This is a genomic window from Emticicia fontis, assembly GCF_054779675.1.
This window is the reverse complement of record NZ_BAAGXU010000064.1, coordinates 234,805-292,475: the sequence shown is the minus strand read 5'-3', so window position 1 is coordinate 292,475 and position 57,671 is coordinate 234,805. Positions and strand designations below refer to the sequence as shown.

Genomic DNA, 57,671 nt, shown 5'->3' with positions numbered 1-57,671 from the left:
TTCGGCTCCAACTGGTACTTTTTTAATTAGTACATATTTATCTGTTTTGCCTGTATTGAAATAATTGGTTGTACTTAACCATATTTTAGCCTGACCTTTTTTATCAATGGCTTTCCACGTTAAATCAATCTTCTTATCTTTCAATTGAGCTGTTGGCTGCACGGCTGAAACTTTGCCTGTTAATGGTGCGCCATCAATTTCGAATTGTCTGTCGCGAGGAAAAGTGATACCCATAAAAGAGGCAATAGAGGGCATAATATCAATAATGCCCGGCTGGTAGTTTTTGAAATACTCATTCAGATTTTTAGCGCTGGTAACCATCCAGGTAGCTCTTTCTCTGTCTGACTGTCCGCCATGGCCTTTACCTGTTTTGGCATCACGTCCGTGGTCAGTTGTGATATAGATAACCCATTCTTCCTTAAAATTCTTTTCACGATATTGAATGGCCTGCCATACACGACCTACTTGCGAATCCATCTGCTCAATAGCTGAATAAAACTGAGGGCTATCTCCATATTTATGTCCCATATCGTCAGTAAACTCCAGATAAACCCAGGTCAAATCAGGCGCATCGGTTCTGATCGAATTGGCTGCTTCGGTTGAAACTTTTTCATCTATCTTATTGATGTATTTGCTCTCTTTATCGTGTGGATAGTTTACGGTATCCAGTTCTAAGCCGTCTACATGATAATTAGTCATGATATTACCCGTTTGTGGCAAGTCCTCTCCTACCAGTTTGGTACGGTTATCTAACCAGGTTGAAAAAACAGCCGTTTTCTTTTTCGGGTATTGTTCTTTGAAGAAACGGAATATCGTCCAGTAATTATAGTTAGGGGCTTTAATGTCATTTCCCCATACATTGTGTTTATTCACCCAGGTTCCTGTCAGCAAACTATTATAACCTACTGCCGAGATGGTTGGAGTCTGTGAGTATCCTCCTTTTTCACCACCTACATAAGCACGGGCATAGCCACCTACTTTGGCAATAGAATCCAGATAAGGTTTCTTTACTTTTTCAATAACATCATTCGGAATACCATCAACAATAATAAATACTGCTTTTTTGGTGGTTTGTGCCTGACTACCAATGGCACAAAATAATACAAAGAGTGAAATCAGAACTTTTTTCATAAGGCAGTAAACGATTATTGCATTTTTCTTGAATGCAAAGATAGCCAAACAATATTCCTGCTTTTAGCAAGATATATGAAATATATATTAAATGTAAAAGGTAAATCTAGTCTCTGGAAAATACGTACTCCCCTGTACCAAACGGCATCAATATTAATTGCTTATCAGTCAACGACTTGATTTTTATTAACTGTCCATTAGATGATGACATACATAAAGCACGAATCCGTACGTCTCCATTTTCCATTTCATAACCGCCGCCACCACAACCTAAAAAAGCATATTCTACAGGAATTGTACTCTTATAAGTTTCAGTAAAACTACCTTTGCTTGAAAACTCCACAAAAACTCTTTTGCTGTCGGGTACGGTCGTATTGTCACAGGAATTTGTTCCTGTAGGTTTGCAATAAGAGATAAGTCTCCATTTCCCTACAATTAAATTATCCGGGTCAAATTTATCTTCCTTGCAGGCAAAAAGTAAACTGAGAAGCGCGAGTGTGAGTAATTTTTTCATAAAAGTGTTAGTTAGATGGATAATCCTGACGGTTTACAATATTAGCTAAAAGCTTTGAAGGAAGCAAAGGTATTCTCCTTCGAAGATTAATTATCTTTGCCTTACCATCCGTTAAATCACCCGATCCATGAAGAAAACTCATTTATTAATCCTCCTTTTACTTTGCCTGATATACCACCCCACTCATGCGCAAACGATAGCCGAACCCTGGTGGATGCGCAATAATTTAAGGGTGATTCAGGTAAATCTTCCGGCTTATGAAGCTGCTACACTTAACCCGGATTCATTAGTAAAAGATTTAATCAATTATTCAGCTAATACCCTCATTATCAATGCCGGAGGTATTATGGCCTTTTATAACAGCAAACTTGATTTCCATTATATCAATCCCTATATGAAAGATGATATGCTGGCGCAGGTAGTTAAAAAGTGTCATCAGCATCATATTAAGGTAATTGTTCGCTTCGATTTTAGCCGTGTGCATGAAAGCATCTTCAAAGCCCATCCTGACTGGTGTTATATTTCTCCGAAGAATGAGCGTATTATCAATACAGATATGTATGTGGTTTCTATCAATGCGCCTTATGTGCAAGAGAAAGCTTTTCAGATTATTGAAGAAGTAATTGATACTTTTCCTGTGGATGGAATTTTCCTGAATATGCCCGGCTATCAGGTAAATAACCCATATGAAGGAAAATATCATGGCATCGATCAGAATGATTCTGATAAAAAAGCTTTTGCCCAATATAGCAATGGACTGACTCTACCCACTGTAGAAGACAAAGCTGACCCAGTTTATCAGAAGTATCTGGAGTTTAAGAAAAGTACGATAGAAAATTGGTCAGAACGCTTACATGAATTAGTAAAATCAAAAAGTAATCAGATTGCTATCTGTACTTATCTGGATAAACACGTAGATATTATTCGTCATGAATCACAGACGAATAGTCTCCCCTATTGGCCTTATAGTGCTTCTGACAACGTAAATAATGCGAAAAATTCCTTTCCTAATCATATTATCAGCAATGCCAGTATCCAGCAAATCTCATTTCAATCCAGATATAATGCTGTTGAACCGGAAGAAGTCGGAATCAGACTTTATGAAAATATTGCCAATGGTTCAGGTTTGGATATCAGCCTGATGGGTGATATGCGTGGTTATGAAGATGAGCGGAATTTTGCCGTAATAAAAAAGATATATGCACATCATAAAAAGTATGAGCCGTATTTTGGTAATTATACATCTGTGGCTCAAATTGCTTTGATTGCGCCGGGTTCCTGGCCGAGTGGAGAACCTATGCAGGAATATAGAGGAATACAATTAATGCTGAAAGAAGCACATCTGCCTTTTGATATTATTGAAGATGCACAGATAGCCAATCTGAAAGAAAAACTTCAAAAATATAAGTTGATTATTCTGCCCGAAATCACCTATCTGAAACCGGAAGCTATTGCACTTTTAAAAGAATTAAGTCAAAAGGGTGCAAATCTGATAGCCACAAACCGAAGTTTTTTTGATTCTCCGGAAACTTTGCAGGAATTATTCGGGGCAAAAATTATTAATAAAGACCATGAAGGGAGTGGTTTTTATCTATCACCTGATAATAAAGACTTATTCAAGAGATTCAAGCAGCAAAAAATGCTTTTCTGGAAATTCAATCTGGGTTTATATGATTTATCGGGGACAGATAAAACCTATTTGCCGATTCTTAGTAAAGGCAGACCTGGCCCACCTGAAATTATTGGCGGGCATGACCCTACCAGCTATTATGCAATGGGTGTAAAACAAAATCCTAAAAGTAAAAATGTTATTTTACCTATCAACCTTGGGAAGTTATATTACCTGCATGGCTACGAGCAACATAAGAATATTTTGCTGGATATTATTGATTATGTATTTCCTGAAAACGGGCAGATTGTTCAGACTAATGCACCAGAGCGTATAGAAGTTATCTTACAGGAATACAAGAAAAATACTATCAATACAGTCAGTAAAAACCCAAGTGATGGGTTGATTTTACATTTAGTGAACCTGACAGGTTTTAGTGGCAATACCTATTTTAAGGCATTGCCAGTATATAACACAAACTTTAAAATCAAAACTGATTTCAAGCCTTCCAAAGTATTTTCATTGAATACAAATACTCCCATTCCATTCCAATGGAAAAATGGTTTTATCAGCTTCAAAATCAATAAAATTGAAGATTTTGAGGAAATTGTCGTGAATAGATAAGTGGCAAAAATAAATTACTAGCGTAAAGGAATAAGCAATATTTGATTCCAGTTACTGATAAAAAACCACATCATTATTAATTAAACCCACATCATGCGAGCTACCATCTTATTCATTGCTTTCCTTATTTCTTTACACGCTTCCGCACAAATTGATTTAGTAAGTCCTTTCAAAGATTGCGAGTTAGAGGGCAGTACAACCATTTATGATTACAAGAACAAAAAATGGGTAATGAGCAACAGCGCCGATGCCCGTGTTGAAACCCTGCCTGCCTCAACTTTTAAAGTAATCAATTTATTAATAGCCTTGGAAACAGGTGTTATTAAAGATGAAAACGAGATGGTAAAGTGGGTTGGTAAAACGGATACAACACTTTATGGCTATCGCCCTGATATTTATAAAGATATGACAGTAAAAGAAGCCTTTGAGGTATCAGCGGGTTGGGTATTTATTGAATTAGCCAAGAAAATCGGCAAAGAAAGATACAAGCAATACTTAAAACTTTGTAAATATGGTAATCAGAATCTCACACAAAAAGATGCGGATTTCTGGAATTTTGGTGAGTTTGCCATTTCACCTGTCAATCAGGTTGAGTTTCTGACAAAAGTTTATGAAGAAAAACTGCCTTTCTCGAAAAGAAATATTGCGATTCTGAAAAGGGTCATGGTTACCGAGAAAACTGATACTTATAGTATAAGGTCGAAAACTGGCTGGACTAGAGTTGACGGCAATGATTGGGGCTGGTGGGTTGGCTATGTAGAGCGTAATGATAATGTTTATTTCTTCGCTACGAGAGTCATTAAAAAACGGAGCACAGTCAACAATAGATTCAGTCAATGCCGCAAAGACATCACTAAAAACATATTGAAGCAACTAAAAGCCATAGAATAATTGTTCATCTGGTGAATAGTTTTTAAATCTATGCCATCAGAACTGGAGAATTATTATCTGAAACAAACAGAGCCTATCCAAAGTTGCTTATTGGCGCTCAGGAGTATCATCATGGGTATTAGCCCCTTGATTACTCATGAGCGCAAATATCAGATTCCTTTCTTTTATTATAAGGGCAAGAAATTATCTTATCTATGGGTTACCAAAAAGAAATTACAGGTGGGTTTTATTGAAGATAAATGTTTGCAGGAGCCCATTGAAGGCGTAAGATTAAAAGACAGATATCAAAGTATAATTGTTAACCCGAAAGAAGATATTCCGATGGAAATCATCGTTGAAAACCTGAAAGAATTGATACTTTTATATGATAAATTAGGATGATGGGACAAACAACTATATCAAGTATATCAAAATCAGGTATCTTCTTTTCATGTGCCGAAAAAAGTTATATAGTAAAGGAGCACGTAGTACCTGAGCACGTGCTTACGCATGTATTTTCGGGGAGGTTATTAGTAACTGAGGCCAGTAGAGTTTATACCATTGAAGAGGGTGATACAGTGTTGTTTCGTAAAAATCATCTGGCAAAAATTACCAAATTCCCAAATGATGCTACTACTTTCAAATCAATCAGTATATTTTTCACTACTGCATTCCTACAGAAATATTTTGCTACACATCCCAAAATAACGGATGGTAATCAGGACAGTGTCAGACAATTAAATAAGCATCCGCTTTTAGATAGTCTCTTTAATTCCTTATCTCCTTATTTTGATTTTCAGGACAGTTTGCCAGAAGAATTGGCAGAAATGAAATTAATGGAGGCCATGACAATTCTAAGGAAAATTGATACCAAAGCAGAAGCTATTCTCGCCGATTTTGCTGAACCCGGAAAAATAGACCTTTCAGGATTTATGCAGCAAAATTATTCATTCAATATCCCTATGGAGCGTTTCGCTTATTTGAGTGGTCGTAGTTTAGCTACTTTTAAAAGAGATTTTCAGAAAATATTTAATTTACCTCCTCAAAGGTGGTTATTGCAGAAAAGATTAGAACGTGCGCATTATCTCATTGCCGAAAGAAAACGTAAGCCTTCTGATGTTTATCTGGAAGTTGGCTTTGAAAATCTTTCTCATTTCTCCTTCGCATTCAAACAAGCCTATGGGTATAATCCCTCCGGTTTAGCTGAGCCTTCAACCAAAGTATCTTTGAGCTTCTGACCAAAGTAATACGTATCTATACCCGCTACTTTTGTACTGTATTTAAACAGTAATAAAAATGAAAAAAGTAGCTTTAATAACCGGTGCTTCCGCCGGAATGGGGAAAGAAACCGCTAAATTATTAGCCCGGAATGGGTATATAGTCTATAGTGCTGCACGAAGAATTGCTCAGATGCAAGACCTTAAAAATCAGGGCATTAGAGTATTATCGATGGATGTATCTGACGATGCTTCCATGCGCAAAGGTGTTGACGAAATCATCAAAGCAGAAGGCAGAATAGATGTGCTTGTCAACAACGCAGGTTTTGGTTCTTATGGAGCTATAGAAGATGTGGCTATTGAAGATGCCAGATATCAATTGGAAGTAAACGTTTTTGGCCTGGCAAGGCTCACGCAATTGGTTCTACCCTATATGCGGAAACAAGGTTCTGGCAAGATCGTCAATGTTACTTCGATAGGTGGTAAAATGGCAACACCTATGGGTGGTTGGTATCATGCCAGCAAATTTGCAGTGGAGGGCTTGAGCGATAGTTTAAGACTGGAAGTAAAACCCTTTGGAGTAGATGTGATTCTGATTGAGCCGGGTGGCGTGAAAACCGAATGGGCAGGCATTGCCATGGATAGTATGGTAAAAGTATCAGGCCATACTGCTTATCAGAGTATGGCTAATAAAGCACTATCAGTTGGTAGAGGAGGGCAAAAGAATTATGCAGAGCCCAGTTTAATTGCAGAATTGATATTGAAAGCCATTACTGCGAAAAAACCAAAAGCGCGGTATGCAGCGGGTTATATGTCAGGTATTATTTTATTTATGAAAAAATGGTTGAGTGATGGTATGTTCGATAGAATGATTATGAGCCAGATGAAATAAGCATTGCAAGAGGATTAAGAATAAGCGTATAGAATTTTATAGTATATTTGGGCAAAGTACTGTTATTCGTTTTACGTAGTGAGGGTAGCGAACAGACTACCTTTTGCTATTTCAATCTTATTCTATTATGCAAAAAATCCTTCCATATTCTTTAATTGTTCTAACTGCGCTGATTTTCGCTGCGTGCGGTAAATCCGAAAGTACATTTGACGTGCAAGACGGGCTTAGTTCTTTTAATAAAGACAGTCTGACGAAATATATTATCACGCTGGCTTCGGATGAATTTCAAGGTCGTCGCCCATTTACAGTTGGCGAAACTAAAACAGTGGAATATCTTACCAACACGCTTAAAAACATGGGTATTGAGCCGGGTAATGGCAATGAATACTTTCAGAAAGTCCCCATGGTTGAAATTACACCAACCTGTGACCCTACGATGAAAGTAAGTTCAGCCAAAGGTAGCTTTACTCTAAATAACATGAGTGATTATGTTATCTGGACTGAAAATACTGATTCGGTGATTTCATTGAAAGAGGAAGATGTTATTTTTGCAGGTTATGGGGTTGTAGCACCCGAATACAACTGGAACGATTATGCCGGGCTTGATGTAAAAGGCAAAGTGGTAATGGTGATGGTGAATGATCCAGGGTTTAGTTCGGGTGATACAACCATGTTTAAGGGTAAAGAAATGACCTATTATGGCCGTTGGACTTATAAATTTGAAGAAGCAGCCCGACAAGGTGCCAAAGGCTGTTTAATTGTACACAATGAAGCAGCAGCTTCTTATGGATTTAGTGTTGTGCAGAACTCATGGGGTAAATCTCAGCAACATTTAGATACCAGAGGTAGCAAAGAATATCGTTGCCCGGTAGAAGGATGGATTACTGAAACTGCCGCTAAAAAATTATTGAACACCATTCCTAATGGAGAAACGCTTTTAGCCAAGGCTAATGAAAAAGGATTTAAACCTGCACCATTGAATCTGAAAGTTTCTACTTCGATGAAAGTAAAAGCGGTATTCAATGAATCAAAAAATGTGATTGGTAAAATAACTGGCGCTACGCGTCCGAATGAATATATTATTTATACCGCCCATTGGGATCATTTTGGTATCGGGAAACCAGATGCGAAAGGTGATTCTATTTATAATGGGGCTTTAGATAATGCCAGTGGTACAGCCGCGATACTAGAAATTGCCCGTGGTTTTAAAAGCATGAAAAATAAACCTGAACGTAGTATTGTCTTTTTATTCGTGACAGGTGAAGAACAAGGTTTATTAGGGTCAGCTTATTATGGACAAAACCCGGTTTATCCTGCCAATGAGACAGTGGCTAATCTTAATATTGATGTAATCAATAATTTTGGTTCAACAAAAGATGTTTCTATTCCGGGTGGAGAAGGGCAGTCTGAACTGGAAGATTATCTGAAAAAAGAATTAGAGAGCAAAGGCAGATATATTGCGCCGGAGGCACATCCTGAGGCGGGCCATTACTTCCGTTCTGACCATTTTAGTTTTGCCAAAGTGGGTATACCTGCCTTAACTATTGGGGGTGGTATTGATGCTATCCCGCAAGGCAAAGAATATGGGCAAAAACAACAGGAGCTCTACAACGATAAATTTTATCATCAGACTACAGACCAATACGATGCCTCAACCTGGAAACTGGAAGGTGGTTTAGAGGATACAATTCTATTATTCCAGATAGGAAAGAAACTCGCTTTTGAAACTACCTGGCCTAGTTGGAAAGAGGGTTCTGAATTTAAGGCATTGAGAAAAAAATAATTAGCGGAGAATGAATAAATCAACAGAAACAAACAGGCCGGCGGCCATTACTTTTGTTTGCACAGCTGCTTTTGTGTGGGCATCATTATCAATTCCTTTGATATTCTTTAGTAGTAGTAAATCTATCGGATCCTGGTATCCACCCTATCTGGCTTTTTCTGTAGTTGTCAGTTATATAGGTGCTTTTGGTATCTGGTCAATGCGGAAATGGGGAGCTTATGTTTATTTTGGCTTCAATGTCATTAATCAGGTGATATTAATTAGTATGGGTATGTGGTCATTGTTCTCTATCCTGATTCCTGCTATCGTAATCGGAGTAGCTTATACGCATCTGAAAAGTATGCATTAATAGCGCTAAAATGTTATCTAACAAAATCGCCACTCTGGAAATCCAGAGTGGCGATTTTATTTATTTCAAAACCTTAATTTCTCATTTATCCGGATTCAATAAATCGTAGAATTGATCTAATTTCGGCATCAAGATAATACGTGTACGACGGTTAGTTGCACGTCCTTCTGGTGTATCATTGCTTGTTAAAACGTTGAATTCACCTCTACCGGCTGCAATCAATCTGTTTGGATCAACTTTGAAAGTACCTTGTAGTGCTCTTACAACTGAAGTAGCTCTTTTTGTACTTAAATCCCAGTTGTCTGTCAAACACTCAGTGTTGATAGAAACATTGTCAGTATAGCCTTCAATCATTACCTCTAAATCAGGACGTGATTGGATGATTTGTGCAATTTTACCTAATACCTCGTTAGCTCTGCTTGAAAGTTTGTAGCTTCCGCTTGAGAACAACATTTTATCAGAGATATTTACCATTACTACAGTTTTGTCAACTTTAATATCTACATCTTTTTCGTCTATACCTGCGCTCAATACGCGAGTCAAGTTAACAGCTAAAGCTAAGTTGATTGAATCAGCTTTAGTTCTGGCCGCTTGCAGACGGTTGATATATTTATCTTTTTTCTCTAACTGAGCTAAAGTTTTGTCGATATTATCGTTAGCTGCTTTAGAAAGAACTGTCAAATTACCAACTTGTTCCATTTGTTTGTCACGTAGGCTTTTCAAGTCGTTAATCTGATCTCTTAAATCTTTGATTTGAGAATCACGTTGCTGAATATCGCTTGTTGTAGCTGTACGTAAGCTTTCTCTTTCCTGTTCAGCTTTTGCTAAACGGTCTTTGAAATCTTGTACCTGGTCACCACATTTTACTAAGTCAGCTTGTGATTTTTCATACTGTTGTTGTAGACCTGTGTATTTTTTCTTCGCTACACAAGACGACATAAAAACAGCCACTGCAATAAAAAATAGGAATTTAGACGGGGTTCTCATACACTAATCTACTTTGTGTTTAGGGTTTAAATTTTCGCAAATTTCGAAAATTATGAATTAATAAAAAATTAAATATTCGGCACCTGATTGTTTTTTAGTAATTAGTACTATTGCTTGACAAAAAAGTACTATTTCTTAACTAAAAATCATTAAAATCAATGGGGAATTTATAAATTCTTAATTCTGGTTTTCAGATGAATTCAGAAAGCAACCTCAATTCAGTCAATTTTACGTATACCTTTCCCTATTTGTTTCGAATCTCGATGATACTTTACCAGAACTTTTTATGTCATCTTTTTTTTTAATATTTTTTTTGAAAAATTTTCGCAAAAAAAGTTTTACAAAAAAAAGTAGGAGATGTTTTTTCTATCCGAAAAAATTAATGACAAGCCTGATTTTAAACAATTTATTTTTATAGAATCATTAAACATTTTAAAACAAAAGCCTGACAATCAATTGATTATCAGGCTTTTCCAATTCTGCTTCGCAGCGATTTAGTGACCCTAAGGGGAATCGAACCCCTGTTTAATCCGTGAAAGGGACTTGTCCTAACCGCTAGACGATAGGGCCGGCTGGTTCCATTTATCATCTGCGTTTCCGAATTGGTTTGCAAAAGTACTGCTTTTTTTTTACAATGCAATAGCTCACCAAAAAAAAATCAAAAAAATTTCAATTTTTTTTTTCTCAACCATTTTCAAACTGAAAAATCCTATATTTGAGAAATATTAAAAACCTATCCAGATTGGTATGAAAAAAATCCGCTTGATTGCTTTACTCTTCATTAACATCCTATGGGCGAATGCTCAAACCACTAAAACTCCCGATGAATTTCTTGGCTATAAATTAGGTTCTAAATTCAGCTTTCATCACCGCATTGTAGACTATGCAAGATATGTGGCATCGCAGAATCCAACACAAGTAAAGATTTTTGATTATGGTACTACATTCGAAGGCCGACCATTGGTATTAGTCGCGATAGCAACTCCTGAGAATTTATCAAAGCTAGATGAGATACGTACTTCTAACTTAAAAAGTATTGGCTTGTTGGAAGGTAAACCTACCACTAAAGTTCCTGCTATTGCCTGGTTAAGTTATAATGTACATGGCAATGAGGCAGTAAGTTCAGAGGCAGTTATGCAAGTACTTTATGAATTAGTGAATAAGAACAATTCTACCACGCAGAATGTATTAAAGAATACAGTGGTTCTTCTGGACCCTTGTATCAACCCTGATGGACGTGATAGATATGCTCAATGGTATAACCGCGTATCGAATCAGGGCTTTAATGCTACTCCTTTTGCAGCAGAGCATAACGAGCCATGGCCGGGAGGACGTTTCAATCACTATTTGTTTGACCCCAACCGTGACTGGGCATGGCAAACACAGGAAATTACGATGCAACGCGTGAAAATGTATAACCAATGGATGCCACACTTACATGCAGATTTTCATGAAATGGGTGTGAATACGCCTTATTATTTTCCGCCATCGGCTCGTCCTTATCATGAAGACTTGACTACCTGGCAAAGAGAATTTCAACAAACCATTGGCGATTACAATAAAAAATATTTCGATAAAAATTACTGGTTATATTTCTCGAAGGAAAACTACGATTTATTGTACCCAAGTTATGGAGATACTTATCCATCCTATAACGGAGCTATTGGTATGACCTACGAGCAAGGTGGTGGCGGACGTGCCGGTATTGCAATTGCTAAAGAAGACGGTGATACTTTAACACTATCTTATCGTATCTCTCACCATTTCTCGGCTAGTATGGCTACCCTAGAGGCAATTTCTTCAAGAGCTGATAAAACGGTTGAAGAGTTTATAAAATTCTTTGAAAGAAACAAAAATAATCCGGTTGGTACTTATAAATCATTTGTCTTGAAAAGCAAAGGCAATGAGGCAAAAGTAAAAGCTTTGGCTGGTTTGTTAGATAAATTACAAATCACTTACGGCTATGCCAGCAAGGAGGCATCTGCTTCGGGTTTTGGTTATCAAAGCCTGAAAGATGAGAGTTTCAAGGTAGAAACTAACGATTTAGTGATTAGCACCCATCAACCTAAAGGCACTTTTGTAAAGATTTTATTTGAGCCTAAAACAGTATTAGAAGATTCTTTGACTTATGACATTACTGCCTGGGGCTTACCTTATGCCTATGGTTTAAAAGCATTTGCTACCAAAGAAAAGCTATCGGTAGGTAATCCTCAATCGAGCAATATCATTCCCGCTTTGACTGTAGAAGGAAAACCTTATGCCTATATTGCTTCTTATAGTTCATTTGAGGATGTGAAATTCTTATCACAGATTTTAGCTAAGGGAATCAAAGTACGTTTCAACGAAAACCCATTTGAAATGGGCGGTAGAAAATTTGAGGTTGGGTCGATTATTATTACCCGAACCAATAATTTACGATTGGGTGATGAATTTGATAAAATCGTTCAGACAGCGGCTAAAACTTTCAATATTAATTTATTGCCGTCTAACTCGGGAATGGTTACTACAGGAAATGACTTTGGTTCAAATTCGGTTAATGTCTTGAAAAACCCTCGTGTAGCTGTTATTTCAGGCGATGGTGTAGTTCCTACTGCTTTTGGTGAAGTATGGCATTTCTTTGAGCAACAAATCAATTATCCGATTACGGTTATTGAAGGTTCTACTTTCAGCCGTGTGCCACTTGACCAATTAGATGTATTGATTTTGGCTGATGGAAATTATGAAAGAATCTTTGGTAATGGAGATGCCTTGAAAAAATGGATTCAAGGTGGTGGAAAAGTAATTGCAATGGAAGGTGCAACCAGCTATTTTGCAGATAAAGATAGTTTTGGATTGAAACGCAAAAAAGACAATTCGGCGAGCGATAAGCCTGAATTGAAAACTTATGGCGCAAGAGAGCGCGAAAGTATTTCAGAACAGGTGGTAGGTGCAATTTATAAGGTTGAGATTGACAAAACTCATCCCCTAGGCTATGGTACTGATGGCAGTTATTATCTATTGGCTCGTGATCCTTACAATTTTGATTATATAAAAGATGGCTGGAACGTGGGGTATCTGAAAGACAATAATTATGTAACCGGATTTGTAGGTCAGAAAGCCAAAGATAAAATGAAAAACACGCTGGTTTTTGGTGTCCAGGATTTAGGTAGAGGTAAAATTGTGTATATGGCTGATGATCCGATTTTCAGAGGTTTCTGGTATAGTGGTAAGTTGATTTTTGGCAATGCAGTATTTTTAGTGTATTAACATAACCTAATTTCTTATTCTAACCAACCATGCATTCAACCCGACGCTCGTTTCTTAAAAATGCTGCTTTAGGTAGCGCTGCGGTTTGCGCACCTGCCTTGGCCCAAGCACAACCTACGGCTCCTGCTCCGGTAGCAGGAAAAATAAAACTAAGTGTATCAAGCTATTCATACTGGCACTTTAAGGGAGAGAAATTCCCGATTGAAAAAGTGATTGATGAAGCCGCTAAATTAGGCTTGGAGGGTATTGATGTATTGCATCGCCAGATGGCTGGGGAAGACAATGCTTATTTGCAAAAACTAAAAAAACATGCTTTTGTGAATGGTATTGCCATGACTTGTCTATCTATCCATCAGGGCTTTGTGAATCCAGATAAAGCCGAATTGAAAAAACACATTGACCACACCATTCATTGTATTGAATTGGCGTACAAAATGGGTATTCCTTGTATGCGCTTAAATACCGGACGTTGGAACACTATCAAATCATTTGATGATTTTATGGCTAAACGCGGTATTGAACCTGCACTTCCGGGATATACTGAAGATGAGGCTTTTAAATGGTGTATCGACAGTATTGAGCAATGTCTGAAAAAAGCTGAAGAGTGTGGCGTTTTATTAGCTCTTGAAAACCACTGGGGCCTTGGCTCAACTCCTGAAGGAATGCTTCGTATCAAGAATGCGATTGATTCTCCTTGGTTAGGTTTATTGATGGATACAGGTAATTTTCTTGAAAATCCCTACGATAAATTAGAGAAAATAGCTCCACAAACCAATTTTGTGCAAGCCAAAACCTATTATGGTGGTGGTGTATGGTATAGCCTTGATTTAGATTATAAACGCATTGCTGATATTCTGAAAAAAGTAAATTATCAGGGATATGTTTCTATCGAATTTGAAGGAAATGAAGACCCGAATACAGGAGTAAAGAAAAGTGTAGATTTATTGAGAAGTGTCTTATACTAAGCCGCTTAATTATAGAAAGCGTTCGCAAAGTCATTTTGCGAACGCTTGTTTTTTTGACTGAATAGCCAACTTATGTCTCATCCTGCGTCTTCGCCAAAGTATAAATCCGGTAATTGATAAGAAGCCAGGTGTAAGCCCTACAATTATATAAATTATCTTAATAGGTATGCCGCCATAGCTACCAATATGCAATGAATAAAAGGTAGCTTCTGTCCTATTCCACAAGTTTTCATCAGCTATCCGATTGATACTTATTAATTCACCGGTTTGGGGGTTAAACTGAATAGAATTATTGCCTGCCCAGATGGGTGCTTCCCCTTTAATAGCCCCTCTTACAATAAATTTTTTATTAGGTTGTGTTGGTAAGTAAACATATTGTGGAGTTAAATCTGGCATTTGCACTAAGGCCTGTTTGTATAAAGAATCTAGTGATTGCTTTGCCGGTGTATTAGGCTTGGTCGGAATCATTTCGTTGGCCCATACTTTTGGTTCAAAAGCAAATAAATTCAGCCAGAATCCTGTAAAGGCGATAATCATATTGAAAAATAAGGCCCATACTCCTACTATGCGGTGCAAATCAGAAGTAATAGTCCGCCAGCTTTTGCGATTGATTTTTATACGGAAAGTCAATACCAGCCAGAGATGTTTCTTGTAAATGATTAAGCCCGTGATAATGGAAACAATCATACAAACCCCTAAAAGCGCCACAAAAGCAGCACCTGGAACACCCACTTGTATACTAAAGTGATATTGGTAAATCCATTCGATGGCGCTTGGCGTCAGGTTTTGTAATTCGCCTTCTCTTAAAATCTTGCCAGTAAAAGGGTCATATGTAATGAGCCCCAAATCATAACTGGTAATACGGGCATCATTGAGGTATAGTCTGAAATTATAGGCCTTATTTGCTCCATCATCAGGGTTCATCCAGGCAATGCCATCAATAGCCGGATAACGTTTGGCAATGTCGTGGTAAAAATAATCGAGTGGGAGTCTTTTTTGCTTTTGCTGAACAGTTAATAATTCCTTGTTTGCCCAATCGTCTATTTCTTTTCTGAATACTAAAGCCGAGCCACTTAGGCCAAGTAAAATCAAAAAAAAGCCATTAATTAAGCCAAGCCAACTATGTATTCTAAAAAGCTGACGGTTTAGTTTCATAATTTCATTATTATTTTCTCCACGAACAAAGCAGAACTTTATCTCCAAAAACACTGCCTATCAGCATTTTATTCCTCCAGACTGCTCCAACGCTTGAGCCTGAAAGGGGATTACCATCGTTCAGATAGATGCTTTCAACAATAGGTTTTTCGCCTTCTAAAGAAATCTTCACTACTTCTGATGGAGATAATTTTGAATGGTCTTTTGAGTGCGCTAAAAAAGCCAATAATTTTGGATGACACCCAACCCATAAATCTCCTGACTCGTCTAATTCTATATTGTCGGCTCCGTTTATTGCTATCTCATTGTTTTCTGTTAGTTTGCCCGTGGCTCCATCTCTGTCAAAGATTTTAATTTTCTTTCCGGTAGTAGCTACTACAAATAATTTCTTTCCATCCTGACTTACGTTGATACCATTGGCATATAAAATTCCATCGGCTACAATACCCGCTTTGTTTCCATCAAAATAACAAACGTTTCCCATAGGAATCTGAAGTAAATCTTTCTTAGCGCGCCAGGATGATTTTTTCTCGTCATGGTCGTTGGTCAGATAAAATTGTCTTTCCCCTACTCCGACAATATCGTTCGGGCTAATAAATAAGTCATTTTTGACGGTTTCTTTATGGACTAAAGTACTATCCGTAAAATGAAATATCTCAATTGAGGCTGTCAGATTTCGTTGGTGATTTACGACAAAAAGTAATTTTTCTCCTCCCACCGATTGATATAAACTGATGCCATGAGGATGAAAATCACTGAAAGGCAGATTATTAGTCAGCTTGACAGGCTTAGGTTCACCCTCCTTAAGATTTAATAAATAAATGGCCCCGTCAGGGGCATTTTCAGTAAATGTGCTCGAAGAAACCAAGGCTAATCCGGTTGATTTATCAATGGTTATATCCTCAGCTCCGGTGAAACCTTTTATTTCTCTAATCTCACCTGCAAAATGAGGTTCTATTTTTGTAAAAAAACCTGCGTTCCAAAGTGTTCTCAATACAAAGAGAAGTATCAGCAATAGTACTCCTAAGCTAATTTTTAACCAGCGTTTCATAGGGTGAGATAAGTTTTATTCAATTTCTTTTTCTATTCCAGAATAAATATAGTATCAATACAATCAGCGCGCTAATCCCAAAAGCAATCAGAAAGAATATACCTTTGTTATTTGCTTCCTGCTGAATTTGTTGTTCATCTATTGCTGTTACATTTGCCCATGCGATAAAGGCATCTGCCATTGGGAAAGTACCAAAGAAATACTTTTTCTGCTGATTGTTACTATTAGGAAAGCCTAAGCCTTCGATATTATTCCGTAAACTTCTGGCAATAGCAAAATCTTTATGAATAGCCATCGCTTTAATGCCAACGATAGAAGCTACTCCACCTACATCCCATATGACCGGGCCAGAATCGATATCTCCTTCACCAGCATTACCTTTCGGAAATTCTCTGACAGCTACTAATCCTAAGCGACGGTCAAGAAAGTGTTGCTTATACTTTAGGTATACTTGCCCGGCTAATATTGAATCGATTTCTGGCAAAAAGACATTCATCAGGCTTTGTGACGAACCTCTTGGCCATTTTTCGTCTATTGAATGAGGTATCAAACCAGTATTAGGGTCTATATCAGTTCTGATATAATCTACACACTTTTGGATTACCTCGTTATATTTTGGAGCAAAGAGCTTATCATGCAAAGCCAATGACGCTAAACACAAGATATTATCAGCCTGCCAGGTGCCTGAATTATATGAACGTAAATATGTAAAGTTCTTTTCTTCGTAAGCATGCGCTATCTTCTCACATTTCAACTGAAAATTTTCTATATCTATGGCCCTTCTTTGGCTTGAATCTATCAATGATAGCTTTTTGCCTAATAAAAGAGTCGACCAACCCTGATAAAATGCACCATACTCAAGCGCCAAGGTTTTTTCTAAATATCTCCTTTCCTTTTGGTGAATTTACTTGTTTGATTGCCCAATCTATTTCAACCATTGCGTCTTTGGCTAATTGACTATTCAAATCAGTTTTATCAATCAATTCACACCAGGTCAGACCATAGATTACATTGAAGAATACGAAACCCTCAGGAAAAATCTTTTGTAATTCTTCGGCTTTCCCCTGATGAATTTCTTTTTTGAGAAAGTTTAGTTGTTCAATGATATCTTCATTAAAAGCATGATTGCCATTTGTAACAAAATCAGGCTTATAATATAATCTTATACTGAGATGAATCAATAAAAAAAGCAGTATCAATAAGAAAAAGCTAACAATAGCCTTTAAGGTTATTCGCATAATAAGTTAATATCAGGGATAGGTGTTTTACACATCACAAATCTCCACACCTTGTTTTAAGGATGCCAATTTATCTTTACGGGCAGGAATAAACTCCTGTGCTACAAAACCTTTAAATCCAGTATCAACAATGGCTTGCATGATAGCCGGGTAATATAATTCTTGTGTCTGGTCTATTTCGTGTCTGCCCGGTACACCACCAGTATGGTAATGGGCGATGTATTTTTGATTTTCTTTGATGGTTCTAACTACGTCACCTTCCATGATCTGCATATGATAGATGTCGTAGAGCAATTTGAAATGATCTGAGCCAATCATTTTGCAGAGTTCAACTCCCCATTTGGTGTGGTCGCACATATAATCTTTGTGGTCTACTTTACTATTGAGTAGTTCCATTACTAATACTACTTTCTTGCTTTCAGCATATGATAAAATTCTTTTTAAACCCTCTGCGCAGTTTTTCATACCTTGCTCATCATCAATAGCTGCATCCCGATTGCCAGAAAAACAAATCAGATTGGTAAAACCTGCTTTAGCGGTTTCGTCTATCAGGTATTTATGCCATTTTTCTAACCCTTCATGATGTTCTTTTTTATTCCATCCTTTTACAATCCCCCAGTCATTAGATGTACTTGAAACCATGGCACAGCTTAGCCCATGTTTTTTTACAGTTTCAAATTCTTCTGGTTTCAATAGTTCAATAGACTCTAAACCAATGGTTTTAGCCGATTTGCAGAGTTCTTCTAAGGGGATTGAGTCATAGCACCATTTACAGACTGAATGATTGATTTTGCCTTTGAGTTCGGCACCCATTCCAAGGTCGGCGGCATCAATTCGAGAGGCAACTACTCCGGCTACGGCCACAGTAGCGGCTCCTCCAACAATTTTTTTCATAGCATTACGGCGAGAGTTTGAATTTTCCATACTTTTGGAAAGTATTTAAAATGTAAAGAGTTGAATATACACAAATGTATAAAGAAGTTGTTTAGGATTATTCCTTTCATTTAAAAATGTGTTGTTTTGGCTACGCCTGCATCAAATGATTTCAACCATAGCTCTGCTAAGCTTTTATCATTTGATTTGGCTCGCTCAAAACACCCCTATTTTTAAAAAGTAACGAAAATCCTAAACAACTTCAAATCACTCTTTTAATCTATTCTTCCTTATGAAAAAATTATTTGCACTTAGTTTTGGCCTGACTGTACTTGGGCTTTACATCTCCTGTCAGAAAATTCAGGAGGATGATTCTATCCTAAATCCCCCTAAATATGTCATTGACGATTCTACACCTGTGTGGGCAGATGAATTCAATTATACCGGATTGCCAGACCCGAATAAATGGAGTTATGATATAGGTGGAAATGGCTGGGGGAATCAGGAAAAACAATATTATACCAAAGATGCGAAAAATGCCCGCGTAGAAAATGGAGTGTTGATTATTGAAGCCAGAAAAGAAAAAATGGAGAACAATGAGTATACATCTGCCAGACTAGTGACCAAAAACAAAGCAGACTTTCTCTATGGTCGATTTGAATTTAAAGCCAAACTTCCGAAAGGTAGAGGTACCTGGCCAGCTGGCTGGATGTTGGCGACTGAGAAATCGTACGGAGCGAATTACTGGCCTGATAATGGCGAAATTGATATTATTGAACACGTAGGTTTCGACCAAGACCGCATTCATGGAAATATTCATACGAAGGCATTTAACCATACCATTAAAACCAACAAGGGAAATAATGTAGTAGTGCCGGGCGTATCTGATGGTTTTCATGTGTATGCCTGCGAGTGGACGCCTGATGCCATTAGTATTGAGATTGATGGAAATAAATATTTCACATTTCCAAAGGAAAGTAATTATGGTTGGGCAGAATGGCCTTTCGACAAGAAATTTCACATGATTTTAAATATTGCTATCGGTGGTGGCTGGGGCGGACAAAAAGGAATAGATGATAGTATCTTCCCTCAACGAATGGAGGTAGACTACGTGAGAGTCTACCAGGCTGTTAAAAAATAGAAGGTTTCTGGTGGATAAGCGGGAAAAGCACTTAAGACGGCGTAGTACCAAGAACACTTTGATAGAGCGACTGAAATAAGAAAAGCAAGAATCAGATGACTCTTGCTTTTGCTCTCGTCAAACTGCTGTTGATTATTAAAATCATCGAGCCGTTGGCCTTTGCGAACGGGCCGGTGACTTTATGGCAAATTGCCTTACGCTTTACACGCATTTACTGCAATTATAGCAATAAAAATCATCACGACAACAATTTCATCAAAATATTCGTAAAAAATCTTCTTCATACTACTTGACTTTTCATAAAATGACTCCAATTTCTGTAAAAAGGTTGGAATTCACGTATTATTTATTTGTTAAGTTAGGTAGTAGTCCGAAGGTTATATATTCATGGCTATAACATTCGCGTGATTACAATGCAAATATCGTAAAGGCTGAGTTACCTGCCAATACCCATTTCAGGGTATTTTTTATAAATGTTATCCGTGCTGGTACGGAGTAGGTTAAATTAGCTTCCTTTCTACGGCATATTTTATTAAGCCGACGATGGTTTTTGTATTAGTTTTCCGGTAAATATTTTTCCGGTGTGTTTCTACGGTTCGCTCCGAGATATAGAGTTGCTTAGCAATATCTGCATTAGAAAACTCCTGAGCAATCAATTTCAGAATTTCAATTTCTCGGTCTGTTAGTCTGTAAGTCTCCTCCTCTGAATCATTTCTATTTGCCAGACTTCTCAGAATTTCGTTTGATACTTCTCTGCTGAAATATACATTTCCTTTTGATACCTCATTGATAGCCTCAATCAATTCTCCTCTACCAATGGTTTTCAGAATAAAGCCTGAAATACCTGCATCCATCAAATCATGTACAATTGAAACATCATAAGATACAGATAGTGCTAATACTTTTACTTCCGGAAAATCTTTTTTGACCTTTTGCGTCAACTCTATACCCGTCATTTTAGGCATATATAAATCCGTCAGTAAAATATCTACCTGATTATGTGCTAAATAAGACAAGGCTAGTTTGCCATCTAATAATTTATCAACCACCTCAAAATTATCAACGTCCTGCAGCATGGCTTCAATACCATCTATCAGTATCTGATGATCGTCAACAATGAGAATTTTAAGTTTGGCGGCAGTCATTTAGAATTAATCAGGGGAATTTCAACAATTACACTTGTACCTCTCCCGATTGCGGAATCAAAATTAACACTTCCGCTCAAATATTCCACTCTTGTTGACACATTTTTAATTCCAATCCCATGATTTTTAGCATCTTCTGTATCAAATCCTTTGCCGTTATCTTCTACCACCAATACTAGTTCGTTTTCGTGTTTTACCAATTCAATATTTACTTTAGATGCTTCTGCATGGCGGATAATATTGCTCAGGATTTCCTGAACTATCCGGTACATCATGGTCTCTATCTTTTCGCTAAGCCTTTCTTTAATCCCGATGATTTGCAGGTCTATCTTTAAAACCCCTAAAGCATTAATTTTGTTTACAAATTGCTTCAATGCCGTAGATAAACCTAGTTTGGTTAGAGCCCCGGGCATCATATTATGGGAAATCTCTCTGATTTCCTTGATACTTTCTTCTAATAAATCAAGAGAATTCTGAATATGCTCGTTTTCGTCGTTTTTCTTGGCTAAAAAATTACCTAAAGCCATCCGGGCTGCGGCAAGCATCTGCCCTATTCCATCATGCAAATCGCGGGCTATTCTTACTCTTTCTCTGTCTTCTGCTTCTAATATGGCTTCTGTGCGTTGCTGCTGGGCTAAGGTTTTTTCTGCGAAAAGTCTTTCGGCCGTATCCTGCATCGATTTCAGACGATAAGCTAATAATACCATTAATACGACTATTTCAGCAATAAATGCTCCGGCAAAATACTCTATTTCTACTAGTCGGCTCCCGTTTAGTATTTCATAGTTACTTAATGATGAATGAAATACAATGGTTGCGATAGGCAAATTCGCCAGAAGAAAATAAAAGGCTTCTTTGGCAAAGTGCTGAATCATGATGCAATAGATCGCACCAAAGATTACATAAAAGGTAGGAAACCAGAAAATCACACTCAAAACATTACTTACTAATGCACTATGTGAATGAAAGAGAGAGTCTTTCAGTAGCAAATGATCAATATATAAAAACAGAAGCATGGCGGTCAATACTCCTATAACAACCCACGTCATATAATTGAAAAACGAGTTTTTGAGTGACTCCCATTGAAGATACTTTCTGATGAATAATAAACCTGAAATCAGAAATAATAACGAACACACATATCTTATCCGGTTGCCTGCTACGCCAAAAGAGCCATCTACATAAAAACGGATAAAATAACCCTGGGAGGTGCAGATAAACCCTAGTGCCATTAAAACATATAAACTATAATAGAAATAGAGCATATCCTTAAAGGCAAATAAAAGCAGGAAAGAAAAAAAAGTCACGAATAATAAGATACCAGTTACGAAACCCCAAATGTGATAATCGGCAGAATAATAATAATAATCAAAGGCATTTCTTTCCCAAATACTGACTGGCACCCAGATTGAACCGACTTCCTTTCGGATTTTAAGGTAGCAGGTAATCTCCTGATTGGCTTTCAGGGTGATAGGAAAAATAAAATTACGATGCTTGATAGGTCGGTCTAACTGAGGAGTATCCCAGGAAAGATATTGAACGTTTAGTATCTTATTATCTTCAACCGCATAGAACCGGCCTTCGTCATAGAGTGGTATAGGCAAATCAATAACAAAGGTCTGGTTGATATTGGTTGCGTTTTTCAGCTGGAATTTGAACCAGTAAGGATTTCCTTTTGCCCAGAAAGTAGGCGCATTGCCAAAAGCCCTTTTAAATTTAAAGTTTTTTGGAAACTCCAATATCCTTTCTAAAGTAAGGGCATGGCTTTTATCTTGCAGATAAAGCAAACCAGTTGTCAGACTTTGTTTCTGCCAGTTGCCATCGTATTTTACTCTCACAACATCAGTAGAGTCCTGTGCAGCAAGCCCAAAACTAGTACAAATGAACATACAGACCCATAAAACCTTTTTTACCAGCTTAAATGATTGGGCAATGACTGGTAACTTCATGCGATTAATGGAAGAAAATATAAGAAACAACAATACCCGTAACTACCCCGGCCAAATCTGCCAATAAGCCTGCTACCAAAGTATAGCGTGTATGTTTAATACTTACCGAACCAAAATAAAGAGCTAATATATATAATATGGTATCAGAACAAGCCTGGAATACACAAGCCAGACGACCAACGAATGAATCGGCGCCGTAGGTTTTCATGGCGTCAATCATCATGGCTCTTGAGCCACTACCACTTAAGGGGTGCATAAGAGCCGTTGGTAGGGCATCGGTAAAATCGGTGTTCATGCCTGTCAGTCCGAAAACCCATTTCATGCCGTCTACTATATAAGTTAAAGCACCGCAATTACGAAACACACTAATAGCTACTAACATTCCTACGAGATAAGGAATTACTTTTACGGAGGTTTCGAAGCCATTTTTGGCGCCATCAATAAAGGCTGAGAATACATCTACCTTTTTGTACATGGCCCCTCCTATAAAGCCCACAATAAAAATGAAAAGTATCATATTACTAACCACTTTGGAAGTAGTTTCTATTTCTTCTTTCGACAAGCGGGCAAAATACCAGATAACAAAGCCGATAAATGCTGTAACACCCAATAACCATGACATGAGGGTTCTATCAAAGAAATTGATGCGTTGCTTGATGCCGACAAACAACATTCCTGTAAGGGTGGCTACATAGACCGAAATTAAAGCAGGGATAAAAATATCTGATGGGTCGGCTGCATTGTAGATAGCTCTTTGTGCCATAATACTTAAAGGTATCAGCACTGGGCCTGCGCTATGCAATACCATAAACATAATCTGGGCATTGCTGGCGGTCTCTTTATTCGGATTCAGCTCTTGCAAACTTTGCATGGCTTTCAAACCAAAAGGAGTAGCGGCATTATCTAAACCCAGCATATTGGCCGAGAAATTCATAATCATTTGCCCATTGGCCGGGTGGTCTTGCGGCACTTCAGGAAAGAGTTTACTGAAAAATGGGCCTATGATTCTTGCGAGTCTTCTGATTACTCCTGCTTCCTCTCCCACTTTCAGAATTCCCAGGAAAAAAGTCATAACTCCAGCTAGTGGTAAAGCGATATCCATTACTGCCAGTTTAGCAGAATCGAACATGCCATCTACTATCAGTTTAAAGATTTCGGTATCACCGGTAAAAATGAGTTTGATAAGCGCAATAACAAATGCAATGATAAAAAATGCTACCCAAATGTAGTTTAATGCCATAAATTTGAGATTTTAGGGTTAGATTTGCCGGTAAAATAAAACAAACCGATATAAATCTGATAGGTTTTCTGTCAAAAAACCAAATTTACACAAACAAATCATTTCTATGACAAAACTAGGGCTAATTTTAGGAATCACAAGCGTTTCGCTCCTGCTCGCGAGCTGTACCTCTCAAACCCAAACTGAAACTACTGATAGCTTAAAGGTAGATTCTACAACTATCGTTCAAGATACAGTTGCGACGGTTGACGAAAACAAAATTCCTGAATTAGAACAAAGAATGATAGACCAGGGTCTGGTGAATTTACAGACTATTGACTCAACTATTATGGTAGAATTGAAATATTCAACTACTGATAATTTTGTTCATACAGATGTATATGGCGACTTGACTCGTGCCTATATGCAGCAAAAGCCTGCTGAAATGCTTGCCAAAGCAAGTAAAATCCTACAAAGTAAATATCCTAATTATAGACTATTGGTTTATGATAGTTCCAGACCTTTAACCATTCAACGTAAATTCTGGGCATTGCTAGACACTATTCCTCCTGTAAAAAGGGCAGATTTTGTAGCCAACCCAGACTCAGGGTCCATTCATAATTTTGGTTCGGCTGTTGATTTGACTGTTTATGATACAGCTACTCAGAAGCCTTTGGATATGGGTACAAAATATGATTATTTCGGAGATCTGGCCTACCCAATTTATGAAGACCAGATGTTAAAAGAAGGCAGACTGACTAAAGCGCAAATTGCCAATAGATTGGTTTTACGCAATGCCATGCAGCAAGCAGGGTATATGCGTATAGACAGTGAGTGGTGGCACTTTAATGCTATCTCACGTGCCAAAGCCAAAGAATTATATAAGATTATAGAATAAAGATTCATGTTTGAAGAGATTAACGCCTATATAAACCGATACACACTTTGTGACGTTGAAGAAGTAAAGTTCTTCAACTCTTTACTTCAACATAAAATGATTGCTAAGAAAACCTTTCTGTTGCAAGAGGGTGAAATATGCAAGTTTGAAGCATTTATCAGAAAAGGGTGTATCCGTACCTATTATATAGATCATAAGGGGGCGGAAGTAACACTACAATTTGCCATTGAAAACTGGTGGGTAAGCGACATTGCCAGTTTTCATGAGCAAAAGCCCAGCCGGATGTTTATTGAGACCTTAGAAGATTGTGAGTTATTTATACTAACACCCGAAACGAAAGAGAAACTCCTGGCACAAGTACCTAAATTTGAAAGAATGTTCAGATTGATGGTGCAACGCAATCTTACCCGTTTGCAGGAACGTTTATTCCAGACCATTGCTACTACAGCCGTAGAAAAATACCTTGATTTTATTGAACGTTATCCGACTATTCCGCAAAGAGTGGCGCAGCATTATATTGCTTCTTATTTAGGATTCTCTCCTGAGTTTTTGAGTAAGGTGAGGACTAAGTTGGCGAAGAAATAATCAGGCCCAGATTTTTCTACATCAAATATTCTCACATTCTTCATTTCTTGTCCTAGTTCAATGTTTTTGAATTTTTAAGGGTGCAATTTTGTATCATCAAATCAGCAACAAAGATGTTGAGATTTGAGATAAAGCATTTTTTGAATTCTAAAAAACTATGACAATGGAAAATAAAATTTTAGGTATCCACCACATTACAGCCATCGCTGGCGATGCTAAACGCAATTTCAACTTTTATACAAAAGTTTTAGGCTTACGTTTCATTAAAAGAACCGTAAACTTTGATGATCCTCAAACTTATCACTTCTATTTCGGTGATGAAGAAGGAAATCCAGGAACTATTCTTACTTTCTTCCCTTGGGGAAGTGCAGTGAGACAAGGCAAACGTGGTGCAGGAATGGCCACTGAAATCGGATATGCAGTTCCTGAGGGAAGCTTAGATTTCTGGGTAGAGCGTTTCAAAAAATATAATGTAATTTATAACAAACCTTCTGAAAGGTTTGGCGAAAAATATCTTACGTTTCTTGATCCTGATGGTTTGAAACTGGAATTGATTGTTCCAAAAACACCTGATACCAGAAAACCTTATGAAACCGAAGAGGTAAAAGCAGATGTAGCCACCAGAGGTTTTTATAATACTACTATTACGCTTAATGATATTAAACCTACTGCAATGGTATTAACAGAGGTTTTTGGTTATAAACTGATTGGACAAGAAGCTAATCGTTACCGATATGCAACTGATGCCGTAGCTACTGCCAATATTATTGATTTGGTTGAACTACCTAATGAAGCCAGGGGTGTAGGGGCCGGTGGTACAGTACATCATATTGCTTTCAGAGTAAAAGACGATGCTACACAGATGGCGTTTCATGATAAGATAGAAAAATTAGGGTTTCATATAACGCCGCAGATAGACCGTAATTATTTCCACTCACTTTATTTCAGAGAACCAGGTGGGGTATTATTTGAAATCGCGACTGATAATCCAGGCTTCACGGTTGATGAGCCTTTAGAAGAATTAGGTACTAATCTGAAATTACCTGCACAGTATGAACCACGTAGAAAACAGATTGAGGAGCATTTAGTGAAATTGGATTAATTCAAAAAATTGATAAATATTATGGATTTTCAAGCATTAAAATATATTTATCAGCCAGCCAAAAATGCAGGAGCAAATACACTTTTGCTCCTGCATGGAACTGGTGGTGATGAACAAGACCTGCTCCCCATTGCCAAAGAATTTGGCGAAGACTTCAATATTCTGAGTTTAAGGGGGAATGTGCTGGAGCATGGCATGCCTCGTTTTTTCAAACGCTTAGGCATGGGCATATTTGATGAACAGGATTTAACTTTTCGTACACACGAAATGGTAGATTTTATTAAAGGTCTGGCTGAAAAAGAAGGATTTGATAGCACCCAAATTATAGCCTTGGGCTATTCGAATGGTGCCAATATAGCAGGTAGCACTCTGGTTTTATATCCTGATTTTCTGGCTGGTGCTATTTTGTACAGACCAATGCAGCCTTTTAAAAGCATTGACTCTACTCTAAAGACCACAAAAAATACGCCCGTATTTATGAGTAATGGTCTGGTTGACCCTACAGTTAATCAGGCGGATACGGTTAAGTATGTGGAAATTTTGAAAAACGCAGGGTTTAATGTGGCAAGTTATAATATGCCAACAGGGCATCAACTGACCAGAGAGGATTTACAAAAGTCGGTTGACTGGTATAAAGAAAACTTTGTTAATAATCGTTAAAATGTAAAGGGATAATAGCAAGGATATAGTAGCGGGTTAAAATAGTTTTTTTAGATTTGCGGAAAGATTACCTAATCCAAATCATGATAAAGAAACTACTCGGAACTTATATTCTGGCTATTATCCTTTTTTCTTGCAATAACACTGAAAAATCAAGCGATACCACCAATAGCACTGCGAGCGTTCCTTCTATTCCGTTTAAACTGGTTAATTCGTTCCCTCACGATACCACTGCCTTTACCGAAGGTTTTTTAGTACATAACAATCAGGTTTTTGAAAGCACAGGTTCACCGGATGAATTGTCCGAGACCTCTTCTGTGATTGGTATTCTTGATTTAAAGACCGGAAAATTAGACAGGAAAGTAAATCTTGATAAAGCGAAGTATTTCGGCGAAGGTATAGCTATTCTGAACGATAAGGTATATCAGCTCACTTATCGGTCAAAAGTGGGCTTCGTATATGATTTAAAGACTTTTAAAAAAATTAAAGATTTCAGTTTTAACAACGCCGAGGGTTGGGGCTTGACTACTGACGGGAAATCGTTGATTATGAGCGATGGCACTTATAACCTCACTTATTTAGACCCGAATACGCTATCAGTGATCAAGACACTTCCGGTAAGAGAAAACGGTTATGCTAAAGAACAGATAAATGAATTGGAGTATATTAAAGGATTCATATACGCCAATATCTGGCAAACCAACGAGATAATCAAGATTGATCCAGCTACCGGAAATGTAATAGGCAAGATAGATTTAGGCACTTTAGCGGCAGATGCCAAAACCCAACATGCGAGGTCTTTGGAGATGAATGGAATTGCGTTTGACTCTACTACCAGCAAAGTGTATGTAACCGGAAAGATGTGGCCAAAAGTTTATGAAATTGACTTTAGTCACTAAGCGTTTTCAGAAACTTGGAAGAGATTTAGCAAATGCTCTTTAAAGAAGGAACAAGAGACTGTTTTATATTTACCAATCGGAACTTTACAATAATTTATCAGGGTTAATGATTTGTTTTTGAAAGATTTTAATACAAATTATTAGTTTTTTTCGTATCTTTGCATACTTTTTTGGAAGACACTCCCAATAAATTATTTTTATCGATATGCGTAAACTTCGTATTCTGTACGTTGCAAGTGAAATAAATCCCTTCCTACAAGTTTCAGAAGTAGCAGAATTTCTTCGTAAACTTCCGCAAGCCATGCAAGAAAGAGGCATGGAAATCCGAATCCTGATTCCGCGTTTTGGCTCAATCAATGAGCGTAAAAACCGTCTTCACGAAGTTGTGAGATTATCAGGAATCAATATTACTGTGGGAGAAGATGAAAAACCATTGATTATCAAGGTGGCTTCTATCCCAAGTGCAAAATTGCAGGTTTATTTTTTAGACAATGAAGACTATTTCAACAGAAAATACGTTTTCTTAGATAAAGAGGGAAGTTTCTATGACGACAATGATGAAAGAACCATCTTTTTCTGTAAAGGAGTTCTGGAAACTGTGAAGAAACTAGGTTGGGCTCCGGACATCGTACATTGCACTGATTGGATGACTGCTCTGATTCCACTGTATCTTAAAACTACTTATAAAAACGATCCGGTTTTCAAGGATACTAAGTCAGTTTTCACTATTTATAACAACGCTTTCGAGCATAAGTTCGACGAAGATATTCTGGAGAAAGCAAAAGCTATGGACGTTTCAGACGAAGCACTAGCTCATTTGCGCACGGCGGACTTTGAAGGATTCATTAAAATAGGTTGTCAATATGCCGACTCGGTAGTAAAAGCTAACGAGGATATGAACGAAAAATTAAGTACATTATTGAATGAAATTAACGCTAACAAAATTGAAGCAGGTATTGAAGACGACGACGTTACTGAAACGTACTTTAATCTTTACACAGAACTCGTTCCATAAAAATAGCAGGAATTTCACATTGGAGATGCGGAACGTAGCCATTATGCTACTTTCCGCTTTCTTTTTCTCGTGTGAAGACCCTATTAATATCGCGGTTGATACGCCTTCGAACGGAGGCCAGTTTTCCACCTCTTTTACCGATACACTTACGGTAACCCGGTCAACGGTTATGATTGACTCAATCGCAACATCTGAGCAAACCGGAGTAGTTGTAGGACATTATAAAGATCCTGTTTTTGGTGAGGTATCTGCCGCCGCATTCGCTGAGATAACCCTACCTTTTGATGGAACTACAAGTACCTATTATCCGTTTCGTGTAGCTTCGGCCGATTCAATGAAGGCGGTATATGATTCTATGTACGTATATGTAGTCCATAACGGGTTTACTTATGGCGACACTACCAAACCTGTTACATTAAATATCCATCGCCTCACAGAGGATTTTGTTAAGAACAAGAAATACCTTAATGATGAAACTATGGGTTATAATCAAACTCCATTGGCTAGTAAGGTACTTACTCATAAAGATTTTAAACGTGCTACCGTTAGTACGATAGATAGTTTAATTAAGTTTAAGATTCCTGATGCCGTTGGACAGGAGATTTTTGCCTACGCCAATAAAGAAGAAGGAAGAAGTATTGATAAATTTACAGCTGCTGTCAAGGGATTTGCTTTTACAGCCAATCAGAGTGCTGAAAATGTTTATGGGCTTTCATTGACAGCTGGTACTACTTATCCGGTGGTTTTTTATCATATTCCGGGTGATACGGTTGCAAGTGGGCTTCCATTGTCATTTCTTGGAGCGCGCTTTAGTAATATCAAAACGAATCGACAAGGGAAAGTTTTACAGGATATTAAACAGTTTCAGTCAATTCCGGCTGAGTTAACAGGCAATAAAACCTATATTCAGACAGGCGCCGGGATTACCACTAAGGTATCATTCCCGACACTAGCCAATTTATTAAAGGTTGGCAGTAACAATGTAGCCATTAATAAAGCGGAGTTAATTCTTGAGCCAGACTTAGACGCCACTACGGGTAATTTCTTTCCGCCTATTCAGATTGCCTTAGTTGAGATTGGGAAAGATAATCGCTTGAAAAAAACCAATAATATAGAAGATTTTGTCGCACTTGATGTTGCCTCTGGTACTCAGTATGTATCTGATTATAGCACTACCAACAACAACTACAAGTTTAACTTTACTTCTTATATTCAGGAACTGATTAATAACCGAAAAACGACCGATGGCATTGCCATTGTACCAAGTATTCTTAGTACAAACTCTACTACAGGCGCAACTTCTATTGGCCTTTATAATAATAATGTGTCCAGAGCGGTTTTCAAAAATATTAAGCTGAATGTATATTACTCAGGTAAAAAATAAAATCGTATAGTAAAAAGATAAAATCGTATAATTTTTTTCAGGAAAAGAGGAGACCGAAATCTCCTCTTTTTTTATTTGTTTATTGTATTTTTTTCATAAATTTGGATAACTATGAGTCCAACTATTGGATTATTTCAATTAAAAACTTCTTTATTCATAGAAAACTAACATTCTACTTAAAACTTTTCAAAAACTATGTGCGGAATTGTTGCTTATGTTGGGCATCGCGAAGCTGCTCCTCTTATTATCAAAGGTCTCAAAAGATTAGAATACCGCGGTTATGACAGTGCTGGTATAGCACTATTAAATGGCCATGGATTAAAAGTCTACAAGAAAAAAGGCAAAGTTTCAGATTTAGAAAATGAATTAAAGGGCAAAGAGTTATTAGCCCGAATAGGCATAGGCCACACTCGTTGGGCTACACACGGTGAGCCTAATGACATTAATGCTCACCCGCATTACTCGACCAATGGAAAACTAGCTATCATTCATAACGGCATTATCGAAAACTACGCTTCTATCAAGCAAAGTTTAATCAACAAAGGATATGCTTTTGAGAGTGCCACTGATACCGAAGTACTGATTAAATTCATTGAAGATATTCAGACCAATATGTATTGTGATCTGGAAGAGGCGGTCAGAATTGCACTTCATGAGGTGGTAGGTGCCTATGCGATTGTGATTATTGATGAAGAAAACCCAACTCAATTGATAGCTGCCCGTAAAGGTAGTCCTTTGGTAATTGGTGTAGGTGAAAACGAATTCTTCTTTGCTTCTGACGCCACTCCTATCATTGAGTATACAAAAGAAGTAGTTTATTTGGATGATTACGAAATTGCTATCGTAAAAGATAACGAACTGATCATTAAAAACCTGGCAAATGAAGATATTGCGCCTTATGTAGAGACAGTTGAGCTGGAATTGGAAGCAATTGAAAAAGGTGGCTACGATCATTTCATGTTGAAAGAGATTTTCGAGCAACCACGTTCCATTGCAGATTCGATGAGAGGTCGTATTAATCTGGATGATGCCACTTTATTATTAGGTGGTCTGAGAGATTATCTTGACAAAATTGCAAAAACGGATAGAATCGTAATTGTAGCCTGCGGTACTTCATGGCACGCGGGTTTAGTGGGCGAATATCTTTTAGAAGAATTAGCTCGTGTGAATGTAGAAGTTGAATATGCCTCTGAGTTTCGTTATAGAAACCCGATTATCAAAGAGGGCGATATTGTGATTGCCATTTCACAATCAGGTGAAACAGCTGATACCATGGCTGCTTTAGAGCTGGCTAAATCAAAAGGTGCGATTATCCTGGGCGTTTGTAATGTGGTAGGTTCTTCTATCGCCCGTATCACTCATGCCGGAGTTTATACCCATGCGGGCCCGGAAATCGGGGTAGCAAGTACGAAAGCCTTTACGGCACAGGTAACTGTATTAAGCTTGATTGCTATCGCCACAGCGCATAAAAAAGGCACTATCAGCCAGGATTTATATCGTGAGTTATTATTCGGCCTGGATGCTATCCCTGCCAAAGTAGAAAAGATTCTGAAAAGTGCTGAGAAGATTAAAGATATTTCTAAACTTTTTACCTTTGCTTCAAACTTCATTTTCTTAGGTCGTGGGTTAAACTTCCCTGTGGCTTTAGAAGGAGCATTAAAGCTGAAAGAAATTTCTTATATCCATGCTGAGGGTTATCCTGCCGCTGAAATGAAACATGGCCCGATTGCCTTGATTGACGAGGATATGCCTGTCGTATTTATTGCAACAAAAGATAATTCTTACGAGAAAATCGTATCTAATATTCAGGAAGTAAAGGCACGTAAAGGTCGTGTAATTGCTATCGTGACAGAAGGAGATACTTTGATTCCTAAAATGGTAGACTTTGTAATAGAAGTACCAATAACGAACGACTTATTACTTCCTTTGCTTACTTCTATTCCATTGCAATTGATTTCATATTATATCGCTGTATTAAGAGGCAGAAATGTTGACCAGCCACGAAATCTGGCTAAGTCGGTAACTGTGGAGTAAAACAGTGAATAAATAAAAAGCAGTAATCGTCTATCTATGAGATGATTACTGCTTAAGCTCAAAACTCCAAAAAAACATGGCTCATAAGAGCGATAAACTTATCTGTTAAAAACCTTGACAAAACTGCTTATCAGCCAGTTTTCGTCGGCTTTTAATAATGATGTGAGGGTATTATCAGCGAATACTGACACGGTACTAATATCATTCACGATTTTCAAGAACTCTTCTTTTTCAGCAGTATCGGGTTTTACTCCCTCTTTCAAATCTTGCATTGCCTCAATCAGTGGTCCGATTTCTCGGCGTCGTCGCTCTTTAGCTATCTGCTTTGCGACTTTCCATACATCTTTTTCAGCGATGAAATACTCTTTTCGTTCACCTGGCAGAAGTTGCTTGTAAATCAAGCCCCAATCCATCAGGTCACGAAGATTCATGTTTACGTTTCCCCTTGAAATCTGTAAATCTGACATAATTTCGTCGGCATTCATAGACTTAGGTGAAAGCAAAAGTAGTGAGTGTATCTGTGCCATCGTGCGGTTAATCCCCCACTGAGTGGCAAGCGTACCCCACGTATGGATAAACTTGTCTTTTGCCTCTTTTAACTCCATAATAGACATTCTTTTTTATAATTTTATATTTGCACGTAAGTGATATTGACTCAAAGTAAAATAACATTTTTGAATTTTCAAAATTTTCTGAAAATATTTTGAAAAAAATAATACAAAAATCAAACCAAACTATTCATACACATAACTAATTGACTAGCAATAGTTTACAATATTAAATTATCAAATATGTCGGGTAATTTTTTGCCCGACATGACGCCAAAAACCGAAAAATAAGATTTTTAAAACCCGAAATCCGCAAATTATTGACTTCAAAACATATAATAATTCCTGTAATTTTGCTTATTTCGTATTCTAAAAAATCAACAAAAAATGTTCTCTACCCAGACCTATATCGAAAGACGTAATGCCCTGAAACGCCAAGTTGGAAGTGGAATGATTTTAATCATGGGCAACGAAGAAGCACCCATGAATTATCATGATAATACCTATCGCTACCGCCAGGATAGTAATTTTTTATACTACTTCGGGATTAGTCTCGCCAATCTGGCAGCTGTGATAGATGTAGATTCAGGTGAAGAGATTATTTTCGGAGATGAGTTCTCGATGGATGATATTATCTGGGTTGGGCCACAACCGACTTTAGCTGACCAAGCCCGTAAAGTGGGAGTTTATCGTACTGAAGCTTATAGAAAATTAGCCGATAAACTGGCCAAGGCAAAAAAAGTGCATTTCACGCCACCGTACCGTTATGAAAATAAATTCAAGCTAAGCGAGTGGCTGAATATCCCTGTCAGTCAACTGAAAGAAAAAGCATCGGCTGACCTGATTAAGGCTATTATTGCGCAACGCGCCTTTAAATCGGCAGAGGAAATTATTCAGATGGAAGAGGCAGTGAATATTTGTCGTGAAATGCATATAGCAGCGATGCAAGAAACCAGAGCAGGACGAAAAGAGTATGAAATAGCTGCAATCATTCATGGGAAGGCCCTTGAATTTGGCGGAGAGTTGGCGTATCCTATCATATTTAGTATAAACGGGCAGACTTTGCATAATCATTATCATGGTAATACCATGACTGAAGGCAAATTAGCCCTTAATGATTCTGGTGCTGAAAACAGGATGTTTTATGCTGGTGATATTACCCGTACTATTCCGGTCAGCAAGAAATTCACAGAGAAGCAAAAGGAGATATATAATCTAGTCCTGAAAATGGAATTGACTGCCATTGCAGCATTAAAGCCTGGTATTCAATACAAAGAAGTGCATTTATTGGCAAATAGGATTTTATTAGAGGGATTAGGCGATTTAGGCTTTGTAAAAGGAAACGTCGACGATATGCTGGCCGAAGGTGTACAAGGTTTATTTATGCCACATGGTTTAGGGCATGCGATTGGTTTAGATGTACACGATATGGAAGATCTGGGAGAAAACTATGTGGGCTATCGTGAGGGATTAGAAAGAAGCACACAATTAGGATTAAAATCGCTCAGAATGGCTAAGGAATTAGAAGAAGGATACGTGATTACGGTAGAACCCGGACTCTATTTTATTCCTGAGCTAATTGACAAATGGAAATCTGAGAAAAAATTCATTGATTTTATCAATTATGATAAATTAGAGCAGTATAAAGACTTTGGTGGCGTGCGTATTGAGGATAATTGCCTGATAACTGCTGATGGACAAAAGACATTAGGAAAACCGATTCCTAAGACTATTGAAGAAGTTGAAGATTTGAGAAATTAATACACCTTGAAGCACATTTTTCTTGAAAGATGTGCTTCATTTTTTATACCTCCTATGAAAAAACTCATCCTTATTCTTTCCCTTATCTCACATAGTATGCTGGCTCAGAATGTTAATTATGACGAGGCTAAAATCCCTCCTTATACCCTACCTGATATTCTCACAGGCGTTGATGGCAAAAAAATTACCACTGCCAAACAATGGGAAGCCAATCGTCCGGCTTTGCTTAAACTTTTTGCTGAAAATGTTTATGGCCCTACACCTGCTATTTCAATAAAGCATCATTATAAAGTTCTTGAAACCAATACTAATGCTTTAGGCGGCAAAGCTATTCGCAAACAGGTGCTTATTACTTTTGATGATTATCCGCAATTAAGCGGTATTAATATCCTGCTTTATATTCCTAAAAATGTAACTAAGCCTCCAGTATTTGTAGGGCTGAATTTTGAAGGTAATCATTCGATTGGTGATGATCCTGCTGTGTTTCTTACCCAAAACTGGATGGTTGATTTTCAGAAAAATCCGGAGAGAGTAAAGGATCACAAAGCTTTAGAGGCATCAAGAGGTAAAGCAGTGGTGGAAAGTTGGCCCGCAGAAATGATTATCGATAAAGGTTTTGCCATGGCTACGGCCTATTATGGAGATATTGAACCAGACCATGCAGAAGGCTGGAAGTCGGGTATAAGAGGTATGATTGGTATGAAAGACAATCAAAAATGGTGTGCTATGGGTGCCTGGGCATGGCAATTGAGCCGGATGCTGGATTATCTGGAAACTGATGTTGACGTGAATAGCAAAAAAGCGATTGTGGTTGGGCATTCAAGATTAGGCAAAGCGGCCTTCTGGGCTGCGGCGCAAGACCAAAGGTTTGCCGCTTTTATCTCCAACGAATCAGGTGAAGGCGGTGCAGCCTTGAAAAGACGTTGGTATGGTGAAACCCATGAAATAATTAATACCAATTTCCCACATTGGTTTTCTGGTAAATATAAAACGTACAGTGGTAATATTCAATCTTTGCCTTTCGACCAGCATCAGTTGTTTGGTCTGATAGCTCCTCGCCCTATCTATGTAACCAGTGCAGAAGGAGACCAATGGGCTGATCCTAACGGGCAATTTCTTTCTTTAAAAAACGCCGAACCTGTCTTTGCACTTTATGGCAAAAAAGGATTGGGGGTTGATACGCATCCTACCACTAATCATCCGGTCGGTAATTATATCCGGTATCATTATCGCACAGGCAAACATGATATGAATGCCTATGACTGGGAGCAATACCTGAAATTTGCCAGGGAGGTAGTTAGCAAGTAAATTCATAAGTAGCGGAAACGATTATATTTTTTATAAAATAGCCAGCGTACGATTGTAGGTCGTGTGCTGGCTATTTTTATTCAGACTAGCCGTCAACACAATAAATTTAACCAATCTGTGCTATTACCAGACAACATAATCACTATCTCCTCCCCAACAGTTTGATTTTCTCAAAAACCTTCTCAAATACTTTTAAAAGACAATCTTAAGTCGGAAATTTAGGGAACGCTCAGTCAGAGATAACCATCCACGACTGACAGACCATCCGCATAATAAAATTGCTATGAACGAAGAGAAGGAAAAGTACAGCCAAAGAAAGTGCTACGAGCACAATACTATCAAGGTATCAGCCCCAGAAGCCTCCCAAAAGGTAGTCGCTACGGTGAATACCTTTTTGAACAAGGAGTTTATAAAAGTATCAGCCACCCAAGCAGAACTCAAAAAGGTTGAGTATGTAGTATCAACCTTTTTAAAACAGGACATCAGTAATTCTCCCATTATCAAATATAACGACCTGGCTAAACTTTGGCGGGACCGGCAGGTTGACTACACGTTGGGAGGTAGAAACCTGATAATAGCCTTTTGTCATAATTTTTTGCAGCATTTACCGATTTATCCGTATTATTAAGGTCTATATTATCCTCTTTATCTAAACACTTAGCTTCATTATGCAACTCATTATTTCGAATCTCAACAAAACGTATTCCAATGGGGTACATGCTCTGAAAGACGTCAATCTTACGATTAATCAGGGAATGTTCGGCCTATTAGGTCCTAACGGTGCCGGAAAATCTTCTCTGATGCGCACCATTGCCACCTTACAAGAGCCAGATAGCGGTTCAATTAGCCTCGGAAATATCAATGTTCTGACCCAGAAAGAAGAAGTTCGTAAGACGCTGGGTTATCTGCCACAGGAATTTGGGGTGTATCCTAAGGTAGATGCTGTTACCTTATTGAATCATTTAGCGGTTTTAAAGGGTATTACTAATGCCAATGAGCGTAAATCAGTAGTAGAAGCACTTTTGCATAAAACAAATCTCTGGAGCGCTCGCAAAAAGAATCTGGGCGGCTACTCTGGCGGTATGAAGCAACGCTTTGGTATTGCTCAGGCATTATTGGCTAATCCTAAACTTATTATTGTGGATGAACCTACGGCAGGACTAGACCCTGCTGAAAGAAACCGTTTTCTGAACTTACTATCTGAATTAGGCGAAAATACAGTCGTAATACTTTCAACACATATTGTAGATGATGTAAAAGAATTGTGCTCGGATATGGCTGTTTTTAATAAAGGAGAGGTTTTGTTTAAAGGTAGCCCGGATGAAGCCCTGACGGCCATTGTGGGTAAAATATGGGAGAAACGTATCACTAAAGCTGAGTTGGGAGATTATAAGCAGAATTTCAGGGTAATTTCTGAAAAACTGATTGCCGGAAACCCAATTATTCATGTTTATGCTGATAGTAATCCTGATGGCACTTTTGAGCCTGTTGAGGGTGATTTAGAAGATGTATACTTTTCAAAAATATTTGCTTAAACCTTATTTGAGTTACGATTATGTTAAGAGAAATACTAAGGTTTGAGTTTTCGTATAGAAAAAACCGACCTGCTACTTATATATACTTCGGGATTTTATTTATCCTTTGCTTTGCTGCTGCTACCTCCAAATACGTAAGTTTTGAAGGAGTTGCCGGGGGCCAGATTAAAGAGAACTCTCCGTTCTTTTTAACGACCATGATTATTATCATGACGTTCTTCATGACCTTCATCTGCTCGGCCATTATGGGCGTTGCCATACTAAGAGATTTTGAGCATAAGATGGAGTCATTGATGTTCAGCACAACGGTTTCTAAATTTGATTACCTGCTTGGCCGATTTCTGGGTTCGTTTGTTGTGATGGTTTTTGTTTATTCTGCCATCTGGATAGCCCTCATGCTGGGTTTTGCCATTGGAGAATATCTTCCCTGGGATCCATCATGGGAAGGGAAAAAGATGCTTCCTTTTAATGCCTGGTCTTATCTCCAACCATTTATTTTCTGGGGTATCACCAATATATTTATTCAGGGTGCTATTTTCTTTTCAGCCGGGGCATTAAGTCGCTCGACTATTGTTATTTATACGCAAGGGATCGTCTTATTTGTATTATATCAGATTACCAATACTATTTTAAGTGATATTGACAACAAGACCATTGCGGCTTTACTAGACCCTTTCTGTTATCGCACCTTTCAGATTTATACAGAATACTGGACACCTGCCCAGAAAAACACCTTGCTTGCGCCCTTGGAAGGGGTTTTATTATGGAACCGGGTTATCTGGTGTGGTGTGGCCTTGCTTATTCTGATTATTACCTATTTCTCTTTCAGTTTCCATGTGGTTCGTAATAGTTTGTTTAAAAGAAAAGCTATTAAAGAAGAAAAAGCTGCGATACAACCTGATTCTATCAGTATTCCAGTAGTACATCAGTTCAGCGGATTTGGTACCAATCTGAAACAACTCTGGAAAGAGGCAATCTTTTATACCAAAATGATTGTCAGAGAAATCCCGTTCATTGCCATCATTTTTGTAGGTCTGGCCGATTTGATTATCAGTTCGTTTTATTTTGATGAAATGTATGGTACAAGCTCCTACCCTATTACGGCCAATGTAATAGGTCTGTTGAATGGCTTCGATCTTTATTTCTTGATTATTGTCGTTTTCTATTCCGGCGAAATCATCTGGAAAGAGCGTGTGACCAATATGCACCTCATTGTTGATGCAACTCCTGTTCCTGACTGGGTAAATCTTTTTGCCAAATTTGTAGGCTTATTGATTATCTATATAGGCTTGCTGCTTATACTTATCCTATCCGGTATTCTTATTCAGGCGAGTCATGGGTATTTCAATTTTGAAATCTCACTCTATTTCAAGGCACTTTTTACCAATACCCTGATTTTCTTGGTGCTTTATACCCTACTTTCTTTCTTTGTGCAGGTAATGGCCAATAATAAGTTTGTGGGTTTTGCCATGATGTTTGTGTTCTTCCTTGTTACTTTTTTCTTAGGGGCAGCAGGTATTCAACACCCGCTATTCTCTTTTGGTAGTGGTAGTCTGCGTGATTATTCAGATATGAACAAATACGGGCATTTTCTTACGAGATTCTCCTGGTTAAAACTATACTGGCTTGCCTTTGTAGCTTTCTTGTTTGTTCTTTCAGTGGTTTTTGCGGTTCGCGGTTCGGAAGCAGTGATGAAAACCCGATTAAGAGTAGGAAAGTTACGTTTAACCCGCCCTATCCTGACTATTGGTATTTTCTCACTCATTGCTTTCATTGCCGCAGGATGTTTTGTATTCTATAATACCAATCGCCTGAATACCTATGAAACACGGGAAGCAGGTGAAGAAAAACAGGTAGCTTACGAAAAAGCACTGAAGAAATTTGAGCATATACCACAGCCGAAAATCATTGATGTTAACCTGAAAGTTGAGATTTACCCGCAGGACAGGAATTTTACTGCTGAAGGCTATTTCTGGCTGAAAAATAAGACAGATAAAACTTTAGCCGATGTGCATATTCAGAATGACGAAGAACATAAAATGAAGCTTGATTATCTGAAATTTGACGGTGGCGCGAAAGAAAACAAGACTTATAGTAAATATGGGTATATAATTTATACGCTAAATAAGCCTTTAGCACCCGGTGATTCGGTGAAGATGTCGTTCAAAACCAGATATGAAACTAAAGGTTTTGTAGCAAGTGGCGGAAATACGGATGTGGTTTATAATGGTACGTTCTTTAATAATCTCTATTTCCCGACTATCGGTTATGCTGAAAATTATGAGATTAATGATGATGATACCCGCCGTAAACATAAATTGCCGGAGAAAGAACGGATGATGGAACAGAATAATCCGGTGGGCTTATCTCAGAGTTTATTTGGTGACGACGCCGACTATATCCGTTTTGAAATGGTAATTGGTACTGAAAAAGACCAGACGGCTATCGCTCCGGGTTATCTCCAAAAAACGTGGAACGAAAATAACCGCAAGTATTTCCACTATAAGATGGATGTACCGATGTGCGATTTCTATTCGATTGTATCAGCCAGATATGAGGTTAAGAAAGATAAATGGAAAGATGTTAATCTGGAGATTTATTATAATAAAGGCCACGAGTATAATCTGGACAAAATGATGGCTTCAATGAAGGCTTCTTTTGATTATTTCTCTAAGAATTTCAGTCCTTATCAATATCGCCAGATGCGCATTATGGAATTCCCGAGATATTCAGAGTTTGCGCAATCGTTTGCTAATACAGTTCCGTTTTCAGAGGGGATAGGTTTTATACAGAAAGTATCTGATCCGAAAGAAGACATTGATATGCCTTATTATGTAACAGCTCATGAATTAGGGCATCAATGGTGGGGGCATCAGGTAGCTGAGGCTAATGTGAAAGGCAATGCTATGCTATCAGAAACACAGGCACAATACTCAGCCTTGATGGTAATGAAACATACGGTTACACCCGAATTGATGCAGAAATTCCTGAAATATGAGCTCAACAGATATTTACAAGGGCGTGCAACCGAACGTAAAAAAGAACAACCTTTAAATATGGTTGAATCGCAGGGATATATTCATTATCGCAAAGGTTCAGTCATTATGTTTGCCTTGCAGGATTATATCGGCGAAGAAAAAGTAAATCTGGCTTTAAAGAATTTCCTGACAGATTGGCAATATCCAGGCCCTGATTCAAAAAACAAGCGCTATCCGACCAGCAATGATTTATTGAAATATTTCAAGGCTCAAACACCTGATTCGCTCAAAAATATCATTACCGATATGTTTGAGACCATTACTCTATTTGAGAATAAGGTGGAGAAAGTAGAATACAAGCCTTTGAAAGATAAAACCTTTGAGGTTAAAATAACTACAACCAATGAGAAGTTCAGAGCCGATAGTTCAGGCAATGAAACGCCGATTGCCATTAGCGACTGGATTGATGTGGGCGTTTATGCAAAAGACAAAAAAGGAGAAGATAAGCTCTTGTATCTGAAAAAGCACAAGGTTACGAAGAAGAACAATACGTTTACAATTATTGTGAAAGAAGAACCTACCAAAGCAGGTATTGACCCAATTAATAAGTTGATAGACCGCCATGCAGAGGATAATACCAAAGCGGCGGAGAAGAGTGAAGGAGTTTAGCCGTTATTCATCAAGGAGGGCTAATTTATATTAGTCCTCTTTACTTGATAGATACCCCTAAACTAATGCCACCTCTTAGCTCAAATACACCTAAGCCATAAGAAGGTGTAACATTGGCTCTTAGGAAGAGCACTCTTGGGTGCGGGGGAATATCAAAAACTACCTGTTGCCGCAAACCCAGGATAAAGTAGCCATTATGCCTTATATCTCCATTAGGATATGCGCCAAAGGTATAGCCAAGACCCGTTTCACCGAATAGTTCAGAAGCAATTCTTGAAGGGGCTGACTTGCATTTTACGTATACCCTATTCATAATACGTTTGCGAAGATTATTAAAAAGGAAATTATAAGTAGCTGTGACAGGAAATGAAGCACCTCCCCCATTCCTTATATTAATCTCATTTACCCCGCCTCCCGGAAGATACCCGATGCCTCCTCTAAGGCTCATAAAGCTGGTTCTCCAACGGACAGGTAAATATTCATAATTGATTGATATAATCGGACTAGAGGCGAAAGTTTCGACCATAATAGCCGATGTATATCGGGTACGATACATGAGCTGTCCTTGGCTATTATTGAAAAATAGCAAAACAAATATGATGGGCAGGAAATATTTCACCAGATTAATTAGGAATAACTTTCATTTAAAGTAAGATAAAAACATACCAAAATGTGTTCAATTCAAGAAAATTTGTTTAATTCACGGCTGAACTCTTGAAAATAATCACAAAATAAGAAACCTTAGGTAAAAATCATCAATAAACTAGTAAAAATAATAATTATACCTAAACTCTATAATGATATGCTTTATATGAATTATCGGAATCTTTCTCATTTTAAAATAGCCTCTCTGAAATTAAAGATTCAGAAGACCATTTTTTACAAAACGGTAAGTGCTGCTTTTTTATTGCAACCTGCACTTTTAGTATACGTCTTAAATAATTAAGGTTTGCTTTGTTCGTTCAAAAATAGTAATAATTACTGACAACATCTTTTAGGCAAGTCTTATTTTCTACCAATTACATAACAAACAAAAAAACAATATTAAAATGAGTATCAGGTTCAGGCTTATCATCATGAATTTCCTCCAGTTTTTTATCTGGGCTTGCTGGCTTCTAACGATAGGGGCTTATTGGTTCCAGAATAAAGGCTGGTCGGGAGCAGAATTCGGAGCTATTTTTTCAACCATGGGGATTGCCTCTTTATTTATGCCTACTCTAACAGGAATCATCGCCGATAAATGGGTAAGTGCCGAAAAATTATATGCTATTTTACATTTATTAGGTGCAGCTGCACTAATCTATATTCCTGAGGTAAACAATCCAGGTGATTTCTTCTGGGTTATTTTGTTGGTAGTTATCTTTTATATGCCCACTTTAGCACTATCCAATTCTATTGCCTATACTATCTTAACCAGAACTCAAACTGATATAGTCAATGATTTTCCTCCTATCAGGGTGTGGGGTACGGTTGGTTTTGTCGTGGCCCTCTGGGTTGTTAGTCTTACACATAACGAGACTTCGGCAAATCAGTTTTATATTGCTGCAGGAGCAGCCATAACATTGGCTGTTTATTCATTCACTTTGCCTAATTGTCCTCCTTTGGCAAAGGAAACAGATAAGAAGACCTTTGGTGAGCTACTGGGCTTAAATGCTTTTCTTTTATTCAAAGACAGTAAAATTGCCTTGTTTTTTATTTTCTCAATGTTTCTGGGAGCTGCGCTACAATTGACCAATGCCTATGGTGATACTTTTTTGCATGATTTTGCTACAGCAGATGCCTATAAAGATACAATAGCTGTTAAGTATCCGGCTATTATTATGTCTATTTCTCAGATTTCGGAGACCTTGTTTATTTTAGCTATTCCTTTCTTTTTAAAGAGATTCGGTATCAAGCAGGTGATGCTTTTCAGCATGATTGCCTGGGTATTGCGTTTTGGCCTTTTTGCCTTTGGTAACCCGGGAGATGGTTTGTGGATGATTATTCTCTCTTGTATTGTATACGGAATGGCCTTTGATTTCTTCAACATTTCTGGCTCATTGTTTATTGAAACATATACAAGCCCGAAAATACGTGCAAGTGCCCAGGGTTTATTTATGATGATGGTGAATGGTTTTGGAGCGGTTTCGGGAAGCTTAATCAGTGGATTTATTATTCAGGCTTACTTTACTCATACAGATGGTACGAAAGAATGGAAAGGCATCTGGTTGACATTTGCTGCTTATTCATTAATCGTAGCTGTGCTTTTTGCTATTTTATTTAAGCATAAGCACGAAAAGAATATCGTTGTTACAAAACATTAATTAAGATATTATATCTAACAAAAGCGAGAAAAAGCATAGTCCTATCTCGCTTTTGTTTATTGACAATTTATGCTAATACACTCTCTTTTACTTCTTTATCTTTATTGCTTGAAAATATCCACAAACCTGCAAAAGTAATAAAGCCGTTAAGCATGAGTTTTGAGAAACCAAATTCGAATGAGAAAAGGCTAATGCTTAGTTCTTCTATAAGATAAGTCAGGATTGGAGAGGCAATACAAATAAACGGAACGAATTTATCAATAACCGGACGTTTGTTATACAAACCAAAAGCGAACAAACCCAGTAGAGGCCCATAGGTATAACCCGCAATATTAAATACTGCCGAAATTACCTCTTGACTATTCAGGGCTTTAAATATTATAATTACTACAAAAAACACCCCAGTAAAGCCAATATGTGTCCAGTGTTTCAGTTTTTGTCTTTCTTTCTCTGAGCGGTTTTCAAATTTCAGGAAGTCTACACAGAAAGAGGTTGTAAGGGCCGTTAACGCTGAATCTGAGCTGGCATAGGTAGCGGCCGTGATACCCAATAAGAAAGTGACTGCAGCCAGTGTACCAAAGTGATTACCTAGAGCTAAAGACGGATATAAATCATCAGTTTTAGTAGGAATAGGAAAACCCATTTGCTCTGAATAGACATATAACAATACACCTAGGCTCAAGAAAAGCAGATTAACAAACACTAATACCACATAAAACCAGAACATATTTTTCTGTGCTTCACCAATGCTTTTACAAGTAAGGTTTTTTTGCATCAGATCCTGGTCGAGCCCGGTCATAGTCATAGCTATGAAAGCTCCCGATAGAAAGTCTTTGACAAAGTGGTGTTTATTTGCCCAATCCCATACAAAAATCTTTGAATATGGGCTGTCCGTAACAGTTGTTAATACATCACCTGCTGTCAGGTTTAGCTGTTTGGCAATCAGATAGATAGTCATTACCAAAGCTGTTAATAAAAAGAATGTTTGCAGGGTATCTGTAATGATAATAGTTTTTACCCCACCCTTGAAGGTATAAACAAAGATTAAACCCATAGCAATCAGCACTGTCAATTCGAAAGGCACACCTAAGTCTTCAAAAATCGCTAATTGCAGTACTTGTACTGCTACATACATTCTTACAGCAGAACCAACGGTGCGGGAAAGCAAGAAAAATGCTGAACCTGTTTTATAAGACCAGAAGCCGAAGCGTTTCTCAAGGTATCCATAAATAGAAATCAGATTAAGCCTGTAATACATGGGCATCAGTATTGTAGCGATTACCCAATAACCAACGGCATATCCCAAAACCACCTGAAAGTAAGAAAATTGGATTTTTCCAACAGCACCGGGTACAGAAACGAACGTTACACCAGAAATTGATGTTCCTATCATACCGAATGCCACTAAATACCAGGGCGATTGGCGGTTGGCAGTAAAAAAAGTATTGGTGTCGGCTCCTCTGGCTGTATAGATAGAAATGGCAATCAGTACTAAAAAGTAAACGACAAGAATGGTCAGGGCAAGCGTAGAACTCATTGATGTTTAGGTTTATTAGTTTGTTTCAATTTGGGTCAAATATCAAAACTTTTTTCGCTATAACAAAACGACTCTTTGCGAAAAATGAATTATCTTAGCATAAAAATCGGCGAAATACGTATCAATAGAACCCTGTTTTTTCGTTATTAATTGTATCGTTAACCAATAAAATTGTTTAGTATTAAAATCAGTAAAAGTATAGAGATGGCAACATTACCGAATCCTGAAATTGAAGTCATTGAGGAAGTAATCGAAGATATTGAAAGTATTAAATTGTGGGAACTGGTGGTCTATAATGATGAAGTGAATACTTTCGACCATGTGATTGAGACTTTAATTGAGGTTTGTCAGCATTCGCCGGAGCAAGCAGAGCAATGCACGCTTATCATCCATTATAAAGGCCAATGTGGCGTAAAATCAGGAGATTTTGAAGAACTGGCTCCTATGAGAAATGAAATTTGCCGAAGAAAAATATCAGCCGAAATTATGCTGAAATAAAGTATTTTCTTTTAACAGAAATTGTATTAAATCCATTACAACAATATATCAATTACACCAAAAAGGTTTGAATAGCATTGAACTTCCCCTCTAAATTAATAGAAGACGCTGTCGTTGAAATCTCAAAGCTTCCTGGTATTGGAAAAAAATCTGCCTTGAGACTGGTTTTGCATTTGCTGAAAAGAGAAGAAAACCAGACACAGCTATTAGCTGATGCGCTGATAGCTATGCGTACTAAAACGACATATTGTCGAAAATGCCATAATATATCTGACGATGAACTGTGTCAGATATGTAGTTCACCTCGTCGTGATCAGAATATTATCTGTGTAGTAGAAGATACCCGCGATGTACTGGCTATTGAAAATACCGCACAATACAGAGGCTTATATCATGTATTAGGCGGAATCATTTCTCCATTAATGGGTGTTGGGCCAAATGACCTTAATATTGATTCTTTACTGAAACGTATTGAACAAGCAGATGAGAACGAAAAAGTACAGGAGATAATTCTTGCCTTAAGTCCGACCATGGAAAGTGATACTACGGCTTTTTATCTGCAAAAGAAACTCAAGGCCTATCCAGTTAAAATCAGCACAATCGCTAGAGGTATCCCGATTGGTGGAGATCTGGAATATACAGATGAAGTAACACTCGGTAGAAGTATTCTGAGCAGGATAGCTTATGATTAATAGTATCTAAAAATACTACACATACTTTCATAACTCAATGACGAATCCAGAGATAAAGGATGCTTTTCCTAAACCGAAAAGTTTTCCACGCATTAAAATCTGTTGTATCAGTAGTATTCAGGAAGCACATGATGCCATTAGTTTTGGGGCTTCTGCCTTAGGCTTAGTAGCTAAAATGCCTAGTGGCCCCGGCCCTATTGCAGACGAGTTAATCAGGGAGATTGTGGCTACTATCCCACCTCCTATTGCTTCTTTCTTATTAACCAGTCGTACAGATACCAAAGCCATTATTGAGCACCAAAAATTGGTCAACAGTAATGTAATCCAGATTGTTGATACTATTTCTACTGGCACTTATGCTGATTTCAGGACTGAAATACCAGCTATTAAGATTGTGCAGGTAATTCATGTAGTTGATGAAAAAAGCATTGATGATGCATTGGCACGTGCCGAACAGGTTGATGCGCTCTTGTTAGACTCTGGCAATCCTAATCTGGCAGTAAAAGAATTGGGTGGAACAGGGCGCGTACACAACTGGGCGTTAAGCCGTAAAATTGTGGAGCAATCAAAAGTGCCGGTGTTTCTGGCAGGTGGTTTAAAAGCTGAAAATGTGCGGGCAGCCATCGAAAACGTACAACCCTATGGCTTAGATTTATGTAGCGGTGTTCGAACAAACGGACACTTAGACTTGTTTAAATTAGAAACGTTTTTTAATGAAGTTTATAAGCTATAAGAAAATTTAAGTCTCTATATTTGCGCCAGTCAAATTCAATTAATCAAGATTAATTTATCATAAATCCCCTGCATAAACCATGAACAGAAAAGATTTCATCAAAGCTATTGTCGGAAGCTCTTTCATACTGAAAATGGGTGATGTGTTTGCAAAACCTGTGAGCTTTGAAGGCATGTATACATTAGCTCCTCTTCCTTATGCTAACGATGCGCTTGAACCACATATCGACAAAATGACAATGGAAATTCACCATGACCGTCATCATAAAGCATACGTAGATAATCTGAATAAAGCCATTGCTGGTACAGATATGGAAAAAGTACCTTTGGCACAATTGATAAAAGATATAAGCAAATATCCGGTTGCTGTCAGAAATAACGGCGGCGGGCACTGGAATCATACTTTCTTCTGGCAAATTATGGGTCCAAAAGGTGGTGGTGCTCCAAGCGGAAAACTAGCTACAGCTATCAATACTGCTTTCGGAAGTTTCGATAAAATGAAAGAAGAATTTGCCAAAGCTGCTACTACCCGTTTTGGGTCAGGCTGGGCATGGTTGATAGTTGGACCAGACAAAAAACTGAAGATTACTTCTACACCAAATCAGGATAATCCGTTAATGGATGTTACAGCAGATAAAGGGACACCTATCCTGGCTATCGACGTTTGGGAGCATGCGTATTACCTGAAATACCAGAACAAACGTGCCGATTATATCACAGCATTCTGGAATGTAGTGAACTGGGATAAGGTAAGCGAAAACTTTGAAGCTGCCTGAAAATAAGGTATTCATATCAAAAAAGCAGGGAAGGATTTACATATTGTAAGTCCTTTTTTGCTTAAAACAGGCTGTTATCTGGTATTTTTTTGTTATATTTGCTATGAATTAATGCTTTCTTGAATTGACTCCCATGAGTGAAGAAAACCCTAAGTACGATCCGCTTCAACAAAAAGAAGTTATTGATGATATGTTTGAGAACTGGTTTCTCGACTATGCATCCTATGTCATTTTAGAGCGTGCTGTACCTGCCATTGAAGATGGCTTGAAACCTGTACAGCGCCGTGTAATGCACGCCCTCAAAGAAATGGACGATGGCCGCTTTAATAAAGTTGCCAACGTTATTGGCTCCACTATGCAATTCCACCCACATGGAGATGCCTCTATTGGTGATGCCATTGTTTCGATGGGGCAAAAAAATCTCCTATTAGATACTCAGGGAAACTGGGGAGACATAAGAACTGGAGACGGCGCCGCTGCTCCACGATATATTGAGGTAAGGCTATCAAAATTTGCCAATGATGTCTTATTTAATGAAGACACTACCGAATGGCAGATGTCTTATGACGGCAGAAAACGTGAGCCTATTAACCTCCCTGCCAAATTCCCTCTATTATTAGTACAAGGAGTTGAAGGTATTGCCGTTGGTCTTTCGACCAAAATATTACCACACAATTTTATTGAAGTCTGCGAAGCTTCTATTGCTTTCCTGAAAAAAGAACCATTCCAGCTATACCCCGATTTTCTGACAGGTGGAATGATTGATGTTGGTACGTATAATGACGGTGCCAGAGGTGGTAAAGTAAAAGTAAGAGCTAAAATTGCTGAACTGGATAAGAAGACACTTGTCATTAAAGAAATTCCGTTTGGTACTACCACTACCAGCCTCATTGAGTCAATCATAAAAGCGAATGATGCCGGTAAAATAAAAATAAAAAAGGTAGAAGATAATACCGCTAAAGAAGTATCTATCATTATACATTTAGCACCTAATACTTCACCTGATATTACGATTGATGCGCTATATGCTTTTACTGAGTGTGAAAACTCTATTTCTCCGAATGCCTGTGTGATTATTGACGAAAAACCGCATTTCGTTACAATTAGCGAAATCCTTCGTCAGTCTACAAATCAGACCATGCACTTGTTAAAACGAGAGCTAGAAATCAAGAAGCATGAATTGAAAGAGAAATTACTGTATAGTTCATTAGAGAAAATCTTCATCGAAAACCGTATCTATCGTGATATTGAAGAGTGTGAAACATTTGAGGCAGTAATAGAAACAATCGACAAAGGTTTAGAACCATTTAAGAAAGATTTCTACAGAGAGATTGTTGAAGAAGATATTTTACGCTTGTGCGAAATCAAAATCAAGCGTATTTCTAAATATGACTCTTTCAAAGCTGATGAATTGATGCGTCGTTTAGAACAGGAGTTAGCTGAAGTAGAAGACGATTTGTTAAATCTTGTACGCTACACTATCAACTTCTTTAAAGACCTGTTGAAAAAATACAGCAAAGGACGTGAGCGTAAGACTGAAATCAGACAATTCGGAGCTGTACAGGCAACTGTAGTAGCCGCCAATAACCAAAAACTTTATGTCGACCGTGAAGGAGGTTTCATAGGTTACGGTCTGAAAAAGGATGAATATGTCATGGACTGCTCGGATATTGATGATATTATTGCCTTTAAGCGTGATGGCAAGTATGTCATCACCAAAATTCAGGAGAAAGTATTCGTTGGTAAAGACATTATCTATTGCTCAGTATTCCGTAAGAATGATGAGCGTAAAATCTACAACGTTATCTATTCTGATGGCAAATCGGGGTCTTCTTATGCTAAGCGTTTCTTTGTAACGGGTATCACCCGTGATAAGGAATACGATGTATCAATGGGTAATCCAAAATCGAAAGTCTTGCATTTTTCGGCGAATGATAATGGTGAAGCCGAAACTGTTTTTGTCAACCTGACAGCCAACTCAACTGCCAAGAAAAAACAATTGGATTGGGATTTTGCTACCTTGTCTATAAAAAACAGAAGCTCAATGGGAAATTTGATTACCAAATTCCCTGTCAGAAAAGTAGTTTTCAAATCAGCAGGTAAATCTACTTTGGGTGGAGTTGATATCTGGTTCGATGCAGTTATTGGTAAACTAAATAGAGACGAGCATGGCTCATACCTAGGCAATTTCGGTTCAGAAGACAGAATATTGGTTCTTTATAAAGATGGGCAATATGAATTGACCAACTTTGAATTAACTAATCGTTACGAACCAAGAGAGATATCTAAAGTAATAAAATTTGCTCCTGATAAAGTTATCTCTTGCTTATATTTTGATGGTGAAAACAAAATCTTCTATATCAAGCGTTTCAAAATTGAAACTACTACTATAGACAAAAAATTCCTGTTTATTACTGATACTAAAAATTCCCGCTTATTGTTTGTAAGCACCGATAAATATCCAAGGATATCGCTCAAAACCAAAGCTGACAAAAAAGCCCCTATTGAAACACAGACTATTAACGTTGATGAGTTTGTAGAGGTAAGAGGCTGGAAGGCCATCGGACAGAAATTGAATGCTTATGATGTAGTAGAAGTAAAAATACTCGACCCTAAGCCTGAAGAGGTAGAAGTAACAAAAGAAGTAGTACAAGTTCCAGAAGCTCAATCTGAAACCCAGCAGGAAGGCTCCGATAATTCTGATAGTCAATTAGCTTTATTTTAATACTGGGTACACAATAATATAATTATATACATGAGGGGAATTCATTTTCCCCTTTTATATTTCTGCTAATATCAACATCTATTTTTAGAACTATGCGCTATCTATTCTTTATAATTCTTCTGTTTTGCTTTTCACTTATACAGGCACAAACACTGGTTGATAAAATAAAGAAACTGCGCTACGATACCCAATGGCAACAGGTAGCGGCTATCCCTCTACAATTTCCAACCTATCACCCACAAGGAATGGTGAAAATTGGTACATTTTTATATATGAGCTCTGTCGAGGTAATCAAGCCGACAAGAAATGGAGAGACAGGTGAAGGCGTCGGACATCTCTTTAAAATGGATTCTACAGGTAAATTATTAGCGCACATTACTTTAGGCGAAGGCACTATGTATCACCCGGGTGGTATTGATTATGATGGCAAACATATATGGGTTCCGGTAGCAGAATATCGCCCGAATAGTCAGGCCATTATTTATAAAGTTGACCCGAACACCATGCAATCAACAGAAGTATTTCGTTTCAAGGAACATATCGGTGGAATTGTACATAATACTGATGCAAACACGCTTTTTGGGGTTAGCTGGGGTTCAAGAAATTTTTATCATTGGAAATTAAATAAGAACGGACAAGTAAGCAATGTTAAGGCGTCTCCCGAAGACTTACGCTTCATCAATCCATCATTTTATATCGACTATCAGGACTGTCATTATTTAGGCAAGGATATGGTGATTTGTTCAGGTCTTCAACGATACAGTAATAATAATCAGACTATTCGTCTGGGTGGTTTCGATCTGATTAGTTTAAAAGATTACCGTCCTGTGCATCAGGTTCCTATCCGTTTATGGTCTCCTACCGGCCTACCAATGACAAGTAATCCATTCTGGGTAGAATCTATTGCTGAAGGAATCAGCACCTATTTCGTACCTGATGATGATAAAGCTTCTACACTCTTTATCTATAAAGCTGTTTTAAAGCCTTAATCGGGTGTATAACCACCTTAATATTAAGTTATTATAAAAAATCAAAAAAAAACTTCCAAAAATTTGGTAGATTTCAAGTTTGTCCCTATAATTGCCGAAGATTTCGGCAATAGAATCCGAAAATATCGGCACAATGAAAAATAGTACAACTAAAACCTTACTTGCTTTTAATATTGCTCATCTGAGAAAATTAAAAGAATTGAGCCAGGGCGCATTGGCAGAGGCGCTGAGTGTTCCACGAACTACCTTAGGTTCATGGGAAGAGGGAAAATCATCTCCTACTATTGAGGGGTTAACAGCCATAGCCAGGTTCTTTGATGTGTCGATTGATACACTGGTAACAGTAGACCTTACCCAGGTAACAGACTTGAAAAGCCTCCTTGAAATAGGCGGTAAACGAGTGCTGTTTCCGATGATAGTAGATAAGGAAGGAAATGATATGATTGAGTTAGTACCTGTAAAAGCATCGGCAGGTTATCTGACAGGTTATAGTAATCCTGAGTTTATTCAAGCTTTGCCACGTATTTCTTTGCCGTATATCGCTAATGGAAAATATAGAGGCTTTCCGATTGTTGGAGATTCTATGCCACCATTAGAAAAGGGCGCATTTGTGATAGGTAAATATCTTGAAAATCTTTCAGAGATAAAAGATAGCAAAACCTATGTGATACTCACCCAAAATGATGGACTGGTTTATAAAAGAATACATAGATTTAACATGAAAGACGGGCACCTGATGCTCCACTCTGACAACACTCATTATATGCCATATAAATTGCCTTTTGAAGAAATTTTTGAAATATGGGAATTTGTCTGCAGCATCAATCCTGCAGACAGACAACCAAGTGATTTACTTTTTTCAGTCTTACAGAGTATCCAACACGATGTACAGGCGATAAAGCTAAACATGAAGTTGTAAGCTATATCGATAGTAAGGGACTCTAGAACTGCTGTTTGATTATTAAAAAAGGAGTTTGAACGAATTGTTCAGACTCCTTCCAAAAATTTTCCTGATAATTAACATAAAAAAACAAACCTAAAATGCAAACCGCTAAATTTTTAAGCATGAGAATTTATGAATATATGGCCGAAGGAATCGACTTCAAGATGCACGATTTCTTGCCAGCTACCAATAAAAAACAAGCCTTGAAAAAGGTGAGGTCGACGATTGCCAAGATGGGCTATCAGAAACCAACTTCTCTTAACTTAATTCCAGTCAAGTAAAAAACGATTTTATGATTGAACCCCATAATACCTTTAGAAGAGTAAATGTAGAGAAATAGCTAAATCCGCATAACACTTTTTTAATTCAGAATAATTTTTGTCTTTCGCTGCTATCAGCTATTTCTCTTTGTTCTTCTCTCCGCTTTACTAAGTAAACTTTACTTATACCTATTTACCAAGACTTTACGTCTTGCGTCGATTTATTCTAGACAGCCTACAATGCTGTTTATGAACGATTTGGCCGGGTTTTAAAAATATTCTTGCATTTTATACAAGAATATTAGCCAAAACTTAGTTAAATTCGTGGTGTGCTTTAAAAATCCTTATTAACGAATGCTCGAGAATCGCAAACAAATTATCCTTTTCTTCTTCTTTACAATACTTATGATTTATGCCGTGAGGCTATTATATCTACAAGTAATTGATGACAAATATCGCTCTTTAGGTTCTACCAATGCTATTAGACGTGACGTACAGATTCCACTGCGTGGACAGATATACGACCGCAATGGCAAACTATTGGTGGCTAACGTAGAAGTATATGATATGTACGTAACCCCACGCAAGGTAAAGCCGCTGGATACATTGATGTTCTGCCGTTTATTTGGCATCACACGCCAGTATTTCGACAGTACTATGCGTATGGCTAAAGAATATTCAGTCAATCGGGCTTCTTTATTTTTGAGACAACTATCAAAAGAAGATTATGCCCATGTATCTGATGCGATGGTGAACTTTTCGGGCTTTCATTTTGAACAGTCTTTTTTCCGTACCTATCCTGCCCATACTATGGCTAACGCCCTCGGGTACATTGGTGAGCTTTCTAAAAAACAATATGATGAACAGGGAGAGGTAAAATATTATCGGAAGGGTGATTATATTGGTCTGACGGGTTTGGAGAAAGAATATGAGATGGATTTACGAGGGCAACGAGGTATCAGGTTTACGATGGTGAACGTAAAAGGTGAAGATAAAGGCTCTTATGGCAATGGCGAGTTTGATACCCTGGCCGTAATTGGTAAAAACCTCTATTCAACCATTGATATGGAGGTACAACAATTAGCTGATAGCCTTTTCCAGAATAAAGTGGGTGGTGTAGTAGCTATAGAACCTAATACAGGTGAAGTATTGACTTTAGGCTCTTATCCTACCTATGATCCTAATGAGCTTTCGGGTAGACTTTTTTCTGCTAAATTCAAGGAATTATCCTTAAATCCTGACAAGCCATTATTAAATCGGGTAACCAACTCTTTCTATCGCCCGGGTTCTACTTTCAAATTGGTACAATCGACGGTGGCTTTGGAGTTAGGTGTTATTACGCCGAATACTTCATTCACAGGGTTCCCCTCTCCTATGGCTTGCCACGGACACTCGGCTTTCCATACGGCTAATCTGCATAACGCTATTCAGAACTCATGTAACCCTTATTTCTTCAATGTATTCAAGAAAATCATTGGGAATAATGATATTTCTAACCCATTTATGTCGGCTCGTGATGGTCTTGCCGTATGGCATACGATGATGGAGAAATTTGGGTTTGGGATAAAACTAGGTATTGACTTACCCGGCGAAAAAGCCGGATTATTGCCAAGTGTAGAACGCTACGATAAAGTATATGGCAAAAATCAATGGAAATTCTCTAATATCTATTCACTAAGTATCGGTGAGGGAGAATTAGGGGTAAACGTATTGAAACTGGCTAACCTTTGTGCGGCCTTAGCGAATCACGGCTATTGGGTGACTCCTCACTTAATAAAAGGAGTTGGTGCAAATAAAGGAGGTGTAAAACCAGACTTAGTAAAAGTACATAAAACAGATATTGATCCTAGTTATTTTATACCCGTAGTTGATGGGATGTTTGATGTGGTTGAACATGGTACAGGCCGTGTGGCACGTATAGAAGGTCTTGAAGTTTGTGGTAAAACAGGTACCTCTCAAAACAAAAAAGGTGGCGACCACTCGCTTTTCATTGCTTTTGCGCCACGTGTAAATCCTAAGATTGCCATTGCCGTGGTAGTAGAGAATGGTATCTGGGGAGCCAGAGCAGCAGCACCTATTGCTTCATTATTGATAGAAAAATATATTAAACGCGACATTAAGCGGAAAGAATACGTAGAGCAGATTATGAATACCAGCTACCGGACAATGGCCGGTCGAGCACAACCTGCCGCAGGTACACCAGAGAATTAGCCGTATAAACAGGAATGCCCCTTTGCGAGGGGCATTCCTGTTTATATGCTTTAATTAGAAAGTTTCAGCATCGGAAACAATCTTCTTATATCCTCATCAGTGGGTCTTGAGCCATACTCACAGATTTCGAAAAATTCGGCATGTTTTACATTAGCTGCATAATTTTTTCCATACCACTTTTCCAGCGAAGTTCTTGCTTCTGCTGAGATAGGTACTGCTCGGGTTTTAGCCAGCCAGGCTTTCTTTTCTGCATCAGTCTTAGGTACTTGATCTAAATAGCCGCCGATCCATGGTAGCCACTCATATACTTGCGAAACGTGGGCATCAAGCGCGTAAATCTTTTGCTCATATACCGCTGAAATATCTACTACTACATCTGGTCTGAAAGGGTTTGGTCTTTGGAAATTGTCGTGAAAATACAAAAACACGGGATTCTTTTTCAAAGGCGGTGTATCAGCAGCTACATTTGGTACCCCTACCATGTAGGCAGCATCTTGAACCAATACACCTGTATATCTATGATCAGGATGATAATCGTTCGGTCTTGGTGCAATCACTACGTCAGCCCCCCATTCTCTGATTTTACGGATAATCTGCAATCTCACATTCAGAGTTGGTAATAATTCCCCATCATGATTATCTAATACATCATATTCCACTCCAAATCTTTTACCGGCTTCTTTGGCCTCAGCAAATCTTCTTTTGGCTAACATACCACCACCTTCGCTTTGGTGTCCGGCATCGCCATTGGTTACTGCTACAAACTTAACGGCATGACCCATTTTTGAAAGTATTATTCCTAGTCCGCCTGCGTCTAAATCGCAGTCGTCGGGGTGAGCACCAATCATAATAACTCTGAGGGGTTTCTGTGTCTGGCTATACGCCATGGCGCTTACCAGCAGAAAGGCCAGTAAAAATATACGTTTAAACATAATTAGGTTATTTAAAGGATTGAATTTGTTTAACAACTGCTAAAAATATAATATTTTCGCATGGTTTACAATCTATTCAATCTACAAAATACACAAGTACTTATGAATACTATATGTTCTTTTTTCTTCATACTATTTTTGCTCAGTATTAGTGTAATCACAAAGGCACAACAGAATGTTGATAGCGGTAAATTGACAGTTCTGAAAACAGCTGATTTTGAAGTGGATAGCAAAGGCACAAGCACTAACTGGATTAAAACCAATTGGGTATCTCTGCCACAGCGTAGAAAAGACGGTAAAGTGTATGCAACTGATGCCAAAGTATTATATTCAGACACCGGCATTTACTTTCTGTTCCATTGTCAGGATTCTCTGATTACTTCAACCATGAAAGAAGACTTTGCTAATTTGTATTTAGAAGATGTGGTGGAGGTATTTCTCTGGACAGACGAAAGTATGCCTATTTATTTTGAATATGAATTATCGCCTTATAATTATGAACTACCTATTCTTGTGCCTAATATGAAAGGTACATTTTTAGGCTGGCGACCTTGGCATTATGAAGGTGACAGAAAAACCCGACATGCAGCTTATATTGAAACTAAAAATAATGCCGTAATAGGTTGGAATGCTGAGTTTTTTATTCCTTATATTCTATTGAAACCATTGAATAATGTTCCACCAAAAAAAGGAACACAATGGAGAGCTAATATGTATCGGATAGATTATGACAAGAAGAGTTCGGCGTGGTCTTGGCAATTGACAAGAACCAATTTTCATGATTTTGAGAAGTTTGGTACTTTTATTTTTGACTGATAGCTAAATTCATCAATACCCTTGCACAATAGTCAGGTCTTTCATCCGATTATCAGATAGGATTATTTGTTTTCCTGAAAAATCTTTTACATTTGCCCAAAATAGAACGTAACGATGACTTTACAACAATTTTTTCAGCGAATTGGCGAAAACCCGAGTTTCCTGCTTTTCTACTTCCTGATTATTCCTGTAGCAACCATTGTAGCAGGCTTCTTAGGTAAAGGCGAAGGGCATCTATCTCCCTGGAAATACCTCTATGCTGCCTTGATTTATCTGGTAAGTGCTCCGGGTATTTTTGCAGTGGCGCTCAATATCTATTTTTTTCTGTTTCAGAAGGGTGATGTGATGCAGACCGATGTTTATATGCAGATTCTGCCTATTGTTGTCATGTTTATTACCATATTCCTAATTCGTAGAAATGTTGACCTGGCGCTTATACCGGGTTTTGATAAGATTACGGGCTTATGGTTTATGCTTTTTGCCACTATGTTTCTGATGTGGCTCCTCGAGAAAATACATATTGTTATTTTTTCATATCTGCCTTTCCAATACTTACTGGGTATTTTTGTGGTGCTTTTTATTCTGATTTATATAGGTTGGCGACGCTTCGTAGCTAAGTAAGATTTTGCCCTCACGCTTCTTTTGTAGAGGCGTGAGTTTTTTATAGTTTTGATAAAACTTTTGCTAGTAATTATCGGTTAAATCATTGTTTTTAGCTATATAAACTGCTTATGGAAACAATAGACTCATTTCAAGAAGCGTCTAAAGACAATGATAATCCCTCGAAATCAAAAATCAGGAAGGGGCTGCTTTTGCTGGCAATTAATCTCATAGGTATAGGTATCATTTTTATTCTTCCCAAAAACGTTTCTTTTATCCAATTTAAAGTACAGAGTTTTTATAATACCAAATCACACCTGGGT

51 protein-coding genes and 1 tRNA gene (2 of these 52 only partly in view) are annotated in these 57,671 nt (G+C 37.9%); 36 read left to right on the top strand and 16 right to left on the bottom strand.

The features are described from left to right. A protein-coding gene (locus ACYVFA_RS25020; RefSeq protein WP_460474595.1) for an alkaline phosphatase family protein crosses the window boundary here: on the bottom strand, nucleotides 1-1,131 show its 5' portion. The gene continues 105 nt to the left of window position 1, outside the view; 1,131 of the gene's 1,236 nt are visible here — the first part of the coding sequence; the start codon lies at nucleotides 1,129-1,131; its stop codon lies beyond the left edge, outside the window. A 106-nt stretch (nucleotides 1,132-1,237) separates the two neighbouring features. Continuing rightward, the gene (locus ACYVFA_RS25015; RefSeq protein ID WP_460474594.1) at nucleotides 1,238-1,645 is read right to left on the bottom strand and encodes a lipocalin-like domain-containing protein; all 408 of its coding nucleotides are present in this window, start codon (nucleotides 1,643-1,645) and stop codon (nucleotides 1,238-1,240) included. 127 nt (nucleotides 1,646-1,772) lie between these two features. Between ACYVFA_RS25015 and ACYVFA_RS25010 the strand changes: the two genes are divergently transcribed. The 7 genes from ACYVFA_RS25010 (at nucleotide 1,773) to ACYVFA_RS24980 (ending at nucleotide 8,989) form a co-directional block, all read left to right on the top strand. Further along, nucleotides 1,773-3,878 (top strand): alpha-amylase family protein, encoded by a 2,106-nt coding sequence (locus tag ACYVFA_RS25010; RefSeq protein ID WP_460474593.1) that lies wholly within the window; start codon nucleotides 1,773-1,775, stop codon nucleotides 3,876-3,878. A gap of 93 nt (nucleotides 3,879-3,971) precedes the next feature. Then, on the top strand, nucleotides 3,972-4,769 hold the full coding sequence (locus ACYVFA_RS25005; protein WP_460474592.1) for a penicillin-binding transpeptidase domain-containing protein: 798 nt from the start codon (nucleotides 3,972-3,974) through the stop codon (nucleotides 4,767-4,769). A gap of 30 nt (nucleotides 4,770-4,799) precedes the next feature. After that, nucleotides 4,800-5,150 carry a DUF1801 domain-containing protein gene (locus tag ACYVFA_RS25000; RefSeq protein ID WP_460474591.1) on the top strand — a complete coding sequence of 117 codons (351 nt, stop codon included), beginning with the start codon at nucleotides 4,800-4,802 and terminating at the stop codon, nucleotides 5,148-5,150. Beyond that, nucleotides 5,147-5,986 (top strand): helix-turn-helix domain-containing protein, encoded by an 840-nt coding sequence (locus ACYVFA_RS24995; protein WP_460474590.1) that lies wholly within the window; start codon nucleotides 5,147-5,149, stop codon nucleotides 5,984-5,986. Before ACYVFA_RS25000 ends, ACYVFA_RS24995 begins: the two co-directional genes overlap by 4 nt. 58 nt (nucleotides 5,987-6,044) lie before the next feature. After that, on the top strand, nucleotides 6,045-6,857 hold the full coding sequence (locus tag ACYVFA_RS24990) for an oxidoreductase (protein ID WP_460474589.1): 813 nt from the start codon (nucleotides 6,045-6,047) through the stop codon (nucleotides 6,855-6,857). Nucleotides 6,858-6,984: 127 nt separating this feature from the next. After that, the gene (locus ACYVFA_RS24985) at nucleotides 6,985-8,640 is read left to right on the top strand and encodes a M28 family peptidase (RefSeq protein ID WP_460474588.1); all 1,656 of its coding nucleotides are present in this window, start codon (nucleotides 6,985-6,987) and stop codon (nucleotides 8,638-8,640) included. 10 nt (nucleotides 8,641-8,650) lie between these two features. After that, nucleotides 8,651-8,989 carry a hypothetical protein gene (locus ACYVFA_RS24980; RefSeq protein ID WP_460474587.1) on the top strand — a complete coding sequence of 113 codons (339 nt, stop codon included), beginning with the start codon at nucleotides 8,651-8,653 and terminating at the stop codon, nucleotides 8,987-8,989. Between the two features lie 81 nt (nucleotides 8,990-9,070). Here ACYVFA_RS24980 and ACYVFA_RS24975 read toward each other — a convergent pair whose 3' ends face one another. Both ACYVFA_RS24975 and ACYVFA_RS24970 read right to left on the bottom strand, forming a co-directional pair. After that, nucleotides 9,071-9,976, bottom strand: coding sequence for an OmpA/MotB family protein (locus ACYVFA_RS24975; protein ID WP_460474586.1), 906 nt, complete (start codon nucleotides 9,974-9,976; stop codon nucleotides 9,071-9,073). Nucleotides 9,977-10,474: 498 nt separating this feature from the next. After that, nucleotides 10,475-10,546: transfer RNA gene (locus tag ACYVFA_RS24970), tRNA-Glu, on the bottom strand. Between the two features lie 177 nt (nucleotides 10,547-10,723). Here ACYVFA_RS24970 and ACYVFA_RS24965 point away from each other — a divergent pair. Together ACYVFA_RS24965 and ACYVFA_RS24960 are read left to right on the top strand one after the other, a co-directional pair. Then, nucleotides 10,724-13,222 (top strand): M14 family metallopeptidase, encoded by a 2,499-nt coding sequence (locus ACYVFA_RS24965; RefSeq protein WP_460474585.1) that lies wholly within the window; start codon nucleotides 10,724-10,726, stop codon nucleotides 13,220-13,222. Nucleotides 13,223-13,251: 29 nt separating this feature from the next. Continuing rightward, nucleotides 13,252-14,187 carry a sugar phosphate isomerase/epimerase family protein gene (locus tag ACYVFA_RS24960; protein WP_460474584.1) on the top strand — a complete coding sequence of 312 codons (936 nt, stop codon included), beginning with the start codon at nucleotides 13,252-13,254 and terminating at the stop codon, nucleotides 14,185-14,187. Nucleotides 14,188-14,217: 30 nt separating this feature from the next. Here the strand turns inward: ACYVFA_RS24960 and ACYVFA_RS24955 are convergent, their stop codons facing one another. The 5 genes from ACYVFA_RS24955 to ACYVFA_RS24935 are packed head-to-tail and all read right to left on the bottom strand — an operon-like array spanning nucleotide 14,218 to nucleotide 18,555. Then, nucleotides 14,218-15,342 carry a PepSY-associated TM helix domain-containing protein gene (locus ACYVFA_RS24955; protein ID WP_460474583.1) on the bottom strand — a complete coding sequence of 375 codons (1,125 nt, stop codon included), beginning with the start codon at nucleotides 15,340-15,342 and terminating at the stop codon, nucleotides 14,218-14,220. A 10-nt stretch (nucleotides 15,343-15,352) separates the two neighbouring features. Continuing rightward, nucleotides 15,353-16,393: a strictosidine synthase family protein gene (locus ACYVFA_RS24950; RefSeq protein ID WP_460474582.1), complete on the bottom strand. Its 1,041-nt coding sequence runs from the start codon at nucleotides 16,391-16,393 to the stop codon at nucleotides 15,353-15,355. Nucleotides 16,394-16,412: 19 nt separating this feature from the next. Then, complete coding sequence (locus tag ACYVFA_RS24945) at nucleotides 16,413-17,261, bottom strand: hypothetical protein (protein WP_460474581.1); 849 nt, start codon at nucleotides 17,259-17,261, stop codon at nucleotides 16,413-16,415. After that, nucleotides 17,251-17,631 carry a hypothetical protein gene (locus ACYVFA_RS24940; protein WP_460474580.1) on the bottom strand — a complete coding sequence of 127 codons (381 nt, stop codon included), beginning with the start codon at nucleotides 17,629-17,631 and terminating at the stop codon, nucleotides 17,251-17,253. The genes ACYVFA_RS24945 and ACYVFA_RS24940 overlap by 11 nt, the downstream gene beginning before the upstream one ends. Nucleotides 17,632-17,658: 27 nt before the next feature. Next, a complete protein-coding gene (locus ACYVFA_RS24935) occupies nucleotides 17,659-18,555 on the bottom strand; it encodes a hydroxypyruvate isomerase family protein (RefSeq protein ID WP_460474579.1) in 897 nt (298 codons plus the stop codon). Nucleotides 18,556-18,796: 241 nt separating this feature from the next. On the opposite strand from ACYVFA_RS24935, the gene ACYVFA_RS24930 reads away from it, so the two are divergent. Next, nucleotides 18,797-19,645: a glycoside hydrolase family 16 protein gene (locus tag ACYVFA_RS24930; protein ID WP_460474578.1), complete on the top strand. Its 849-nt coding sequence runs from the start codon at nucleotides 18,797-18,799 to the stop codon at nucleotides 19,643-19,645. Nucleotides 19,646-20,145: 500 nt separating this feature from the next. Here ACYVFA_RS24930 and ACYVFA_RS24925 read toward each other — a convergent pair whose 3' ends face one another. Genes ACYVFA_RS24925 through ACYVFA_RS24915 form a run of 3 tightly spaced genes read right to left on the bottom strand, consistent with a single transcriptional unit; the run spans nucleotide 20,146 to nucleotide 23,979 of the window. Then, nucleotides 20,146-20,790, bottom strand: coding sequence for a response regulator transcription factor (locus ACYVFA_RS24925; RefSeq protein WP_460474577.1), 645 nt, complete (start codon nucleotides 20,788-20,790; stop codon nucleotides 20,146-20,148). Then, nucleotides 20,787-22,739, bottom strand: coding sequence for a sensor histidine kinase (locus tag ACYVFA_RS24920; protein WP_460474576.1), 1,953 nt, complete (start codon nucleotides 22,737-22,739; stop codon nucleotides 20,787-20,789). Before ACYVFA_RS24920 ends, ACYVFA_RS24925 begins: the two co-directional genes overlap by 4 nt. Nucleotides 22,740-22,743: 4 nt before the next feature. After that, on the bottom strand, nucleotides 22,744-23,979 hold the full coding sequence (locus ACYVFA_RS24915; RefSeq protein WP_460474575.1) for a nucleoside recognition domain-containing protein: 1,236 nt from the start codon (nucleotides 23,977-23,979) through the stop codon (nucleotides 22,744-22,746). Nucleotides 23,980-24,085: 106 nt separating this feature from the next. On the opposite strand from ACYVFA_RS24915, the gene ACYVFA_RS24910 reads away from it, so the two are divergent. From ACYVFA_RS24910 to glmS, 8 genes are all read left to right on the top strand, one after another. After that, nucleotides 24,086-24,856 carry a M15 family metallopeptidase gene (locus ACYVFA_RS24910; RefSeq protein WP_460474574.1) on the top strand — a complete coding sequence of 257 codons (771 nt, stop codon included), beginning with the start codon at nucleotides 24,086-24,088 and terminating at the stop codon, nucleotides 24,854-24,856. Nucleotides 24,857-24,862: 6 nt separating this feature from the next. Continuing rightward, nucleotides 24,863-25,441 carry a Crp/Fnr family transcriptional regulator gene (locus ACYVFA_RS24905; protein ID WP_460474573.1) on the top strand — a complete coding sequence of 193 codons (579 nt, stop codon included), beginning with the start codon at nucleotides 24,863-24,865 and terminating at the stop codon, nucleotides 25,439-25,441. Between the two features lie 163 nt (nucleotides 25,442-25,604). After that, a complete protein-coding gene (locus tag ACYVFA_RS24900; RefSeq protein ID WP_460474572.1) occupies nucleotides 25,605-26,543 on the top strand; it encodes a ring-cleaving dioxygenase in 939 nt (312 codons plus the stop codon). Nucleotides 26,544-26,564: 21 nt separating this feature from the next. Continuing rightward, nucleotides 26,565-27,203 carry an alpha/beta hydrolase gene (locus ACYVFA_RS24895; protein ID WP_460474571.1) on the top strand — a complete coding sequence of 213 codons (639 nt, stop codon included), beginning with the start codon at nucleotides 26,565-26,567 and terminating at the stop codon, nucleotides 27,201-27,203. Nucleotides 27,204-27,286: 83 nt separating this feature from the next. Further along, complete coding sequence (locus ACYVFA_RS24890; protein WP_460474570.1) at nucleotides 27,287-28,102, top strand: glutaminyl-peptide cyclotransferase; 816 nt, start codon at nucleotides 27,287-27,289, stop codon at nucleotides 28,100-28,102. Between the two features lie 205 nt (nucleotides 28,103-28,307). Beyond that, nucleotides 28,308-29,117, top strand: coding sequence for a glycogen/starch synthase (locus ACYVFA_RS24885; RefSeq protein WP_460474569.1), 810 nt, complete (start codon nucleotides 28,308-28,310; stop codon nucleotides 29,115-29,117). Further along, nucleotides 29,026-30,501, top strand: a complete 1,476-nt coding sequence (locus ACYVFA_RS24880; RefSeq protein ID WP_460474568.1) for a DUF4270 family protein — start codon at nucleotides 29,026-29,028, stop codon at nucleotides 30,499-30,501. The genes ACYVFA_RS24885 and ACYVFA_RS24880 overlap by 92 nt, the downstream gene beginning before the upstream one ends. A 195-nt stretch (nucleotides 30,502-30,696) precedes the next feature. Beyond that, on the top strand, nucleotides 30,697-32,535 hold the full coding sequence (glmS, locus tag ACYVFA_RS24875; RefSeq protein ID WP_460474567.1) for a glutamine--fructose-6-phosphate aminotransferase: 1,839 nt from the start codon (nucleotides 30,697-30,699) through the stop codon (nucleotides 32,533-32,535). A gap of 98 nt (nucleotides 32,536-32,633) precedes the next feature. Here glmS and ACYVFA_RS24870 read toward each other — a convergent pair whose 3' ends face one another. Beyond that, nucleotides 32,634-33,140, bottom strand: a complete 507-nt coding sequence (locus tag ACYVFA_RS24870; protein WP_460474566.1) for a GbsR/MarR family transcriptional regulator — start codon at nucleotides 33,138-33,140, stop codon at nucleotides 32,634-32,636. A 330-nt stretch (nucleotides 33,141-33,470) separates the two neighbouring features. Here ACYVFA_RS24870 and ACYVFA_RS24865 point away from each other — a divergent pair, with 330 nt between their 5' ends. From ACYVFA_RS24865 to ACYVFA_RS24845, 5 genes are all read left to right on the top strand, one after another. Continuing rightward, nucleotides 33,471-34,844: an aminopeptidase P family protein gene (locus ACYVFA_RS24865; RefSeq protein ID WP_460474565.1), complete on the top strand. Its 1,374-nt coding sequence runs from the start codon at nucleotides 33,471-33,473 to the stop codon at nucleotides 34,842-34,844. Nucleotides 34,845-34,898: 54 nt separating this feature from the next. Then, nucleotides 34,899-36,152 (top strand): glucuronyl esterase domain-containing protein, encoded by a 1,254-nt coding sequence (locus ACYVFA_RS24860; RefSeq protein WP_460474564.1) that lies wholly within the window; start codon nucleotides 34,899-34,901, stop codon nucleotides 36,150-36,152. Nucleotides 36,153-36,435: 283 nt separating this feature from the next. Then, entirely contained in the window at nucleotides 36,436-36,780 is a 345-nt protein-coding gene (locus ACYVFA_RS24855) for a hypothetical protein (RefSeq protein ID WP_460474563.1), read from the top strand. A gap of 40 nt (nucleotides 36,781-36,820) precedes the next feature. Further along, nucleotides 36,821-37,687, top strand: coding sequence for an ABC transporter ATP-binding protein (locus ACYVFA_RS24850; protein ID WP_460474562.1), 867 nt, complete (start codon nucleotides 36,821-36,823; stop codon nucleotides 37,685-37,687). 20 nt (nucleotides 37,688-37,707) lie between these two features. Further along, nucleotides 37,708-41,334, top strand: coding sequence for an ABC transporter permease/M1 family aminopeptidase (locus ACYVFA_RS24845; protein WP_460474561.1), 3,627 nt, complete (start codon nucleotides 37,708-37,710; stop codon nucleotides 41,332-41,334). Between the two features lie 40 nt (nucleotides 41,335-41,374). Here the strand turns inward: ACYVFA_RS24845 and ACYVFA_RS24840 are convergent, their stop codons facing one another. Continuing rightward, nucleotides 41,375-41,890 carry a hypothetical protein gene (locus ACYVFA_RS24840; RefSeq protein ID WP_460474560.1) on the bottom strand — a complete coding sequence of 172 codons (516 nt, stop codon included), beginning with the start codon at nucleotides 41,888-41,890 and terminating at the stop codon, nucleotides 41,375-41,377. Between the two features lie 493 nt (nucleotides 41,891-42,383). Between ACYVFA_RS24840 and ACYVFA_RS24835 the strand changes: the two genes are divergently transcribed. After that, the gene (locus ACYVFA_RS24835; protein WP_460474559.1) at nucleotides 42,384-43,637 is read left to right on the top strand and encodes a nucleoside permease; all 1,254 of its coding nucleotides are present in this window, start codon (nucleotides 42,384-42,386) and stop codon (nucleotides 43,635-43,637) included. 67 nt (nucleotides 43,638-43,704) lie between these two features. On the opposite strand, the gene ACYVFA_RS24830 is transcribed toward ACYVFA_RS24835, so the two are convergent. Further along, a complete protein-coding gene (locus tag ACYVFA_RS24830) occupies nucleotides 43,705-45,174 on the bottom strand; it encodes a sodium:solute symporter (protein ID WP_460474558.1) in 1,470 nt (489 codons plus the stop codon). A gap of 204 nt (nucleotides 45,175-45,378) precedes the next feature. On the opposite strand from ACYVFA_RS24830, the gene ACYVFA_RS24825 reads away from it, so the two are divergent. The 9 genes from ACYVFA_RS24825 to ACYVFA_RS24785 all read left to right on the top strand — a co-directional run bounded on the left by ACYVFA_RS24825 (nucleotide 45,379) and on the right by ACYVFA_RS24785 (nucleotide 55,000). Then, complete coding sequence (locus ACYVFA_RS24825; protein ID WP_460474557.1) at nucleotides 45,379-45,672, top strand: ATP-dependent Clp protease adaptor ClpS; 294 nt, start codon at nucleotides 45,379-45,381, stop codon at nucleotides 45,670-45,672. A gap of 77 nt (nucleotides 45,673-45,749) precedes the next feature. Then, on the top strand, nucleotides 45,750-46,364 hold the full coding sequence (recR, locus tag ACYVFA_RS24820) for a recombination mediator RecR (RefSeq protein ID WP_460474556.1): 615 nt from the start codon (nucleotides 45,750-45,752) through the stop codon (nucleotides 46,362-46,364). A 37-nt stretch (nucleotides 46,365-46,401) separates the two neighbouring features. After that, nucleotides 46,402-47,097 (top strand): phosphoribosylanthranilate isomerase, encoded by a 696-nt coding sequence (locus ACYVFA_RS24815; RefSeq protein ID WP_460474555.1) that lies wholly within the window; start codon nucleotides 46,402-46,404, stop codon nucleotides 47,095-47,097. A gap of 79 nt (nucleotides 47,098-47,176) precedes the next feature. Beyond that, entirely contained in the window at nucleotides 47,177-47,872 is a 696-nt protein-coding gene (locus ACYVFA_RS24810) for a superoxide dismutase (protein WP_460474554.1), read from the top strand. A 133-nt stretch (nucleotides 47,873-48,005) separates the two neighbouring features. Next, nucleotides 48,006-50,597, top strand: a complete 2,592-nt coding sequence (locus tag ACYVFA_RS24805) for a DNA gyrase/topoisomerase IV subunit A (protein WP_460474553.1) — start codon at nucleotides 48,006-48,008, stop codon at nucleotides 50,595-50,597. Nucleotides 50,598-50,689: 92 nt separating this feature from the next. Further along, entirely contained in the window at nucleotides 50,690-51,586 is an 897-nt protein-coding gene (locus tag ACYVFA_RS24800) for a DUF6454 family protein (RefSeq protein ID WP_460474552.1), read from the top strand. Nucleotides 51,587-51,719: 133 nt separating this feature from the next. Beyond that, nucleotides 51,720-52,505 (top strand): XRE family transcriptional regulator, encoded by a 786-nt coding sequence (locus ACYVFA_RS24795; protein ID WP_460474551.1) that lies wholly within the window; start codon nucleotides 51,720-51,722, stop codon nucleotides 52,503-52,505. A 122-nt stretch (nucleotides 52,506-52,627) separates the two neighbouring features. Then, nucleotides 52,628-52,810, top strand: a complete 183-nt coding sequence (locus tag ACYVFA_RS24790) for a hypothetical protein (protein WP_116985272.1) — start codon at nucleotides 52,628-52,630, stop codon at nucleotides 52,808-52,810. A 333-nt stretch (nucleotides 52,811-53,143) separates the two neighbouring features. After that, entirely contained in the window at nucleotides 53,144-55,000 is a 1,857-nt protein-coding gene (locus ACYVFA_RS24785; protein WP_460474550.1) for a penicillin-binding transpeptidase domain-containing protein, read from the top strand. A gap of 50 nt (nucleotides 55,001-55,050) precedes the next feature. Here the strand turns inward: ACYVFA_RS24785 and ACYVFA_RS24780 are convergent, their stop codons facing one another. Next, nucleotides 55,051-55,932, bottom strand: a complete 882-nt coding sequence (locus ACYVFA_RS24780; protein WP_460474549.1) for a PIG-L deacetylase family protein — start codon at nucleotides 55,930-55,932, stop codon at nucleotides 55,051-55,053. Nucleotides 55,933-56,034: 102 nt separating this feature from the next. Between ACYVFA_RS24780 and ACYVFA_RS24775 the strand changes: the two genes are divergently transcribed. The 3 genes from ACYVFA_RS24775 to ACYVFA_RS24765 form a co-directional block, all read left to right on the top strand. Further along, entirely contained in the window at nucleotides 56,035-56,748 is a 714-nt protein-coding gene (locus ACYVFA_RS24775; RefSeq protein WP_460474548.1) for a carbohydrate-binding family 9-like protein, read from the top strand. A gap of 114 nt (nucleotides 56,749-56,862) precedes the next feature. Continuing rightward, nucleotides 56,863-57,369, top strand: a complete 507-nt coding sequence (locus tag ACYVFA_RS24770; protein ID WP_460474547.1) for a hypothetical protein — start codon at nucleotides 56,863-56,865, stop codon at nucleotides 57,367-57,369. Between the two features lie 110 nt (nucleotides 57,370-57,479). Continuing rightward, nucleotides 57,480-57,671, top strand: partial view of a hypothetical protein gene (locus ACYVFA_RS24765; RefSeq protein ID WP_460474546.1) — the 5' end (the start) only. The gene runs 441 nt beyond the window's last position; 192 of the gene's 633 nt are visible here — the first part of the coding sequence; its start codon is at nucleotides 57,480-57,482; its stop codon lies beyond the right edge, outside the window.

Excerpts from the sequence above, each read along its gene's own strand:
- ACYVFA_RS25015 (WP_460474594.1), bottom strand. The coding sequence starts at position 1,645 with ATGAAAAAATTACTCACACTCGCGCTTCTCAGTTTACTTTTTGCCTGC.
- ACYVFA_RS25010 (WP_460474593.1), top strand. The coding sequence starts at position 1,773 with ATGAAGAAAACTCATTTATTAATCCTCCTTTTACTTTGCCTGATATAC.
- ACYVFA_RS25005 (WP_460474592.1), top strand. The coding sequence starts at position 3,972 with ATGCGAGCTACCATCTTATTCATTGCTTTCCTTATTTCTTTACACGCT.
- ACYVFA_RS25000 (WP_460474591.1), top strand. The coding sequence starts at position 4,800 with ATGCCATCAGAACTGGAGAATTATTATCTGAAACAAACAGAGCCTATC.
- ACYVFA_RS24995 (WP_460474590.1), top strand. The coding sequence starts at position 5,147 with ATGATGGGACAAACAACTATATCAAGTATATCAAAATCAGGTATCTTC.
- ACYVFA_RS24990 (WP_460474589.1), top strand. The coding sequence starts at position 6,045 with ATGAAAAAAGTAGCTTTAATAACCGGTGCTTCCGCCGGAATGGGGAAA.
- ACYVFA_RS24985 (WP_460474588.1), top strand. The coding sequence starts at position 6,985 with ATGCAAAAAATCCTTCCATATTCTTTAATTGTTCTAACTGCGCTGATT.
- ACYVFA_RS24980 (WP_460474587.1), top strand. The coding sequence starts at position 8,651 with ATGAATAAATCAACAGAAACAAACAGGCCGGCGGCCATTACTTTTGTT.
- ACYVFA_RS24975 (WP_460474586.1), bottom strand. The coding sequence starts at position 9,976 with ATGAGAACCCCGTCTAAATTCCTATTTTTTATTGCAGTGGCTGTTTTT.
- ACYVFA_RS24965 (WP_460474585.1), top strand. The coding sequence starts at position 10,724 with ATGAAAAAAATCCGCTTGATTGCTTTACTCTTCATTAACATCCTATGG.
- ACYVFA_RS24960 (WP_460474584.1), top strand. The coding sequence starts at position 13,252 with ATGCATTCAACCCGACGCTCGTTTCTTAAAAATGCTGCTTTAGGTAGC.
- ACYVFA_RS24955 (WP_460474583.1), bottom strand. The coding sequence starts at position 15,342 with ATGAAACTAAACCGTCAGCTTTTTAGAATACATAGTTGGCTTGGCTTA.
- ACYVFA_RS24950 (WP_460474582.1), bottom strand. The coding sequence starts at position 16,393 with ATGAAACGCTGGTTAAAAATTAGCTTAGGAGTACTATTGCTGATACTT.
- ACYVFA_RS24940 (WP_460474580.1), bottom strand. The coding sequence starts at position 17,631 with ATGCGAATAACCTTAAAGGCTATTGTTAGCTTTTTCTTATTGATACTG.
- ACYVFA_RS24935 (WP_460474579.1), bottom strand. The coding sequence starts at position 18,555 with ATGGAAAATTCAAACTCTCGCCGTAATGCTATGAAAAAAATTGTTGGA.
- ACYVFA_RS24930 (WP_460474578.1), top strand. The coding sequence starts at position 18,797 with ATGAAAAAATTATTTGCACTTAGTTTTGGCCTGACTGTACTTGGGCTT.
- ACYVFA_RS24925 (WP_460474577.1), bottom strand. The coding sequence starts at position 20,790 with ATGACTGCCGCCAAACTTAAAATTCTCATTGTTGACGATCATCAGATA.
- ACYVFA_RS24920 (WP_460474576.1), bottom strand. The coding sequence starts at position 22,739 with ATGAAGTTACCAGTCATTGCCCAATCATTTAAGCTGGTAAAAAAGGTT.
- ACYVFA_RS24915 (WP_460474575.1), bottom strand. The coding sequence starts at position 23,979 with ATGGCATTAAACTACATTTGGGTAGCATTTTTTATCATTGCATTTGTT.
- ACYVFA_RS24910 (WP_460474574.1), top strand. The coding sequence starts at position 24,086 with ATGACAAAACTAGGGCTAATTTTAGGAATCACAAGCGTTTCGCTCCTG.
- ACYVFA_RS24905 (WP_460474573.1), top strand. The coding sequence starts at position 24,863 with ATGTTTGAAGAGATTAACGCCTATATAAACCGATACACACTTTGTGAC.
- ACYVFA_RS24900 (WP_460474572.1), top strand. The coding sequence starts at position 25,605 with ATGGAAAATAAAATTTTAGGTATCCACCACATTACAGCCATCGCTGGC.
- ACYVFA_RS24895 (WP_460474571.1), top strand. The coding sequence starts at position 26,565 with ATGGATTTTCAAGCATTAAAATATATTTATCAGCCAGCCAAAAATGCA.
- ACYVFA_RS24890 (WP_460474570.1), top strand. The coding sequence starts at position 27,287 with ATGATAAAGAAACTACTCGGAACTTATATTCTGGCTATTATCCTTTTT.
- ACYVFA_RS24885 (WP_460474569.1), top strand. The coding sequence starts at position 28,308 with ATGCGTAAACTTCGTATTCTGTACGTTGCAAGTGAAATAAATCCCTTC.
- ACYVFA_RS24880 (WP_460474568.1), top strand. The coding sequence starts at position 29,026 with ATGAAATTAACGCTAACAAAATTGAAGCAGGTATTGAAGACGACGACG.
- glmS (WP_460474567.1), top strand. The coding sequence starts at position 30,697 with ATGTGCGGAATTGTTGCTTATGTTGGGCATCGCGAAGCTGCTCCTCTT.
- ACYVFA_RS24870 (WP_460474566.1), bottom strand. The coding sequence starts at position 33,140 with ATGGAGTTAAAAGAGGCAAAAGACAAGTTTATCCATACGTGGGGTACG.
- ACYVFA_RS24865 (WP_460474565.1), top strand. The coding sequence starts at position 33,471 with ATGTTCTCTACCCAGACCTATATCGAAAGACGTAATGCCCTGAAACGC.
- ACYVFA_RS24860 (WP_460474564.1), top strand. The coding sequence starts at position 34,899 with ATGAAAAAACTCATCCTTATTCTTTCCCTTATCTCACATAGTATGCTG.
- ACYVFA_RS24855 (WP_460474563.1), top strand. The coding sequence starts at position 36,436 with ATGAACGAAGAGAAGGAAAAGTACAGCCAAAGAAAGTGCTACGAGCAC.
- ACYVFA_RS24850 (WP_460474562.1), top strand. The coding sequence starts at position 36,821 with ATGCAACTCATTATTTCGAATCTCAACAAAACGTATTCCAATGGGGTA.
- ACYVFA_RS24845 (WP_460474561.1), top strand. The coding sequence starts at position 37,708 with ATGTTAAGAGAAATACTAAGGTTTGAGTTTTCGTATAGAAAAAACCGA.
- ACYVFA_RS24840 (WP_460474560.1), bottom strand. The coding sequence starts at position 41,890 with ATGTATCGTACCCGATATACATCGGCTATTATGGTCGAAACTTTCGCC.
- ACYVFA_RS24835 (WP_460474559.1), top strand. The coding sequence starts at position 42,384 with ATGAGTATCAGGTTCAGGCTTATCATCATGAATTTCCTCCAGTTTTTT.
- ACYVFA_RS24830 (WP_460474558.1), bottom strand. The coding sequence starts at position 45,174 with ATGAGTTCTACGCTTGCCCTGACCATTCTTGTCGTTTACTTTTTAGTA.
- ACYVFA_RS24825 (WP_460474557.1), top strand. The coding sequence starts at position 45,379 with ATGGCAACATTACCGAATCCTGAAATTGAAGTCATTGAGGAAGTAATC.
- ACYVFA_RS24815 (WP_460474555.1), top strand. The coding sequence starts at position 46,402 with ATGACGAATCCAGAGATAAAGGATGCTTTTCCTAAACCGAAAAGTTTT.
- ACYVFA_RS24810 (WP_460474554.1), top strand. The coding sequence starts at position 47,177 with ATGAACAGAAAAGATTTCATCAAAGCTATTGTCGGAAGCTCTTTCATA.
- ACYVFA_RS24805 (WP_460474553.1), top strand. The coding sequence starts at position 48,006 with ATGAGTGAAGAAAACCCTAAGTACGATCCGCTTCAACAAAAAGAAGTT.
- ACYVFA_RS24800 (WP_460474552.1), top strand. The coding sequence starts at position 50,690 with ATGCGCTATCTATTCTTTATAATTCTTCTGTTTTGCTTTTCACTTATA.
- ACYVFA_RS24795 (WP_460474551.1), top strand. The coding sequence starts at position 51,720 with ATGAAAAATAGTACAACTAAAACCTTACTTGCTTTTAATATTGCTCAT.
- ACYVFA_RS24790 (WP_116985272.1), top strand. The coding sequence starts at position 52,628 with ATGCAAACCGCTAAATTTTTAAGCATGAGAATTTATGAATATATGGCC.
- ACYVFA_RS24785 (WP_460474550.1), top strand. The coding sequence starts at position 53,144 with ATGCTCGAGAATCGCAAACAAATTATCCTTTTCTTCTTCTTTACAATA.
- ACYVFA_RS24780 (WP_460474549.1), bottom strand. The coding sequence starts at position 55,932 with ATGTTTAAACGTATATTTTTACTGGCCTTTCTGCTGGTAAGCGCCATG.
- ACYVFA_RS24775 (WP_460474548.1), top strand. The coding sequence starts at position 56,035 with ATGAATACTATATGTTCTTTTTTCTTCATACTATTTTTGCTCAGTATT.
- ACYVFA_RS24770 (WP_460474547.1), top strand. The coding sequence starts at position 56,863 with ATGACTTTACAACAATTTTTTCAGCGAATTGGCGAAAACCCGAGTTTC.